General features: G+C 41.5%; 49 protein-coding genes (1 of these 49 running past the window's edge). 24 read left to right on the forward strand and 25 right to left on the reverse strand.

Annotation, left to right across the window (positions count from 1 at the left end; translation table 11 throughout):
* Positions 1 to 57 precede the first annotated feature (57 nt).
* The 3 genes from AB0756_RS21220 to AB0756_RS21230 form a co-directional block, all read right to left on the reverse strand.
* The gene (locus tag AB0756_RS21220; RefSeq protein WP_038076482.1) at positions 58 to 2,583 is read right to left on the reverse strand and encodes an AAA-type ATPase lid domain-containing protein; all 2,526 of its coding nucleotides are present in this window, start codon (positions 2,581 to 2,583) and stop codon (positions 58 to 60) included.
* A 411-nt stretch (positions 2,584 to 2,994) separates the two neighbouring features.
* Positions 2,995 to 4,329 (reverse strand): bifunctional sterol desaturase/short chain dehydrogenase, encoded by a 1,335-nt coding sequence (locus tag AB0756_RS21225; RefSeq protein WP_050046810.1) that lies wholly within the window; start codon positions 4,327 to 4,329, stop codon positions 2,995 to 2,997.
* 415 nt (positions 4,330 to 4,744) lie between these two features.
* Positions 4,745 to 4,885, reverse strand: a complete 141-nt coding sequence (locus AB0756_RS21230; protein ID WP_167844577.1) for a hypothetical protein — start codon at positions 4,883 to 4,885, stop codon at positions 4,745 to 4,747.
* A 134-nt stretch (positions 4,886 to 5,019) separates the two neighbouring features.
* On the opposite strand from AB0756_RS21230, the gene efp reads away from it, so the two are divergent.
* From efp to AB0756_RS21245, 3 genes are all read left to right on the forward strand, one after another.
* Complete coding sequence (gene efp, locus AB0756_RS21235; RefSeq protein WP_038076479.1) at positions 5,020 to 5,577, forward strand: elongation factor P; 558 nt, start codon at positions 5,020 to 5,022, stop codon at positions 5,575 to 5,577.
* Positions 5,578 to 5,809: 232 nt separating this feature from the next.
* Positions 5,810 to 6,352 carry an acetyl-CoA carboxylase biotin carboxyl carrier protein gene (accB, locus tag AB0756_RS21240; RefSeq protein ID WP_038076497.1) on the forward strand — a complete coding sequence of 181 codons (543 nt, stop codon included), beginning with the start codon at positions 5,810 to 5,812 and terminating at the stop codon, positions 6,350 to 6,352.
* Positions 6,353 to 6,476: 124 nt separating this feature from the next.
* Positions 6,477 to 6,821: an ArsR/SmtB family transcription factor gene (locus tag AB0756_RS21245; protein WP_038076477.1), complete on the forward strand. Its 345-nt coding sequence runs from the start codon at positions 6,477 to 6,479 to the stop codon at positions 6,819 to 6,821.
* A gap of 45 nt (positions 6,822 to 6,866) precedes the next feature.
* Here AB0756_RS21245 and AB0756_RS21250 read toward each other — a convergent pair whose 3' ends face one another.
* From AB0756_RS21250 to AB0756_RS21260, 3 genes are all read right to left on the reverse strand, one after another.
* Positions 6,867 to 7,478, reverse strand: coding sequence for a GerMN domain-containing protein (locus tag AB0756_RS21250; protein ID WP_038076476.1), 612 nt, complete (start codon positions 7,476 to 7,478; stop codon positions 6,867 to 6,869).
* A gap of 72 nt (positions 7,479 to 7,550) precedes the next feature.
* On the reverse strand, positions 7,551 to 8,357 hold the full coding sequence (locus AB0756_RS21255) for an LmeA family phospholipid-binding protein (RefSeq protein ID WP_038076474.1): 807 nt from the start codon (positions 8,355 to 8,357) through the stop codon (positions 7,551 to 7,553).
* Between the two features lie 126 nt (positions 8,358 to 8,483).
* On the reverse strand, positions 8,484 to 10,289 hold the full coding sequence (locus tag AB0756_RS21260; protein ID WP_072040834.1) for a proline--tRNA ligase: 1,806 nt from the start codon (positions 10,287 to 10,289) through the stop codon (positions 8,484 to 8,486).
* Positions 10,290 to 10,433: 144 nt separating this feature from the next.
* Between AB0756_RS21260 and AB0756_RS21265 the strand changes: the two genes are divergently transcribed.
* Positions 10,434 to 11,831: a glycerol acyltransferase gene (locus tag AB0756_RS21265; protein ID WP_038076495.1), complete on the forward strand. Its 1,398-nt coding sequence runs from the start codon at positions 10,434 to 10,436 to the stop codon at positions 11,829 to 11,831.
* A 67-nt stretch (positions 11,832 to 11,898) separates the two neighbouring features.
* On the opposite strand, the gene AB0756_RS21270 is transcribed toward AB0756_RS21265, so the two are convergent.
* Together AB0756_RS21270 and AB0756_RS21275 are read right to left on the reverse strand one after the other, a co-directional pair.
* Positions 11,899 to 12,114 carry a PIN domain-containing protein gene (locus tag AB0756_RS21270; protein WP_202048661.1) on the reverse strand — a complete coding sequence of 72 codons (216 nt, stop codon included), beginning with the start codon at positions 12,112 to 12,114 and terminating at the stop codon, positions 11,899 to 11,901.
* A complete protein-coding gene (locus AB0756_RS21275; protein ID WP_038076469.1) occupies positions 12,111 to 12,347 on the reverse strand; it encodes an antitoxin family protein in 237 nt (78 codons plus the stop codon). The genes AB0756_RS21270 and AB0756_RS21275 overlap by 4 nt, the downstream gene beginning before the upstream one ends.
* Positions 12,348 to 12,755: 408 nt before the next feature.
* Here AB0756_RS21275 and AB0756_RS21280 point away from each other — a divergent pair, with 408 nt between their 5' ends.
* Positions 12,756 to 13,715: a DNA adenine methylase gene (locus tag AB0756_RS21280; RefSeq protein WP_167844762.1), complete on the forward strand. Its 960-nt coding sequence runs from the start codon at positions 12,756 to 12,758 to the stop codon at positions 13,713 to 13,715.
* Here AB0756_RS21280 and AB0756_RS21285 read toward each other — a convergent pair.
* A complete protein-coding gene (locus AB0756_RS21285) occupies positions 13,655 to 14,266 on the reverse strand; it encodes a hypothetical protein (protein ID WP_038076467.1) in 612 nt (203 codons plus the stop codon). The two genes, AB0756_RS21280 and AB0756_RS21285, sit on opposite strands and share 61 nt — an antisense overlap.
* Positions 14,267 to 14,295: 29 nt before the next feature.
* Complete coding sequence (locus tag AB0756_RS21290) at positions 14,296 to 14,874, reverse strand: Uma2 family endonuclease (protein WP_038076464.1); 579 nt, start codon at positions 14,872 to 14,874, stop codon at positions 14,296 to 14,298.
* Between the two features lie 264 nt (positions 14,875 to 15,138).
* Between AB0756_RS21290 and AB0756_RS21295 the strand changes: the two genes are divergently transcribed.
* A complete protein-coding gene (locus AB0756_RS21295) occupies positions 15,139 to 16,485 on the forward strand; it encodes an FAD-dependent oxidoreductase (RefSeq protein ID WP_038076461.1) in 1,347 nt (448 codons plus the stop codon).
* 22 nt (positions 16,486 to 16,507) lie between these two features.
* Here AB0756_RS21295 and AB0756_RS21300 read toward each other — a convergent pair whose 3' ends face one another.
* The 4 genes from AB0756_RS21300 to AB0756_RS21315 all read right to left on the reverse strand — a co-directional run bounded on the left by AB0756_RS21300 (position 16,508) and on the right by AB0756_RS21315 (position 21,110).
* Entirely contained in the window at positions 16,508 to 17,461 is a 954-nt protein-coding gene (locus tag AB0756_RS21300) for a substrate-binding domain-containing protein (RefSeq protein WP_038076459.1), read from the reverse strand.
* A 123-nt stretch (positions 17,462 to 17,584) separates the two neighbouring features.
* Complete coding sequence (locus tag AB0756_RS21305; protein WP_038076457.1) at positions 17,585 to 18,775, reverse strand: PstS family phosphate ABC transporter substrate-binding protein; 1,191 nt, start codon at positions 18,773 to 18,775, stop codon at positions 17,585 to 17,587.
* A gap of 175 nt (positions 18,776 to 18,950) precedes the next feature.
* Positions 18,951 to 19,712 carry a circadian clock KaiB family protein gene (locus tag AB0756_RS21310; RefSeq protein WP_038076454.1) on the reverse strand — a complete coding sequence of 254 codons (762 nt, stop codon included), beginning with the start codon at positions 19,710 to 19,712 and terminating at the stop codon, positions 18,951 to 18,953.
* 75 nt (positions 19,713 to 19,787) lie between these two features.
* Positions 19,788 to 21,110: a type IV pilus twitching motility protein PilT gene (locus AB0756_RS21315; protein ID WP_038076453.1), complete on the reverse strand. Its 1,323-nt coding sequence runs from the start codon at positions 21,108 to 21,110 to the stop codon at positions 19,788 to 19,790.
* A gap of 747 nt (positions 21,111 to 21,857) precedes the next feature.
* Here AB0756_RS21315 and AB0756_RS21320 point away from each other — a divergent pair.
* The 3 genes from AB0756_RS21320 (at position 21,858) to AB0756_RS21330 (ending at position 26,189) form a co-directional block, all read left to right on the forward strand.
* Positions 21,858 to 22,235, forward strand: a complete 378-nt coding sequence (locus AB0756_RS21320; RefSeq protein ID WP_038076450.1) for a hypothetical protein — start codon at positions 21,858 to 21,860, stop codon at positions 22,233 to 22,235.
* Between the two features lie 363 nt (positions 22,236 to 22,598).
* Entirely contained in the window at positions 22,599 to 23,714 is a 1,116-nt protein-coding gene (wecB, locus tag AB0756_RS21325) for a non-hydrolyzing UDP-N-acetylglucosamine 2-epimerase (protein ID WP_038076449.1), read from the forward strand.
* Between the two features lie 510 nt (positions 23,715 to 24,224).
* Positions 24,225 to 26,189: an ATP-binding protein gene (locus AB0756_RS21330; RefSeq protein ID WP_038076446.1), complete on the forward strand. Its 1,965-nt coding sequence runs from the start codon at positions 24,225 to 24,227 to the stop codon at positions 26,187 to 26,189.
* A 516-nt stretch (positions 26,190 to 26,705) separates the two neighbouring features.
* Here the strand turns inward: AB0756_RS21330 and AB0756_RS21335 are convergent.
* Both AB0756_RS21335 and AB0756_RS21340 read right to left on the reverse strand, forming a co-directional pair.
* Positions 26,706 to 27,794, reverse strand: coding sequence for a peptidoglycan-binding protein (locus AB0756_RS21335; protein ID WP_082051910.1), 1,089 nt, complete (start codon positions 27,792 to 27,794; stop codon positions 26,706 to 26,708).
* A 440-nt stretch (positions 27,795 to 28,234) separates the two neighbouring features.
* Positions 28,235 to 29,602 carry a pentapeptide repeat-containing protein gene (locus tag AB0756_RS21340; protein WP_038076443.1) on the reverse strand — a complete coding sequence of 456 codons (1,368 nt, stop codon included), beginning with the start codon at positions 29,600 to 29,602 and terminating at the stop codon, positions 28,235 to 28,237.
* 198 nt (positions 29,603 to 29,800) lie between these two features.
* Here AB0756_RS21340 and AB0756_RS21345 point away from each other — a divergent pair, with 198 nt between their 5' ends.
* The 7 genes from AB0756_RS21345 (at position 29,801) to AB0756_RS21375 (ending at position 37,574) form a co-directional block, all read left to right on the forward strand.
* Positions 29,801 to 31,378 (forward strand): sensor histidine kinase, encoded by a 1,578-nt coding sequence (locus AB0756_RS21345; protein ID WP_082051911.1) that lies wholly within the window; start codon positions 29,801 to 29,803, stop codon positions 31,376 to 31,378.
* Positions 31,275 to 31,943: a response regulator transcription factor gene (locus AB0756_RS21350; protein WP_038076440.1), complete on the forward strand. Its 669-nt coding sequence runs from the start codon at positions 31,275 to 31,277 to the stop codon at positions 31,941 to 31,943. Before AB0756_RS21345 ends, AB0756_RS21350 begins: the two co-directional genes overlap by 104 nt.
* Before the next feature lie 142 nt (positions 31,944 to 32,085).
* Positions 32,086 to 32,724: a Uma2 family endonuclease gene (locus AB0756_RS21355; RefSeq protein ID WP_038076437.1), complete on the forward strand. Its 639-nt coding sequence runs from the start codon at positions 32,086 to 32,088 to the stop codon at positions 32,722 to 32,724.
* A gap of 407 nt (positions 32,725 to 33,131) precedes the next feature.
* Positions 33,132 to 33,704, forward strand: a complete 573-nt coding sequence (locus AB0756_RS21360) for a DUF3611 family protein (protein WP_038076435.1) — start codon at positions 33,132 to 33,134, stop codon at positions 33,702 to 33,704.
* 99 nt (positions 33,705 to 33,803) lie between these two features.
* A complete protein-coding gene (locus AB0756_RS21365; protein ID WP_038076433.1) occupies positions 33,804 to 34,385 on the forward strand; it encodes an antibiotic biosynthesis monooxygenase in 582 nt (193 codons plus the stop codon).
* 597 nt (positions 34,386 to 34,982) lie between these two features.
* Complete coding sequence (locus tag AB0756_RS21370) at positions 34,983 to 37,001, forward strand: EAL domain-containing protein (RefSeq protein ID WP_167844761.1); 2,019 nt, start codon at positions 34,983 to 34,985, stop codon at positions 36,999 to 37,001.
* A gap of 369 nt (positions 37,002 to 37,370) precedes the next feature.
* Positions 37,371 to 37,574 carry a hypothetical protein gene (locus tag AB0756_RS21375; protein WP_038076431.1) on the forward strand — a complete coding sequence of 68 codons (204 nt, stop codon included), beginning with the start codon at positions 37,371 to 37,373 and terminating at the stop codon, positions 37,572 to 37,574.
* A 659-nt stretch (positions 37,575 to 38,233) separates the two neighbouring features.
* Here the strand turns inward: AB0756_RS21375 and AB0756_RS21380 are convergent.
* Positions 38,234 to 39,007 carry a S1 family peptidase gene (locus AB0756_RS21380; protein WP_038076429.1) on the reverse strand — a complete coding sequence of 258 codons (774 nt, stop codon included), beginning with the start codon at positions 39,005 to 39,007 and terminating at the stop codon, positions 38,234 to 38,236.
* Positions 39,008 to 39,523: 516 nt separating this feature from the next.
* On the opposite strand from AB0756_RS21380, the gene AB0756_RS21385 reads away from it, so the two are divergent.
* Positions 39,524 to 40,693 (forward strand): homocysteine biosynthesis protein, encoded by a 1,170-nt coding sequence (locus tag AB0756_RS21385; RefSeq protein ID WP_038076426.1) that lies wholly within the window; start codon positions 39,524 to 39,526, stop codon positions 40,691 to 40,693.
* Between the two features lie 67 nt (positions 40,694 to 40,760).
* Here the strand turns inward: AB0756_RS21385 and AB0756_RS21390 are convergent, their stop codons facing one another.
* Positions 40,761 to 41,810 carry a hypothetical protein gene (locus AB0756_RS21390; protein ID WP_038083462.1) on the reverse strand — a complete coding sequence of 350 codons (1,050 nt, stop codon included), beginning with the start codon at positions 41,808 to 41,810 and terminating at the stop codon, positions 40,761 to 40,763.
* A 480-nt stretch (positions 41,811 to 42,290) separates the two neighbouring features.
* Here AB0756_RS21390 and AB0756_RS21395 point away from each other — a divergent pair, with 480 nt between their 5' ends.
* Together AB0756_RS21395 and AB0756_RS21400 are read left to right on the forward strand one after the other, a co-directional pair.
* The gene (locus AB0756_RS21395) at positions 42,291 to 43,157 is read left to right on the forward strand and encodes a tetratricopeptide repeat protein (RefSeq protein ID WP_408104005.1); all 867 of its coding nucleotides are present in this window, start codon (positions 42,291 to 42,293) and stop codon (positions 43,155 to 43,157) included.
* A 74-nt stretch (positions 43,158 to 43,231) separates the two neighbouring features.
* Positions 43,232 to 43,960: a tetratricopeptide repeat protein gene (locus tag AB0756_RS21400; RefSeq protein ID WP_408036677.1), complete on the forward strand. Its 729-nt coding sequence runs from the start codon at positions 43,232 to 43,234 to the stop codon at positions 43,958 to 43,960.
* A 70-nt stretch (positions 43,961 to 44,030) separates the two neighbouring features.
* Here the strand turns inward: AB0756_RS21400 and AB0756_RS21405 are convergent, their stop codons facing one another.
* The 3 genes from AB0756_RS21405 to AB0756_RS21415 all read right to left on the reverse strand — a co-directional run bounded on the left by AB0756_RS21405 (position 44,031) and on the right by AB0756_RS21415 (position 47,365).
* Positions 44,031 to 44,651 (reverse strand): TMEM165/GDT1 family protein, encoded by a 621-nt coding sequence (locus tag AB0756_RS21405; RefSeq protein ID WP_038083502.1) that lies wholly within the window; start codon positions 44,649 to 44,651, stop codon positions 44,031 to 44,033.
* A 446-nt stretch (positions 44,652 to 45,097) separates the two neighbouring features.
* A complete protein-coding gene (locus AB0756_RS21410; protein ID WP_038083466.1) occupies positions 45,098 to 46,825 on the reverse strand; it encodes a succinate dehydrogenase/fumarate reductase flavoprotein subunit in 1,728 nt (575 codons plus the stop codon).
* A 225-nt stretch (positions 46,826 to 47,050) separates the two neighbouring features.
* Entirely contained in the window at positions 47,051 to 47,365 is a 315-nt protein-coding gene (locus AB0756_RS21415) for a hypothetical protein (RefSeq protein ID WP_038083468.1), read from the reverse strand.
* Positions 47,366 to 47,954: 589 nt separating this feature from the next.
* Between AB0756_RS21415 and AB0756_RS21420 the strand changes: the two genes are divergently transcribed.
* Genes AB0756_RS21420 through AB0756_RS21430 form a run of 3 tightly spaced genes read left to right on the forward strand, consistent with a single transcriptional unit; the run spans position 47,955 to position 52,807 of the window.
* Positions 47,955 to 48,119, forward strand: a complete 165-nt coding sequence (locus tag AB0756_RS21420) for a hypothetical protein (protein WP_153021450.1) — start codon at positions 47,955 to 47,957, stop codon at positions 48,117 to 48,119.
* Positions 48,109 to 51,654 carry a PAS domain-containing protein gene (locus AB0756_RS21425; protein WP_050046812.1) on the forward strand — a complete coding sequence of 1,182 codons (3,546 nt, stop codon included), beginning with the start codon at positions 48,109 to 48,111 and terminating at the stop codon, positions 51,652 to 51,654. Before AB0756_RS21420 ends, AB0756_RS21425 begins: the two co-directional genes overlap by 11 nt.
* Position 51,655: 1 nt before the next feature.
* On the forward strand, positions 51,656 to 52,807 hold the full coding sequence (locus AB0756_RS21430; RefSeq protein ID WP_050046813.1) for a hybrid sensor histidine kinase/response regulator: 1,152 nt from the start codon (positions 51,656 to 51,658) through the stop codon (positions 52,805 to 52,807).
* A gap of 241 nt (positions 52,808 to 53,048) precedes the next feature.
* On the opposite strand, the gene AB0756_RS21435 is transcribed toward AB0756_RS21430, so the two are convergent.
* The gene (locus AB0756_RS21435) at positions 53,049 to 53,354 is read right to left on the reverse strand and encodes a hypothetical protein (RefSeq protein ID WP_038083471.1); all 306 of its coding nucleotides are present in this window, start codon (positions 53,352 to 53,354) and stop codon (positions 53,049 to 53,051) included.
* A 276-nt stretch (positions 53,355 to 53,630) separates the two neighbouring features.
* Here AB0756_RS21435 and AB0756_RS21440 point away from each other — a divergent pair, with 276 nt between their 5' ends.
* Positions 53,631 to 54,311: an SDR family oxidoreductase gene (locus AB0756_RS21440; RefSeq protein ID WP_038083473.1), complete on the forward strand. Its 681-nt coding sequence runs from the start codon at positions 53,631 to 53,633 to the stop codon at positions 54,309 to 54,311.
* A gap of 189 nt (positions 54,312 to 54,500) precedes the next feature.
* On the opposite strand, the gene AB0756_RS21445 is transcribed toward AB0756_RS21440, so the two are convergent.
* Complete coding sequence (locus tag AB0756_RS21445; RefSeq protein ID WP_038083475.1) at positions 54,501 to 54,941, reverse strand: secondary thiamine-phosphate synthase enzyme YjbQ; 441 nt, start codon at positions 54,939 to 54,941, stop codon at positions 54,501 to 54,503.
* Positions 54,942 to 54,948: 7 nt separating this feature from the next.
* Positions 54,949 to 56,118 (reverse strand): pyridoxal phosphate-dependent aminotransferase, encoded by a 1,170-nt coding sequence (locus AB0756_RS21450; protein ID WP_038083477.1) that lies wholly within the window; start codon positions 56,116 to 56,118, stop codon positions 54,949 to 54,951.
* Between the two features lie 357 nt (positions 56,119 to 56,475).
* Here AB0756_RS21450 and AB0756_RS21455 point away from each other — a divergent pair, with 357 nt between their 5' ends.
* On the forward strand, positions 56,476 to 57,054 hold the full coding sequence (locus AB0756_RS21455) for a Uma2 family endonuclease (RefSeq protein ID WP_038083479.1): 579 nt from the start codon (positions 56,476 to 56,478) through the stop codon (positions 57,052 to 57,054).
* A gap of 4 nt (positions 57,055 to 57,058) precedes the next feature.
* Here AB0756_RS21455 and AB0756_RS21460 read toward each other — a convergent pair whose 3' ends face one another.
* Positions 57,059 to 57,671, reverse strand: partial view of a cytochrome P450 gene (locus AB0756_RS21460; RefSeq protein WP_038083481.1) — the 3' portion only. It continues 791 nt past the right edge of the window; the window shows 613 of its 1,404 coding nt (coding positions 792-1,404); its start codon lies off the right edge, out of view; the stop codon is at positions 57,059 to 57,061.

Below are 57,671 nucleotides of genomic sequence, written 5' to 3' on the forward strand. Positions count from 1 at the left end.
ATTAGCCATTAGCCATTAGCCATTAGCCATTAGCCATTAGCCATTAGCCATCAGCCATTAGCCATTCACAACAACCACCCACAAACTTGCTCCTAACCCTATGGCTGCTAAATGTTGCCAAAAGAGCGATCGCATGGGCTGACGGGCAATTTTTTGAGTGAGGATAACAGTTAAAAGAACTGAAAAAATCAAAGTACTCCCTTGTAGAAAAGCAATGACGGCTGGGTGAGCAACTAATACAGGAAGCTGTTCGCCATTGAGACCAAAAGTTGCAAACGTGACAGGTAAAATACGTCCTCCTTCTGCTAAACCCAGGCGCAGGTAATGGGCTAAGTTACCACCAAGTACGAGTGGTAGATAACCGTATGCTAGTTCGATAAATGGTTTTGCCTTGAATTGAGAACCAACACGAGATAAGCCATAGGCTGCAAAGGGAATAACAACGGGAATCACTAAAGCAAACAATGATAAGCCTAAGTGGGGTAGAAACTGTGTGAGGTCAAAATGCAATCCCAACCAGGATTGCAACTCGGGTAAACGGTGGAGATAGATACCCCCTAATAGTAAAAATAACAATGCGACTTCATAAGACCGGGGTACGTGAGTTGTCCACAGTTCCATTCCAGGGGGACGTAAATTAAACTCAACGGAACGATGGGGACATGCTTTCAAACACGTCATGCACAATACGCAATCTCTGTTATCTTCTAACTGTGCTGGGTGAGAGTATAAGGGACATCCCCCAGTTTCCATACCTTCGCCTTTTTGCGGTCCGCCCTTATAGCACTGATATGTCGTACAAGTGGCGGAACAAATTCCTTGTTGCGCTCGCAATTCCGTCATGGCAAGTTTGGCAAACAAACCATTCATCCCACCAATAGGGCAAAGATACCGACACCAAAAACGCCTTTCAAAAAGAGCCGAGAAAATGACTGCGCCTGCGGTAATTAATAAGAGCAAACAACCTGAAAGATAAGCTGTATTTTCCAAATTCCAAAGTTCTTCCCACAGGAAAATCAAAGTAAATAACCCAAAGAGAAACCATCCTCCCCATTGTTCGGCTTGCTGTCTCGGCCAACGTTTCAACTGTCGGGGAAAGAGCCACAAGGAAAGTTTCTGGGTGACTTCTCCATAAATCATGAAGGGACAAACAGCGCACCAAACACGACCTAAAAAGGGAAATGCCAGCAGGAAAAATGGCCACCACCAAGCCCAGAATAAATTAAGGGCAAAATTGCGATCGCGTGTTTGCGGACCAACAAAAAGCACGGCAACAATCAAAGCAAAAGCTATTAAAGTAAAACCATAATTAATGCGATCGGTCCACCAAGGGCTGCGAAGAAATTTCCGCAAATTGGGATAGGCATTTAAAAGGTTGACGCGAAATTCCTTTTTCTTTGTTTGAGCCGACCAGAAAATTTCTTCTGTCAGAGCTTTTGCCTCTCCTGCTTGCACGATTGCCCGTTCCACAAGGTTTTGCAGCTCCTTAAGATTTCCGGGAAAATCATAGGATTGCAAGCGGCGTATGGCTTCTGGTGTCACTGATGGTTTTGATATTCCTCTTGCCGTGGTATAGAGACTGATGTAGTACTCTACTTGCGCTTTAATATCTGTTTTTCGTACCCGTAGCGGTGGAACTTTAATCACTTGACCGACAACACGCTCGATAGTTGGCTGAATTTTTTCGGCAATAATTAAAATACGAGCACGGGTAGCACGAGGTTCTGCGGGTGGTTCTCCCGAACGAGTCACGGGGCTGTACTGAGATGTTTTTAATAAATTAGCTAATGCTGGTAACAACTCGGTCGGGGTTTCTTGGATGTTGTTAAGTACTAAAGTTCCTTCTCCAAGCCATTCCAACAATCCTGGTTTACCTCCATAACGACCAAATAAATCGGCACCACTTGTTTGTAGAATTCCGCAGTTAACTTTGACAATAGGTTCTCGTCGGTAGGAAGAACCAAAATGAATAAGCGCCGCTATGTTATCCTTTTCTAATCCCGGTTCACCAAAAATCAATACCGATTTGCGTTCTCCGGCTGCTTTTCTAATTTCCTCCCGCAACCGGGTTGCATAACGACTTGTCCCCACAATTCCACGCCGTGCTTTAGTGACTAAATAAGGTCGTAAGGCAACAGAACGTTCTTGTTCGTAGTTCAGAGCGGATGTGAGTTGAGACACTTCTTGAGCCATTTGGCGAGAAACAGCCTGAGCAATTTCTGGGTATTGAGTGAGTATTTCCCGAAATTTAGCAGCAGGTAGCATCCAGAGGTGACACTCTGTGACTGTAGTAATTGTGCGCTGAACCGATTCATCTAACAGCAATTCTTGTAAGTTAATAACGGCTCCAGGGAGAAAACCAACGGCTAATGATGGATTGGTTTTATTAGTACTGTTGCTTTCTAACTGACCTTGTTGTAAAATATACAATGCCTCTGGAGGAGACGCTTCACTCACCAAACGATAATTAGCTGGAAAAACTTTTTCTTCTATCACTTCAGAGAACGCATTTAAGGATGCAGGAGAAAGAATTCCCAAAGCCGTGCGTTCTTGCAGCCATATTAATACTTCTGGAGATGCCATAATACCATTTTGGATTCTAGATTTTGAATTGAGAAAGTCATTTCCAGTCTAGATTTAGACTAACTATAGCAGTCCTAAATGAAATATAAAAATAAGAGAGAAGACGGCTAATGGCTAATGGCTAATAGCTAATGGTCAAAAGCAATTAGCTATTAGCCATTAGCGAGCGAAATTTTTTACAAATGATTTAGATTTGCTATATCTGTCGCATTTTTTGTTTAAATTGGTAGAGGTTTTTTCTAATTGGGATGCGCCCTCCGAGCAAGCAGTGCTATTACATTGTGTTGCAGTCATGGCTTCCGCTTCGATTGCATTAATCTATTTTAGAAATTAAAAGAGCAGGCAATATGCCTACTCCGAATCATAAAGTTAACTTTTTAGAAACTGACATCTGTAAAGGAGAGTAGATAGTTAACCTCCTGTGGTACGAGCATCTTGCCCGTTTCTGCTACTGATTTCTAAGTGCTTGTTTCTTCCATCAATTTCTAATCCAGGTAAAACTGACTCAGGAGTTCCTTGAGGGAAAACCTTGGAATTGCTAAACAATCTGAAATATGTTGATACAAAAAATTCCTTCACTGGAAATAGTATATATGTCAAAGGATTGATTGCCACAATGATATTGCGGTCATCGCGTTTGGCTGATGCTAGAATCTGCCGTGCTACCCAATCACCGGACATAACTCCAATGGGATTGAGGTTGCTTTTGAAAGGTCCTAGAATTAATTTACGGATTACGCAAGGAGCATCCAAACGACGTAATGTGATTAAATCTCCCAAAGCACGTTTTGAGAGTTCGTACAAAGGGCTAATCGCAGGGCTGACTTCTGCTTCAGAAGTATTGACCCAAACTTCTTTGCGAGCTACGTGTTCGTCAGTCCGAACAGTCGTCAAAAAAAGTTCTAGCAGTCGCCAACTAGAAAAGGTGTTAATCTCGTAAGATTTAAAAATTGCCTCTGGTGTTCTTTCACTTTTAACGTTAATACCGTGGTTGAGGACTAAGATGTCTATCTGCTTGAGATGTTCGAGCAGTTCTCCCTCTTTGCCTACTTCCCAAGAAATTGTCTTCACTGCTAGTGGTTTGTCATTGACGGTCAGTGTTATGGGTTCTGATTTTGAACTCAAGGCTACCACCTTCGCACCTGCTAAATGTAAATGCAATAGCAGCGATCGCCCCAGAGTTCCCGATGCTCCCGTGACTGCAATTTTCTTGCCTTTTAGTGCCAGTGCTGTACCCATAAGCTTATCTATCAAAGTAAAGGTACTGCAATAGTAAGCACGATCGTTATCAAAATGATGCCGCCAGTGGTAGGGTCGATTCACGAACCAGTTACCTGGAGGCGTCAAGAAAGGACCGGGTAGGTGAGTCACATCGGTTGCTTCCCGCGCCCATTCGCTACCAATGCCACGTGCTATGCAGCTAGCTAAAAACATCAAAGTGTAAAGGGTTCCCATAAGAGCCGCCAAGTGGTACTGTGGCGTCCATTGAAAACAAGCCCACCAAAATACTAGTGAAAAAAGCAACATCACAAGGCATTCAGGCAAATCGTGACGCCATTGTGCTTGACGATAAATTTTGGCATTTACAACGTTCAAATCTCGATGAAAGACACGATGATGCCATGCGTGTTGCCGATACAGTGGTTGCCAGTGATGGGCTAAGACGTGATATAAATCTCGTACTAGTTCTGCCCATAAGAGAGAGCCTAGTCCCCAAGCCGCGATCGCTATCCAGAAGGACACCATAACCTACTTTACTTACACTCCAAAATTATTGTGTTGCAATTGCGTTGGTATTGCACATAAACAGCCCAACTTGTGTGGCTTAGAGTGACTAGAACGACATAGTACAATCCCCTAGTAATATATACCGAGAAAAACTCCCTTGGCAAAGAGTTTAGCCAGAATTGCTTCGCTTAACTATATATTGCTGATATCCTTAAAGCAATTGAGAAGCGATGCGAACATAGCTGTTTGGTACTATTTAATACAAAGACAAATATACATATTTATCGAAAATTGTCAATAGCTTCAACATTAATGGTGCTACATTATCAATAACAGATAGCAAAAATACTTTTAATTTTCATTTTTTATTTTTCCCCAACAGATGCAATTATCAGATATCCCTAACCTTTTCGTACCTCTGGTGCTTTTAAGTTTAATTATCATTGCTGCTGTATTTTTCAGTCGTAGCAATTGATGCATTGGGCTCTGTAGAAACAGAATCTCGATAAAAGGCACCTCCAGGCTCAGATCGGGAATGAAGTGGAACTCCCTTAGCGCAAGCAGCGTCAGTCATGGGTCATTGTTGCCGATCGCTGCTTGTCGGTTAATATTGATAAGTACTAATTACTAATCACGAATGATTAATGTCTAATTACTCCTATTGAGGGTTAAAATAAATCCCGATTGTCTCCAATATATGAAGGTTTCATGATTTCCAGTAACGACTTTCGACCTGGCGTGTCTATAGTGTTAGATGGGTCTGTATGGCGAGTGGTAGAATTCCTCCATGTTAAACCTGGTAAAGGTTCTGCGTTTGTACGGACAAAACTGAAAAATGCCCAAAATGGGAACGTGGTAGAAAGAACGTTCCGGGCAGGAGAAACAGTTCCGCAAGCCAATTTGGAAAAAAGTACGATGCAACATACCTATAAAGAAGGTGAAGATTACGTCTTTATGGATATGGAAACTTATGAAGAAGGCAGATTGAGTGCTGCACAAATTGGCGAACGTGTAAAATACCTCAAGGAAGGTATGGAAGTCAATGTAGTTCGTTGGGATGACCAAGTCCTAGAGGTAGAACTGCCCAACTCAGTCGTGTTGGAAGTTGTCCAAACAGACCCAGGTGTCAAGGGCGATACTGCGACGGGTGGTTCAAAACCAGCAACTGTGGAAACAGGAGCAATGATTATGGTTCCACTCTTTATTTCTCAAGGAGAACGCATCCGGATCGACACCCGTAACGATACATACTTAGGCAGGGAGTAACCTACCTTTCACCTCAAATATGCAAATCCCGAGTTTGATGCGTTACAGGGATTTGTCTCCCTGTCTCAAAAGATAACCGACTTTACAGAAGATACCAAATTGGAATAAGTAAGATTTTTTGGGAAGGTTGAAACTGTCTCATTCACAGGCAAAACAATCTAAAATCTAAAATCTAAAATCCAAAGTTGGTATGAGTCTCTCTACCACCTAATTGCATGAGGTAAGAAAAGCTGTGCCATTAGACTTTAACGAAATCCGCCAACTACTGACGACGATTGCACAAACAGATCTTGCAGAAGTGACTCTCAAAAGTGACGATTTTGAATTAACGGTTCGCAAAGCTGTTAGTGTTAGCAACCAAGTATTGTCAGTAGCTCAAGCGGGGCAAGGTGCGGTGTCTTCGGGATTGCCACCCATTCCACCGCCTCCGCCATTGGTGGTGCCTGCGGTGACGGAACCTACTCCTATAGACCTGACGACTGCTACAAAAGGGATTCCGTCGCCGGTCACTTCTTCCCCTGTTATTGACTCAAAACTGGTTGACATCCCCTCCCCAATGGTGGGAACTTTTTACCGCGCCCCCGGTCCCGGTGAATCACCATTTGTGGAAGTGGGCGATCGCGTCAAGAGAGGTCAAACAGTTTGTATCATCGAAGCCATGAAACTTATGAACGAAATAGAAGCAGAAGTTTCCGGGCAAGTGGTAGAAATTCTTCTACAAAATAGCGAACCAGTGGAATACGGTCAACCTTTGATGCGAATTAAACCAGATTAAGTATTAATCTATATATCGAGTCAATAAACCGCAGCTAAGCCCTTTAGGGTCTAGCGAGCGTTTCCTGGCTAAATTTAATGGTCATTGTTAAAATTTCCAGCTGCATCCTTACAGATCTACCCTGATGAAACAAGCGTTGCCTGTACCACCGGAAGTTGTGCAACAAGTAGCTGAATACTTCAGCCTCTTGAGTGAACCCATGCGTCTGCGGCTGTTGCATTTACTGCGGGATGAAGAAAAATGCGTGCAAGAATTGGTAGAGGCAACACAAACTTCTCAGGCTAATGTGTCAAAACACCTGAAAGTTATGTGGCAAGCAGGAATACTCAGTCGCCGTAGCGAAGGAACTTGCGCCTATTACCGGGTAGAAGATGAAATGATTTTTGAATTGTGCAACCGAGTTTGCGATCGCCTTGCCACTAGGTTGGAACAGCAAGCCCGTAACTTTCGGGTTTTAAATGGTAAATAGTCAGCGAGCGGTGACCAGTCAGTCACCGCTCGCCGATCGCTGTAGCTAAAGTTCAAAATTTTGTTTGTAGCTTTCACGAGTTAGGGGCTGTTCCAACTCCAAACCTTCGCCACCCAAGACATCCAACTGTTTCCCGTTAACTTCAATGTATACCTTAGCATTGGGATTTAAAGCAGTGGCAGTGTAAACAACTTGTCCCACGCGACCCATCATAGAGGAACTCCCACCTCCTGTCGTAAAATCTTCTGATAAGTTGACATGGACACCATCATCTGTGACCTTCACTCCCAACAACTTGGTTTCTTTTGGGATAGTGGTTGAACCAGTTCCTTCGGTTGGTCCTGCTAATAGTTTTGAAAAAGCTTCTTCTAAAACCTTATTGGGTTCTCCCTGAGGAAGTGTAACTGTTTGTGGAACCAAAGAAAGCTTTGTACCACTGTCCTGCAACCAATAGACTTCAGCCTTTTGCTCGGCGGGATTGATTTGCTTGTTGGGAGTGTTAGCTTGGCCGGTGATATTCGGATTGGGCTTTGGGGATATTTCATTGCTGCCTGAATTAAAAACGTGGTAAGCTAGAGCACCACTGACAGCAATAACCGCAACTGAAACAGCTGCGATGATACCTGAAGAAATACGATTACCTTGTTGTTCTTTCATATTGAATTCCTTGCTTTAGTCTGAAATAGAAAAAAGTATTACTGTAAGAAGAAGCCTGGTAAAAGACGTTACCTAAGAGCCTCGAGTTTCCAAAAACTTGGAAGACGGTTCTATTCGTATGAATGCTGCGATTTCTAATTCTTGTTGTTTCATATTTAATTTTAGAATTCGTACTTGTAGACCGTTACCTTCTAATTGTCCCAAATCCAATCGTTTGTTAATATTGTTCACAATTTGATTTAAAAATTGTGGTGGAGCGGCTTCTCCATTAGCAGTCACCTCTGGTTCGACAAGTTGAATATTTTTGCCACCAATAATATTTAGCCCTGCTTCTGCCTTAATTAACAAAGGTTTATTTTGGCTTTCATTCTGTAATTCTACTTGGAAACTCAGTCTATTGTTTGCTAAAAATTTTACATTTGGATTTACAAATTTATATACAGAGTTATACTCTGTATTTGATGAATCGTCCACGTTAATTTTCATTTTTTCCAACTGAGCTAAAAATTTGGGTGACTGTAACAGCTTGTTGATATCCTCCTGGGTTAAAACAACACGCAGACCCGCCTGTAAAGGTCGTTGAAATAATGGTTTTTTTCTGAGAGTACGTGGGTCTAATTCAATGGCATCAGTTTCCAATTCTAAAGCAGCAATTTGAAGATTTTGCTGCTTTAGTTGCAAAGAACGCCCTGCAAACCTCACTCGTTGAACTTTTCCCTGTAGCAATTGATAAGAGGGAGCATTATCAACTCGTACCTGTAACTGCTTGACGCTAGCGAATTGAGAGCGTATGACATTTTCAGCAGTTCGGTCAATCACCAATCCTACAGGAGCAATCAATCCTAGCAAGCCGGATAGGACTATTGTGAGGAGTTCCATACTGGTTAATTGCTAATGGCTAATGGCTAATGGCTAATTGTTAATTGTAAAGATGAGCTATTAGCCCTCCCTTGTTCGCCAGTCCCGGTGGGCGCGGGAAACCCGCCTACAGCGCAGGACTCACTATTAGCCATTAGCAGCATCAATCCACTCCTTTATAGTAGATACAACTTCAGCAATGTCAATTTCCTGAGAGTTGCGGCTTTTTCTTTCAACGACTTCAACTTTGCCATTGGCAATTGCCCTCCCAGTGACGATTCTGTAAGGGATTCCAATTAAATCGGCGTCCTTGAATTTTACGCCCGGTCGCTCGTCGCGATCGTCAAGTAGAGTGTCAATTCCCGCAGAGTTCAGTTCTGCGTAAAGTTTTTCCGCGATTTCTACTTGTTGGGCATCTTTGACGTTAGGAATTGTAACGATCGCCTGATAAGGTGCGATCGCAACAGGCCAAACAATCCCATCTTTATCATAAGATTGCTCTACAGCAGATTGGGCTAAGCGCGATACACCCACACCGTAACAACCCATGAATAGAGGTTTTTCTTCTCCTTGTTCGTTGGTATACGTTGCGCCCATTGCTTGCGAATACTTAATACCTAATTGAAAAATGTGTCCTACCTCTATTCCACGAGCGCTAAGCAGAAGCTGCTCGGGATTGTGAACGGAGCGATCCCCAGGTCTTGACTTACGTACATCTACGATCGGTTCGGGTACCTTGTATTGCTCGTTCCAATTTGCGCCAACGACGTGATAACCCGATTCATTTGCACCCGTGGCAAAATTCTTTAAATCAACAGCTGTTTTATCAATAAAACGCACAAAATGAGGGACGATATCTTTGGCGGCATGAATAATGTGACTGTCGGCAATGTCAGGTGCAATATAGCCCAAAGGTAAAGGTTTGAGCAGTTTTGATTGGGCTTGGGCATCTGGCACTATCAATTTGATAGCAGCTTTAGCACCGAACTGAGGAGCTAGTTTTGTCAGTTCGTTTTGCAACTTGACATCATTAACCTCTTGGTCTCCTCGGATACTTACTAGCACGAATGCTGTCATCCCATTATCAAAAATTGTTTGATAAAGAACGTTTTTCACTATTTGGGTGGGGGAACATTTGAGAAATTTACAGACTTTCTCAATAGTCTCTGTTCCTGGAGTTTCCCGCTTTTCATAGCTCGTAAACGGTGATGGTTCTGCATCTGGTGGGAGAGAAACCGCTTTCTCTACGTTAGCAGCGTATTTTCCATCTTCTGTGTACAAGACTTCATCTTCGCCTGCTTCCGCTAGCACCATAAATTCTTGCGAACCAGAACCGCCAATTGCACCGGGATCGGCTTGGACGGCACGAAAAGCTAAACCACACCTTCTCAAGATATTATGGTAGGCGGTATCCATATCCTGATAAGTTTTTTTCAAACTTTCTTCATCTGGGTGGAAAGAGTAAGCATCCTTCATGATGAATTCTCGCCCGCGCATTAAACCAAAACGAGGACGGATTTCATCGCGGAATTTTGTTTGAATTTGGTAAAAAACCTGTGGAAGCTGACGGTAGGAACGAATCATGTCACGAGCGATGGTTGTAATCACTTCCTCATGGGTTGGTCCTAAAGCCTGTTCTTGATCGCGACGGTCTTTTAGGAAGAACATAATTCCTTCCCCTTTGGTGTACGTATCCCACCGTCCGGACTCTTTCCATAACTCAGCAGGTTGTAATTGAGGTAAGAGACACTCTTGTCCGCCAATTTTGTTGATTTCTTCGCGGACAATTTGGGAAACTCTTTGCAGGACTCGCCACATAAATGGAAGGTAAGCATATACACCGCTACCGATGCGACGAATGTAGCCTGCGCGGACTAAGAGTTTGTGGCTGGGAATCTCAGCATCTGCTGGATCGTCCCTAAGTGTAAGGAATAGCATTTGTGACAGTCGCATCGTTTGTCCCCTTTCCAGATTCAATAATCCTTTAGTCAGTTAAGTTAGTGTATTAGCTTGCTATAAATTACCAAAAGGTATAAGCAAGCTTACTTTAATAAACCTTTTTAAAATGTCCGCTTGCAACTTCAGGAGAAAAGCACCTTGCCCGATATTATTTATCAAGCCCAACCACCTTTGGAATTTATTCCTCCGGCGTTAGATCCCTTATTTTTGCGCGGTGTCCAGTTGGTGTTACCCCATTGGATACGCTGGAAAACAGCAATTAACCATATTGAAGCAGACAACGTAGAGGTTTTGGTGGATTTGTACCGCCAGTTCCAAGAAGGTAAAATCCGCTTTATGCTGGCATTTCGCCATCCGAAGACGGAAGATCCCTTTGCTTTAGGCTATTTGCTTTATCACATTCTGCCAAAAGTAGCACGACATGGGGGTACAGCGCTACAGCATCCGATTCACGCTCATTTTATTTATGACCGTGGAATTCCTCTTTGGGCTGGTTCTCACGTTGGTTGGATTGTATCTCATTTGGGTGCAACCCCCATTCAACGAGGGAAAGCAGATTGGACGGGATTGCGATCGGCACGTGACTTATTTGTCAACGGTCAGTTTCCCATGGCGGCTGCACCTGAAGGTGCTACCAATGGTCTTTCAGAAATTGTCAATCCTCTAGAACCAGGTATTGCCCAGATGGGTTTTTGGTGCGCTGAGGATTTACAGAAAGACAAGCGGGATGAACAGGTTTTTATTGTACCAGTCGGTATTCGATACAGTTATGTTGCAGCTCCTTGGGGTGCTATTGCCAATCTTTTAACTGAATTGGAAACTGCGATGGGCTTAAGTGCAAATACAGCACATTCCCTCCCCTCCTCTGCAACTTTTGACTCTCTCTACCCTCGCTTGGTGGGTTTGAGCGAACGTTTATTATCTTTGATAGAAGAATTTTACAAGCGGTTCTACCATCGCAAATTGCCAGTCTATGAGGGAGGAAAAGATGCAAATGAGCTTTTTGCCGTTCGTCTTCAAGCTGTGTTAGATGTGGTTTTACAAGTTGCTGAAGATTATTTTGACTTACAATCTAAAGGAAATTTTAGCGATCGCTGTCGTCGGGTAGAGCAAGCAGGATGGAATTATATTTTTAGAGAGGAATTTAAAGATAAAAAAGCACTGTCTCTTGTAGAAAAGGCATTAGGCGATCGTGTAGCAGAAGAAGCGAACTTGCGAATGTGGCACATGAGATTGGTGGAAAATTTAGTTGCTGTCACGGGTAAATACGTGCGAGAAAAACCCACAGCAGAACGATTTGCAGAGACCACCTTACTTCTATGGAATGTCGTCACTCTAATTACGGGTGGCAATCCTTTCCGAACTCCCAAACTTGGCAAGCAAAATGTGAAAATAACTATTGGTGAGCCTTTGTCTGTTTCCGAACGTTACCCGGCTTACAAGGCTAGTCGCCAAGGTGCTAGACAAGCCGTTGCCGATCTCACAAAAGATTTACAACAAAGGTTAGAAGGGTTGGTTTTGAAGGATAATAGTTAACTTATTGGTTAAGCCTAAAAATGCGACAGACCAGTAGTAGGTTGGGTTGAGGAACGAAACCCAACATTTACAGGTATTTGTTAGGTTTGTCCAACGTACAAAAATTCGAGAGCCCTTGCAGTATAGCTTTCAGTCCTCGCAGAATTTTATAGCGAGTAATAATCGAGAAAGTAAACCTGCTATGTTGCGCCAAATATGATTGTGCTTTAGCAAGGACAAGAGGATTTTGGCGCAGAATGAGTGACAGCGTATCAGTATCTAAAAGAACTGGATCTTGGCTCATGCTTCAGTTCTATCAGAGAAAAAATTGTCTCGATTTAAGGCGATTTCTTCAATTTCGTCAATCTCTGTTGCTGATAATCCCTCATAAACTTGAGATGCAAGTTGTAGCATATCTTGAGGACTAAGAGGAGTAGTAGGTTTAACTATCAGTTGGACAAATTGCCCTTCAATCAATTCAGGTTCTTCTAAAGGGCGAAACACACCATTTTCATAAATAGCTTTTAAAGTTTGCATTTGATAATCTAATCTTTATTTACTAAATATTTTATTCGCTCTCCGCGAACAACGGCTTGTGGTTAAGAGCTATGTCAACTACAATATAAATCCTATCAAAACCTTCACAGGTTATGTTTTTCCTTTAAGTACTCCTACTTGGCTGTTATGCATCAAAGTCTAGTGTTGTGGGTGGAGCATTTTCGAGCAAGTCCTTCAAAGCTTGGATTTTCGGATTTTTTACATGATTTCGCTTCTCCCAACTACAGCAATGATGCTTGGATAAAGGCTCAACGGATTGGTGATGTTAGAAGTGAGCAAAAGAGAATTGTATTAAAGTACTAAGTTAAATGTATCATATTCTAAATAATGGTTCAATACAAATGAACTATATTTAAAATATTCAATATGTTTATCTTAGATAAATCAATGGTAGCAAAACCTTTTCTAAAATGGGCGGGAGGGAAAGGACAACTCATCGAGCAGATGAATAGTCTTTTTCCTCAAGAATTAGCAGAGGGTTCAATAAAAAAATACATAGAACCATTTGTTGGCGGAGGAGCAGTGTTCTTGCATCTGGTTCAAAACTATCCAGTTGAAGAATTTTTTATTTTTGATATTAATATTGAATTAGTTATAGCCTACACAACTATTCAACGCGATGTAGAGAAACTCATTTCACTTTTATTAAATATACAAAATAAATATTTATCTCTTGATGATAAGGAAAGAAAAACATACTTTTATCAAGTGAGATCGGAATTTAATTGGCGACGCAAAGAAATAGATTCAATTAACTATAATTCAGAATGGATTGAGAGAACTGCACAAATCATTTTCCTAAACCGTACTTGTTTCAATGGACTTTTTAGAGTCAATTCAAACGGAAGTTTTAATGTTCCAGTAGGTAGATATAAAAACCCTAATATATGCGATAAAACAAATTTAAAAGCTGTGTCTGAAGCGCTTCAAAAAACTCAAATTCATTATGGAGATTTTAGTGAGTGTGAAAAATACGTAGATAGCAATACCTTTGTTTATTTCGATCCACCTTACAGACCAATTAGTAAAACGTCTAACTTTACCTCATACTCACAAAATATGTTTGGTGATTCCGAACAATTACGACTGCGAGACTTTTTCCAATCTCTTGATGCAAAGGGAGCTAAATTACTTTTAAGTAACTCCGATCCTAAAAATGAAGATATTAACGATAATTTTTTTGATAATTCCTATGCTGGTTACCGTATTGAAAGAGTCATGGCTTCACGCAATATCAACTGTAATGTTTCAAAGCGGAAAGCCATCAAAGAGATTTTAATTATGAATTATATAAGTGGAGCCAATAAAATTCTGACAACATCTTCCAATTCCTCCGTAACTCGGTAAAGATTTATTCCTTCTTCAATAAGTTTTTGCTGTCGGTATAATATTCCAAATTGCCAAATATTTCCTGTTGTTACTGCTCCAAGTATTTCGGGTTGATTTGAATCTGTCCATTGGTCAAGCGCTATCATTTCTGTTGCTAATTGTGTAAATCCTCGATTTAAGTCAGCTTGTTTAGCTTCAATAACAATTAAATTAGCTGAAGATCGTAAGTAATAATCTAAATTTCCTTGAAGTTGATTGTTAACTTTAATATTATATTCAATTCTCAACTTAGCGCGAGAATAATGAATTAAATCTGTTACGAGCGGAGCAATAAGGATTTCCCTGCGAGTTGCTTCATTTTCTAAATCTACATAAGGCAATACTTCTTCAATCCGTTGTTTTAAATCAGATATTCGATCTAGATTTCCAGAGTATTTTGGTAAACTCAGAAATTGGCGAGCGAAAGAATAACCAAATTCGGCTACTAAATCATCAACAGGGAATCCTAATTCAAAATAATTTCTAAAAGTATATGAACGCGTCACATCAAGCAATGGTTGACGGCTCATTTCATACCTCCATATAGTTGGTTCTAATGTTAGATGGCAGGAAATACTTTAGATAAATCCAGAATTAAATCCGAAAAATAGGGAAGATTCACGGTTTCATTAGGTAGAAAAATTATTTTTTTTCGATAGCCAAACTTACCTTGCAAATTTTGGTAAGGTTCGCTGTAGCATTCCAAGCAATTATCTATAAGATTAAATATCCAATAATCTGAAATACCCCCTTGAGCGTAAATTGTTAATTTAACTTCTTGGTCGTATTTTAAAGAAGAATCAGCAATTTCAATTAAAAGTAAGATATCGGAAGGTAAGGGATGAGTACTGAGATAATCATCTTCTCGATTTTTGACGATCGCTCTATCTGGTTCCGGTTCGTTATATTCAGAAATAACGATCGGTTGTTGTCCTCTTAATGTTGCACGTTTCCCAACTAGTTCATACAACTGTCTTTCTAATCGAGTTTCACAAACAGAATGTCGTGTACCTTTCGAGACCATAGAAATGATTTCTCCATCAATCAGCTCAACTCGCTCATTTTCCCTAAAAAATTCGAGTTTTGCCAAACGTTCGTATTCAGATATCGTAAAGCGTTTCGCAGTAGTTATATTCATAAAAAAGAAAGTATAGGACTATTTAGATCTTAATTTACGTAAATATTTGTGAAATCGTAACACGAGCCCAAGTAATCTTGTACAAAAAATTACAATAAATTCTTTCTTGGGACATACTAATTTAGTATTGATGACGCTCCATTAGTAAGAAGTAATTTCTCCTCCAGATTCTTAAGCTGAAGGATGTCAGTAAATAGCAGTCATTTTATTACATAATGCGCGATACGTTAGTTGCTCGAAGAGTGTAATGTGGGTCTATTCATTATGCCATTTGACTATGACCTTGTGATAATTGGCGCTGGTTCTGGAGGAATTGCAGCAGCTGAAAGAGCAGCTGGCTATGGGGTACGAGTAGCGATCGCAGAACAAGCTAAGGTTGGCGGTGCTTGCATCAACTACGGCTGTATTCCTGAAAAATTGCTGGATTACGCTGCTAGCTACAAACAGTTAGATAAACTAGCTAGTAGTTATGGGTGGGATAAAGTCGCCCGTCACTTTCACTGGTCGCATTTTGTAGATGCAAAAAACCGTCACCTCCAGCATCTCAACGAATTGCACTTGCACAATCTGCAACACTCAGGAGCTAAGTTAATTCAGGGACAAGCAGCATTTTTAGACGCTCATACAGTGCTGATTGCAGATAGACCGGTCACTGCTGACAAAATTTTGATTGCAGTAGGCGCAAAACCCCTTATACCGGAAATTCCAGGAATTGAATGTGCTATTACCTGGCGCGAACTTTATAACTTACCAGCACAACCCAAACACCTTGCAATTCTGGGTAGCGATCCGATTGGTGTAAAAGTTGCTGGAAGTATGAATGAGTTAGAGACTCACGTCACTCAAATCATTGCTGGGGACTGTGTCTTAGCTGAACTGGATGCTGAAATTGGCAAAAGAATTCAGGACAAGATGATCCAGCAAGGAGTGCAAATTTTCAGCCACAGCTATGTTGAAAAAATTGAACGAATAGGCGATCGCTTTTGTCTCAAGTTGTCTGGAAAATACACCGATTCCGTAATTGTTGATACGGTTTTTGTTGATGCTCCACGGAAACCAAATTTGGAAAACCTGAATTTAGAACAAGTAGGAATTCAACGAACACCATCAGGAGCGATTCAGGTTGATGAATTTAGTCGCACAACTCACGTCAATGTTTTTGCCGTAGGAGACTGTACGGATAGAATTCCTTTGACTCCGAGCGCGATCGCCCAAGCCAGAGCTTTTGCAGATACAGAATTTGGCGGACAGCCTCAAATGGTTAGTTATGATTGGGTTCCTATCTCTATTTCCTCTCACCCTGAAGCCGCAACAGTTGGATTATCTGAAGCACAAGCCCGCGAGAAGTATGGGGATGCCGTACAATGCTACCGCACTCAATTTCGCCCGTTGTTCTATTGTTTGAGCCAATTAAATGAAAAATCTTTGCTCAAGGTTGTGGTGAACCGAGATGATGCGGAGCGGATACTGGGCGTTCACATGCTGGGGGAAGGCTCAGTAGAGATGATTCAAACGCTTGCGATCGCTCTCTCGCTTGGTGCAACTAAGCAGAATCTGGATAGAGCGATCGGCATTCATCCTTCGAGTGCAGAAGAACTGTTTTCAATGTAGAGATGTATCACCTGCTCCTGCATTAAGGTGCAGGAGCGGGGAAGGCGATAAGTTGACAGGAGTCACTCGGTCCTGTTGGCGGTGTATAGCCAAAGTCTTCTTGTGCAACTCGACTGCCCTTGTTTGCGATATACTTGCATAAATCCCTAGCAGCCTTAGCTTTTTCCTTAGTGGCGTAGGATTTACGGAAAATAACGTAGATCGGTCCTTGGAATAATTCTGAAGTTTCCAAAGGAGTGAAGAAGACAAAATCTCTTAACCCTCGGCTGATAGCTATGGGACGGTTGATATAACCAATGGCTCCTGGAGTCTTCTCAACGACATCAAGGACACCATCGCTGCCATTTCCGGGCAGATCGGTAGCGGGATTGGGATTGGGTAAATTCACGCTCCTATCTGGATTCGTGATGGAAAATCCACATGTGGGCTGAACAAATCCGGTATCAAGTTCAGCACTGGTATTGCTGGCATCAAAACGGTAAACGCGAAGGATGGGTAAACTCGGACCGCCCACTTGGCTCCAGTTGGTAATAGTGCCGTTGTAGATACCACAGAGCTGCTCTGTGTTAAGTCTTGCCTCGAAACCAGGTACGTTGTATGGCAACACAATCGTATTGTCAACTGGATTGAGAACCACCATGTCTTCTCTAGGAAGGTTGGGGAGAGAGTAATCGCTAGCGACAAAGTCAGTGATTCCGTTCTCAAATTCGGGACGACCAACATTGCCACCAACGACACGGTAGTTAACCCCACGTTCGGTAAACCAGTCTGAAACTACAAGACGAATGGAGGTTGAACCAGAACCTTCAAGTGTGATGTCTTGTGCAAAAGTTTTTTGCCCGAGCTGAGAAACAGATACCAAACCAAATGTTAAACCTGCAACAGAAGCTGCTCGTACCAGACTGTTTAAATTCAACATAAACCGCACGTATCGATCCTCCAGATCGTGAAGATAGAGTTCAACAGTAGAATACACAGGTTATTAATTTTCCTGTTGCATTTTAAGAACCATGGTCTAGATTAAGGCTTGAGTATAGAAATTGCAAACAAAAAGGATTTTCATCTTATTTTTTTTTCAAAGTATTTTATCGATCTGTTTTCATCGAATTGGGACAAAGCCTGCTTTCTCTACAAACTTTTGTCCTTCTTTGGATAGCAATAGGTTGGCGTATGCCACACCAGCCATTTCTTCTGGTGTCTTATCCCGACGAATTATTACAAATATGCGTCTGGTTAAAGGGTAAGTGCCATCTAGAAACGCTGCTGTGTTAAGTTGAGTACCATTTACAACAAGCGGTACATAGTTTTTGCTGTTTTCAGAAGCGATCGCAATAGGACGGATGGTTTTTTGACCAACAATTAACGTCGCAGTACCAAGACCGATTGCTCCCGGTGTAGAGCTAACTTTACGGAAAGTTTCTGTGAAATCCCGAGTAAATTTTATATTAGGGCTGACATTTTCTGCTTCTGAGCCAAGCAGCATTTTGAATGAGTTACCAGCTTTTGTCCTAAAAGGTACGATCGCTAAATCGGGTCCTCCTACATCCTTCCAGTTCGTAATTTTGCCCTTGTAAATATCTTGGAGTTGGTTTACAGAAAGCCCGAGAATGGAAACATTTGGATGAACATAAAAACCAACCCCATCAATAGCAACTGGTACCTGTTGTAGAGAAAAATTCCGTTCCCGCGCCTTACTGTATTCAGCTTCTTCCAGAGCTCGAGTTGATAAAGCAACGCTCAGTTCACCGTTCAACAACATGGCAATACCCGCGCCACTACCAGGTGTATTGTCTGTGGGTTCATTGTAACGTATTTGAAACTTTGGATATAACTGGTTAATAGCTTGATGTAAACCTTGAGCTTTTAGAGATGCGAAGACAAAAGCACCACCATAATAAAACTTCCCCTCCGGAACATTTGGCACTTCCTTCATTGAAGTGTAGTATTTGATATCAGATGAAGCATTCTGAGTGGTGTCATTGAAACTAACGGATTCATTTGTCAAGGAGACTTGTGGACTGCCAATTGTTTTGAGAAGAATGTAGCTTCCAGCAATAAAAATAACAAGCGGTAACAGTAGAGTGAAACCAAACCAATTTAAAGGAGCAGACAGCCATTCATAAGTTGAGGGTATAACTTTGCTTTTCACACCCTTACTGCTGTTGTATGAATTAGCACCAACAAGACTTTTACCGCACTTGCGACAAGACTTGGCTGTTATGGGATTGGCATCGTAGTGACAATAGCTGCATTTTATGACTCCTTCTTTTTTTGATTGCCCGGTACTCATAAAGTTTTTTAGCGGTTGTATGAGTAAATTACACAGAAGAACAACGATAACCAAATACGTTTATCCGCAGTTTGGCTGTGTATCCGGAATTACTTCATACAACTTTATATTTTGGCATGAGACACTACACCGTGCTGCGAGTCATGGGCTCGGTGGAGTGTACCAGTCTTTCTGCTTAAAAATTTTCTGCAGTGCCTAACATTTGTAAGATTTTTTCTACATTATCCAACTCGCCAGCAATGCGGCGAATGGGCTGAGGCCAAACTTTAACAAGCGTAGGAGTGGCAGAAACTTGATCGGCTTCTGCTTGTTCTGGATTTGTTAAAACATCAATAACTTTTAAGGTGTAGGGATAGCCCAGATATTGTTCTAAAAGCTCGTGTAAATTTTGCAAAATACGTTCTGTCGCTGCACTATGTCCGGCTACAAACAGGCGGAGGACATAGCCTTGTGTCTTTGATTGTTGTTCGGTGGAGACGACTGGTTGATAGTATGAAGGTACTGGCTCGGAAAGCTCCAGGCGCACCACTAAATCGTGATCTTCCCAAAGTTGGGGAAATGTGGAACGATACGCTGACAATACCATGCGATCGCACAACCCTTCTGCCCAAGGACTGGGCTGCCACACCAATTCCCCCGTACTAAAAATAGCATTTAGTACAGCTTGATGCCGCATCACGGTTGGGTAAGCTTCGGCAAAAACTTGTATTTTTTGAGTGCGCGGATCTAACCAGCGATCGACAGTAGCTGTATAACAAGGTACTAAAAAATGTGGAGGTTCTGGTAAATCCAAAATTTCCTGTAAAGTAGCACACAAATGCAAATGCCATCGACCTTGTTTGCTAGGGTCGATGCAATAGATGAGATCTCCTCCCGGAGTAAAGAGCGCAATACCTTTAAACAGGGTAGGAGGGTAAGTTGGTTTGTCTGAAATCATATGAATTATGAATGATGAATTATGAAGTATGAAAAAAATTCATAATTTATAATTCATAATTCATAATTCCCTTAATTACACTCTACCACGGAGGAATTGAGCCATTTCATTTGGCGTTGGTGACATTTCTAAGGCTGTTTCTTCTGTAATCCGACCTTCAGAGTAAAGATTGAGCAGGGACTGGTTCATGGTAATCATGCCATCAAAGCTTGCTTGTTTCATCAATTCTGTAATGGCATCATATTTCCCTTCTTTAACCCAGTCTTTTACAGCATCGGTATTGATGAGAATATCGTGGAAAGCAGCGCGTTTACCATCTGTTGTACGGCACAAACCTTGAGCAATCACTGCCACTAAAGACTCAGCTAGTGCAACCCGCATAGCATCCTGTTCGTCTCCATTGTAGAGATTGAGAATACGTTCAATAGTTTTCACAGCACTATTAGTGTGCAGGGTTCCCATGACTAAGTGACCTGTTTGTGCGGCTTTCAGGGCTGTGTTCACCGTTTCTTTATCCCGCATTTCACCCACTAGAATCAAATCCGGGTCTTCCCGCAACGCTGCCTTTAATGCATTGTCAAATTTTCGGGTATGCATTCCTACTTCCCGTTGTTTGATCAAAGCTTTTTTACTTTTATGAACAAATTCAATTGGGTCTTCAATGGTAATGATATGTTTGGGCATTTCTGAATTGATGTAGTCAATCATTGCTGCCATTGTGGTGGACTTACCAGAGCCTGTGGGACCTGTAACTAGAATCAAACCCTTGTGATAGTGACATACATCTTTGAAAACAGCAGGTAGCCTTAACTGTTCCATTGTCAGTATTTTCAAAGGAATCAATCGCAGTACCATCGCATAGCCTTTTAGGGAGTCAAAGATATTAATCCGCACCCTAGCAAATTCGTACTGCGTAGCTCCGTCAAATTCGAGATATTCTTCAAAGCGTTGAATTTCTGCATCAGTCATGATCTCCCGCATCCACTCCATAAATGTTGGTTTATCGGTTTCGGGATAATCTGTCGGCTGCATTTCTCCTCGGTTGCGGAAGCGAGGGACTTCACCTACACCCAAGTGAATGTCAGAATATCCCTTATCGAAAGCTTCTCGTATAATCTGTGCCAGAGTTAGCGTTGAATTATTGCTTTTAGGACGGGAGGAAGTAGCCATTGGTGGTGGTGTTCCGGGACGATGAGCTGATGGAACCGCCGTTGGTGGAGGTGGTGCAGAAGCAGAGGAGTTTGTTGTCCCAGTGCGACTCGGATGTCTCTCTATCGGTAATTCTAAAGTCTGTGTAGACTGACGCATCGTACTCATTGCAGGTGGTGGTGGTGGTAATGGGGGAACACCACGAGTTGAATTTGCTGCGGGATTCAATGGACGCTGTGATTCTGTCATATCTATTTACAAATAGGGCGTGTATTGATTTGCTAGAAATTCACAACAAAACTTAAACAAAAGCTGAACTTTTGATAGATGCCACTATCCTGTTTGGTCTATCTTTACGGCTGAATAGTTCTAAAAATGGAGCATAACAGCAATTTCAGTAGACCTCTTTCATCTTATTGTTTATTTTGTATCATTTTTTCTAACTACGGTAGGTTCTCTATTGGGTTGAACATCTGTATAACTTGACTACATCTCATTTATTACATAGTTTGCACTAATTATATTCAGTAATACTAGTTACATTTTAAAGTGCTTTTATATACCTAAAATTCTTTAGAAAAACTTTATTGTTATATGAGAAAAATTTTTCCGATCTTTATATTCGCGTGCTGTGTTTGTGCGTGAAACCACGACTCAGAATTCCTTCAACGCCAATCATGAATTATGAGAAACACCATCTATTTTCATAAGAAATGTTAAGCGTCTTGGAAGCACAGCACCTGAAATAAACCTTAAAGATCGATCCCAAATTACCTCTCTATCGAGAGATAGATGATGTAGGGGAGTTTTCCACCAACTCCCCTACCAGATAGAGCTCCATAATTGCGAAAGATTAACTGTAAAGTTTATTAAATAAATGCTCATTTTCCCAAGTGGTTTTTATATACTGAACTTCTAATAATCGTTGATCCCGCTGCAAAGTAAGCGAGATTCCAACAATTCAAATTTCTGTCTTGCATTTTGGAGAATAGAGTTATGACTTTGTCTCAGACATCTGATTTAGGAAAGACTTACTCTTTACTAATAGTTAAAAGTTTTTTGATATGGACTTTTACATTGGCAGTGTGTTTGTTGGTTGTCGGTTTTCCTTTAGTGGTTTTGATGGCTACAATTGGGTGTTTGTTGTCAATTGTGCTGGAATCGGTAATGCCTGTTAGTGCAGTTTTACTGGTCGCAGGCGGTTTAATTCTGTTCAATGTGATGGCTGTGGTGTTGGCAGCAGGCGTTCTCACTTTCAAAGGAGTTCATCCTAAGGAAGTGCAGTGGTTAAGTTGGCTGCACGGAGAATCTGAGAATATTCAAGCTACCAGCGTTTATGCTTCTTGCCCGTTAACCTGTGAAATCAAAATGTAATTACCGCAACTCAATTCGACAACAGTACACCTGCCCGGTTCATCCGGGTTTTTTCATGTTTGTGTCATTTGTCATTAGTCGCTGATTATTTTTATTTTCTTCCTGGGGAATAAAGATCCTACCTGTTTTGTTTTATGGAAACTTTTATATGAGGTTTGGGTGGCTCAATTTAATCTGAATAAGAATAATTATATGAATCTACTTAATCTTTAAAATACATGTAAGGGAACTCCCTTCGGGCGCGGGGTTTTCCGTGCAAGAGAGAAATGGTGTTGTAATAGCCAATAACAAAGATATGTGGTTGGTATTGTCCACCCTACACTACTATTGACCAATGACAAATGACACACTTACCAATAACATATGGCTAAAAAACAGATTCACATTATATTAGGTACTCGTCCGGAAGCAATTAAGCTAGCTCCAGTGATTCAGGTTTTTCAGAACTCTTCAACTGTTGATACTAAAGTTATTCTCACCGGACAGCATCGCGAGATGGTGGAACAAGTGATGCAGTTGTTTGACCTCAAAGCTAATGACGATCTCGAAATTATGCAGCCAAAGCAGAGCCTCAGCGACATAACTTGCCGCAGTTTGAGGGGTTTGGAAGAATTATTCCAACAAAACAAGCCGGATTTGGCGATCGTGCAAGGCGATACAACCACTGCTTTTGCAGCAACTTTGGCAGCGTTTTATCAAAAAATTCCTGTAGGTCATGTGGAAGCCGGGTTACGAACGGATGATTTGCTCAATCCATATCCAGAAGAAGCGAATCGCAGGCTGATTTCGCAACTCACTCAACTGCATTTTGCACCAACTCCCTTAGCTGTAGAAAATTTGGAACGTTCTGGTGTTTTGGGTAAAGTGTGCTTGACAGGTAACACAGTGATTGATGCACTATTGAGTGTTGCTGCACGGGAACCTGCTTGTTATGTACCCGGATTGGAATGGTCTCAGTACCGCGTTTTGCTAGCAACAGTTCACCGTCGTGAGAATTGGGGCGAACCATTGCAAGATATTGCTCAAGGATTTTTGCAAATACTGGATAAAATTCCCGATACAGCGTTGCTATTACCGTTGCATCGCAACCCTACCGTGCGAGAACCATTACAAGCATGGCTGGGTAACCATCCCCGCATTTTTCTAACAGAACCTTTGGATTATGCCGAATTGGTCGGGGCTATTATGCGATCGCATCTTGTACTGACTGATTCTGGTGGTTTGCAGGAAGAAGCACCCAGTTTGGGAAAACCTGTACTGGTGCTGAGAGAAACCACTGAAAGACCAGAAGCAGTGACTGCAGGTACAGCTAAACTGGTGGGAACTGCGAGTCAGAATATTTGTACTCATGCAGTTGAATTACTTACCAATCCAACTGCTTATGAAACCATGGCAAACGCAATTAATCCCTTTGGGGACGGACAAGCCGCAAAGCGAATTTTGCAAATAGTGCAAAATTACTTTGGTATGAGTTCTTAAGATTGTAGCGAAGCGATAGCTTTGCTACTACACCAAGCGCAAATCGCTCCAAAGATTAAAGTAGAAAAATGCCAATGCAAAAACCCAGCTTTTTTAAACTGGGTTTTTCCGCAGTAGCTCTACTCCAGTTAATATACTTATTTGTCAAAAATTTGACCGAGTTTTTCCTGAATTAAAGACAAATTATGTTTAAGTTAAAACAAACCATCGGACATTGATTTCATACATTATAAATTACCCAAATCTAGTTCTTCTGTAAAGTCCTACCTGTGTGCAAATATTTCTGGTAAGGGACATAAAAACTGGACTGTTACTCTTGTATACTTGAAAAATACTGAACTCTTATATTGCGAAAGCTACACCGATTTACAATTTTTGTTGACAACTGGTACTAGAATTAAGAGAAAACTCGGAAGCGAAAGTAACTGCGAAATAGTTACATTACTAACAATGTCTTCATTTCAATGATTTCATACCTTGGCAACACATTAAGCATCCCCTGGCCAATTTATGTACTTGCACAACTGTCCGGAGTTCCAACTGTTTTTAGAGTACACACCCACAGCCGTTGCCATGTTTGACCGCCACATGCGTTATGTGGCAGCCACCCGCAGCTGGTTAACAGACTATGGTTTCCAACAAGAAAGCTATATTGGTCGCGAGCATTATGAGGTTTTTCCTCAAACTCCCAATATGTGGAAAACAGTGCATCAACTGTGTTTGGCTGGTTGTAGCGAACACGCATCAACTGACAGTTTTGTTCGGGAAGACGGTTCTGTAGAATGGGTGAAATGGAAGGGTTGTCCTTGGTATGACTGCAATGGTGAAATAGGCGGCACAATTTTCTCTTCTGAAATCATTACTAAGGGCAAGTACACTCCAGAAGCAGTGGTTAAGCAACAAACACCTTTAGCAACAACCGTAAAAGACATTTCACAATCCAAAGTCGCTGAAACGAGTGTTGGCAAATCAGAAGAACAGTTTCGAGAACTAGCACAGAGAGAACAACTGCTCAATAGGTTAGCGAGTCAAATCCGTAACTCTCTTGATTTAGATACAGTTATTGAAACAGCAATCCAAGCAATACAGCAGTTATTGCAAATCGACCGTTGTACCTTCTGTTGGTACCAGCCGGATACCGATCCGCCAACTTGGGAAGCTATCAAAGAAGCACGAAATCCAGATTTACCTGGGATACTGGGTTCTTACCCGGAACTTCTCATTGGTTCGGTTCATCAGCTGCTGTTAAACCAAGAAATTATTCGTATAAATGATGTATTAAATATTACTGATAGTAATTTTCGGCAGTTAGTTCAATCTCTGGGGTACCGATCGACATTACAGCTACCGTTTCAAACACGTTCTGGTGATATTGGAGTTATATGCTGCGCTCATTGTAGTTATCCGCGTCCCTGGACTGATAGTGAAGTAGAACTTTTACAAGCAGTTATTGGTCAGTTAGTTATTGCTGTCAACCAAGCTGAACTTTACCGACATACTCGTCAAGCTGCAATCAGCGCTCAAAAACAAGCACATCAACTTGAAATAACTTTAGAAGAACTGAAAAAAACGCAAACTCAACTTGTACAAAGTGAAAAAATGTCCAGTTTGGGACAACTGGTTGCTGGAGTAGCCCATGAAATCAACAATCCAGTCAATTTTATTTTTGGCAATATCGTTCACGCCAATGACTACGTAGAAGATTTGTTAAACTTGCTCAAACTCTACCAGCACACCTATCCCCAGCCCACACTAGAAATTCTTGAGGAAATCGACACTATTGATTTGGATTTTTTAATGATGGACTTGCCAAAGTTGCTAACTTCTATGAAGATGGGAGCCGATCGCATTCGTGAAATTGTCCGCTCTTTAAGAAACTTTTCCCGTCACGATGAAGCCCAAATGAAAGCAGTGGATATTCGTGAAGGAATTGACAGCACGCTCATGATTTTGCAACATCGGCTCAAAGCAACAACAACTCGTCCTGAAATTCAAGTTATTAAAGATTATCAGCCTCTTCCACCAATTGCTTGCTACGCGGGACAGCTAAACCAAGTGTTCATGAATTTGTTAGCAAATTCCATTGATGCGTTAGAAGAGCAATGGATTCGAGGTAATTACGCAATCTGCAATTCACAGCTTGCATTGGCGGCTTCCGGATGCAGCAAGAGTTCTTTACTTCCAGAATCTCACATTTTCCATCCTAAAATCCGCATAGCGACTGAGATGATTGAGGAAAATTGTATTGTTATTTCCATTGCTGATAACGGTTCTGGCATGACTTTGGAAGTTCAAAAACGCCTCTTTGATCCATTTTTTACGACTAAACCTGTTGGTGTTGGTACGGGTTTGGGGCTGTCGATTAGCTACCAAATTATTGAAAAACATGGAGGGAAACTATACTGTCGTAGCAACTTAGGTGAAGGGACTGAATTTGTTATTGAGATACCTATTCATCATCCAGAAAATACTTAGAGTTTGTTGAAAAATTCAGAAAAAAGCAGGATAAGTATTGATAAGTTGCCTAACAATAGTCAAATATAGCAATCCTAAATCATTTGTAAAAAATTTGGATGGCTAATGGTGAGACCAGCCCTGTAGGCGGGTTTCCCGCGACCACCGGGACTGGCGAACAAGGGAGGGCTAATGGCTAATAGCTAATGGCTATTAGCAGTCTTCACTCTGATTTTTATATTTCATTTAGGACTGCTATATAAGCCATTTATAATTATCAAGAATATAAACAATTGGCGTGTTTTTACACGTGTTAGCTCTTCCTAAATCCTCCGATAAATAGGGGGAGTTTTTGAGTATCATAGCCCCCCTTTATAACTACGGTAGTGTACAGATCTCTAGAAAAGAGATGAAACTTCGTGAAAAGGGAGAATTGGAATTCCGTTCCCCCCTTTTTTAAGGGGGGTTAGGGGGGATCGAAAGCGCTTTTAATGCACTTCGTTTGACAATACACACTAGCCTTTAGGCGGCGGAGCGTCAACCACTTAAGCCTAAAAACAATCGGGTATTTGAATCAACAACTCCAGTGACAGGTAAGCCATTTCTGGCTTGAAAGTTTCTGACTGCTCTTTCGGTTGCGCGATTGTAGTTCCCCGTAACTTGTACACCTAAATATCGCTGAATTTCTCTAACAGCGTTACCTCGAGAACCTCTTGCAAGGACATCTCGACCTCCAATATTGTAATCGCTGTTGTAACTGTAATTGTTGTTATAGATATCGCGGTTACGATTTAGGTAGTTGTCATCGTAGTAGCGATTGAGGTTCGAGTACAAGTAGTCATCATCGTAGCGATCGCGGTTCGAGTACAAGTAGTCATCATCGTAGCGATCGCGGTTCGAGTACAAGTAGTCATCATTGTAGCGATCGCGGTTCGAGTACAGGTAGTCATCATTGTAGCGATCGCGGTTCGAGTACAAGTAGTCATCATTGTAGTTAGAACCGTAACCCGTGCTTCCATATTGATTTAATGCTCTTCTGGTTTCCGGTCCCACTCTTCCATCGACTGGGTATATGCCATTGTTTTGCTGAAAATTGCGAACAGCTCTTGCAGTTGCAGTACCGTAGTATCCGGTAGGTGTTATTCCTAAAATTCTTTGCACTCTTCTAACACCGCTTCCTTGAGAACCCAAACTCAAGACGCGACCGCCAACACCAAGACCGGGAGTATATCCACTACCGGGTCTGCGAGCGATCCATCTTGTAGAAGCAAAATAGCCCGTAGACAAACGAGCAAATCCTCTTGTGTATCCCCTTACATTTGGAAGTCGAGAGCCATTGCGGTAACAAGCTACTCTAGAGTAATAAGTTGATGGACCTGTACGAATATTGAGACAACTACCATTTGTGCTGACATAATATCTACCAGGACCGGAGTAAGCCGCTGACACGACTTGAGCTTGGGCTAAAATTGCAAACAAAGCTGTAGCCGTAGCATAGGTGAGCCAAGTCGATTTAAAAACTTTTTTCCAATCTAAGGTTAATTTAAACTCCGGCAAACTAAATTCATCTTCTACAGTTGCTTCCGCGTAAGCACTGTCCATCAGAGAATAAACAAGATATTCCACCGAGCACTCACTCCTTATCAACTAAAATCTAATAAATACAGAAATTTACTGGGTTTTGCTTGAAATTCTATTTCAGTGTATTTTACACTACATATATAATAGAGTCTTTTTACAAAGAAAAGCAGAGGGCAGGAGGCAGCTACGCTGCTGTGCTTTTTGCTTCCTGTCCTCTGAAATAAAAATGCTCGTTGTGGGAGTAGCGCCTGCTAGAAAAAAAGATGTTTTTCCAAGCGGAGAGTGCGACGAGGAAAAACGGTGAGTCCACAACTGTCATCGGGTTTCCCTCCGGATATTGTGGCGAACCCGTAGGGCGTCCTTGTTTCAATCTCCTGTATTGACGGCAGGAGTCTTAAAGATTAATGCAGAAATCCCCAAACCTAACGGTATATTTGGGGTGTTTTAAGGATCTGCTCAACTACGGGAGACTCCTTTGGAACAATCTAGATCTTGGAGAGGTTAGGCAACGGGGTCATTAACTGAGCAAATTCACCGTCTTTGAAGGTTTCATCCCAGTTAGGAGGTAAACGATGGGGATTGGGATTATCTTTTGTAGGCACGTACAAAAAAATATAGTCACAGTGTACGCCATCTAGCTTGGTATCCGGAGAAATTGCCCAGTCTCCGATGTATGTACCCGTCAGAGTTGCACCTCTTAAATCTGTTTTGTCTAGTTGCACTCCTGTAAGATTTGCTCTTGAAAGATCCGCATTTTGCAGGTTCGATTCATTGAGCTTGGTTGCAATGAAGCTAGCATCTTTCAAATTCGCGCCCTGCAAATTCATACCTTGCAAATCCCAGCCATCAACTGTTTTGCCTTGTAAATCTTTTGTAACTAGCAGTTGACGTAGATTTTTATCCTCAAGATAGGTTGTCCTGACATCAGCTCGATTCATCATTTTTGCTTGAAACCAGCATGTACGTGTCAGGATGGATTTGTTGAAATTGGTATTTTTCAGTCTTGCCTGTGTAAAGTTCGCATCTGTCAAATTGCTACCTTGAAAATTTGTTCCACGCCTGGTGACAAAATCTAGAGCAACATTGCGAACCCAAATTTGTCTTTCATCTTCAAAGAGTGCGCGACAACCGATGTCAGCAGATAGGAATATTGTCAAGACTGCGATCGCTCCAGCCAGCGCTCCGACAACCGGACCGCCTATCCTAACAGCTGCGACCACTCCTATCCCAGCGACAGCCCCTGCTACAGACACTGTAACTGCGACTGCAAATAATCCAGCAACAGCTCCTGCCATAGCTGCTGCTCCAGCTATCAAGACGACACCCGTTGCTGTTGCGATCGCTGCTATGGCTCCTGTAACAACGACTGCTACGACTGTTGCCAATTCCATAATTCCTGCCTGAGTTCCTGCCTTCGCCCATGTGACTGCGACTATCCCCGCCCATGTAACTCCTGCTACGGCAGTCCATGTCACTGCTACTGCCAAAAAACCAAAGGCTGCTGCGACTCCTTGCCGCATAGTAATGAGAAAAAACACAAACAAGACTGTTAAACTGACTGCTGCTACATAAGTGTTTTCACGGTTGCCATTAGCTAAAATACACCCTATGAGAGAACCACCAGTGGCTGATAGCAATCCCGATATAGCTGACAGCAGTAATGCGATCGCGAGCGTAGCAATTACCCAACGGCGTTGCAGTCCCGCTTTGGCATGGCTGAAGTTTGCTCCTTTAAGGAAGGCACCCGTAAAGTCAGCGCCTCGGATATCTGAATAGGAGAAATCTGCGCCTGTTAAGTCTTGCCCTTTGAAGGATTTACCTCTGAGTTTGGCATACTGGTAGTTATGAGCCACGTTTAATTACAATTGAAATGAAGAAATTGTTATTACGGGTCGTAGCTTATCAGTTTATGTCAGGTTAGGGTAGCTGTCAATTAAGAGGCTAGTCTCTGTAAATCCCGACTCCTTTTTATTAAAATTTTTTCATCCAAGCTTCACTCCTCATTTACCTTGCTTGCGGAAACTGAATGTTGTTAGCGAATTTGTAGAAAAATGGCAAATAAATATCAAGCAAGTAGCAAATCTACAGGAATGGTAGCAAAATACCCACCTCCACAAGGATGGCGCAGAGTTTTCTATAGCGTCCGCGCCCGTCTTTTAGTTTGGTACTTTCTGCTCACAGCTTGTACGGCAATATTTTCCATCCAAACCACTCGCCAGATATATTGTGAAGACTTAAAAGCAAGAGCTGACGCTTCTTTGATTAAGGAAGTAGCGCGATTTAAGTTATTGGAAAGGCAGTATAGTGCAAAGCAACCGGGAAATGCAGTAGAGACGGCTGTATTGTTTGATAAATTTTTGGCTACCTATGCTCCTACACAGAATGAGTATATTATTACTCTCATCAACAACGAAATTTACAGATACAGCCCGATTTTACCTTCCGAGCTTTTAGAGCAGTACCCAGCTCTGATACGGCGCTGGACTCACCTTAAGGAACCAAAGAACGGTTACATACAAACTTCTACACAAAGGATTCGCTATGTGGCATACCCAGTTAGTATAGGTGGGGAAAGAGCCATGCTTATTGCAATTCACGATGCTTCAGCAGCTTTTCAAGCGGGAACAAATGCGATTTTCCTCGTCATGCAAGTTACGCTGATCGTCCTGCTCGTCTTTTTCTTACTAGCATGGGTGACGGCTGGGAGAGTATTGTATCCCCTACGTTTGCTAACGAAAACTGCTCAATCTATCACTGAGTCAGATATGACACAGCGGATTCCAGTCAAGGGAGCAGATGAAATAGCGGAGTTGACAAAAACGTTTAATGAAATGCTCGATCGGCTTCAGTTTGCCTTTGATAGCCAGCAACAGTTTCTCAACGATGTCAGTCATGAACTGCGGACTCCCATTACAGTGATTCAGGGTCATCTGGAAATGTTACAGTTTTGCCCGGAAAAACAAGAGGTAACTATTGCCTTGGTGATGGATGAGTTAGACCGCATGAGCCGCCTGGTTAATGACTTGCTACTGTTAGCAAAAACAGAACGCCCGGATTTTCTTAAGATAAAGCCAGAAGAATTAGATTGGCTCACAGAGGAAATATATCTCAAAGCGCGATCGCTAGCCAATCGAGATTGGAGGTTGGAATCTAAAGGGTTGAGCCCAGTGATGGTTGACCGTCAGAGGTTAACTCAAGCTGCGATGAATTTAATTCAGAATGCCGTTCGCTATACGAGCAATAATGATACCATTACACTTGGTTCCTCTGTGAAAGGGGATTATGTTTATATTTGGGTAAGGGATACTGGAGTTGGAATTGCCCCAGAAGACCAAAAACGCATATTTGAGCGTTTTGTAAGGGCGACGAAAGAAGACCAGTCAGAAGGTCATGGGTTGGGATTGGCCATTGTGCAAGCGATCGCTCAAGCTCATGGTGGATGGGTCGAACTTGTCAGTCGTCTGGGTCATGGGTCTACTTTCACGATTGTCATTCCCCTTACGTCTGACGAAGAGGACCGAATTCATGAATCGGATTCTTATCGCCGAAGACAATCTTCGCATCACAGCCTTCCTGGAAACAGGGTTACAAGCACACGGGTTCACAACCACAGTCGCCACCAAGGCTAGAGATGCGTTGAACATGGCGGATAGTAATAATTTTGATTTGTTGATTCTCGATTTAGGTTTGCCAGATAAAGATGGCTTGGATGTACTGCAAGAGTTGCGGGGAAGAGGAGAAACCTTCCCCATCATTGTACTGACTGCCCGTGATGGTGTGGATGATACAGTTGCAGGATTGGAGGGAGGTGCTGATGATTACATCACCAAACCATTTCGGTTTGAAGAACTGCTAGCACGCATCCGAGTTCAATTACGCAACCGTCATGTCCCCAGAGCAAAGGAAGAAACTATTCTGAGAGTTGGCAATATTGCTTTAGATTTGATTGCACGAGAGGTTTGGGTGGAAGATAGGTTGGTAGAACTTTCCACTCGTGAATTTATATTGGCAGAAGTTTTTCTACGTCATCCGATGCAGGTTATGAGTCGAGAACAATTACTTAACCGCATTTGGGGTTATGACTACGATCCGGGGTCAAATATTGTTGATGTTTATATAGGTCACTTGCGGAAGAAATTGGGAAGCGATCGGATTGAGACCGTTAGGGGGATTGGTTATCGTTTGCGAACTTAACAGTGAACGATGACTGTGACCAGTTCAATGATGAAAAAACTGCCTTGTTCTTAACAGGATGCGATCGCTTCTCATTCAATTGAGCCGCCTGAATTTGTCCGTTATCATTAGCAGTATGCCACCGTAAAAGAGATCCCAAACAATGTTTGCCCTCATCTCACCGGAAAAAATCCAATTACCACCGGGGTCGGTAGTGCGCTTACCTGCTACCTGGCAAGAGTATCAGAGTTTGTGTGACCGGAGGGGAGATAGTTCGCTCCCACGCCTCAAGTATCGCAATGGAGAAGTCTTGCTGATGTCGCCCTTACCAGTACACGGACGCGATGCTAATTTAATCGCGGACATTGTGAAAGCACTACTGGATCGCGATGGGCGGGAATATGATGCGTTTACACCTGTGACTATGACTTTGCCGGAAGAGAGTGGGATTGAGCCAGATTATTGTTTCTACATCAACAACTGGCAAGCGATCTCTGGGAAAAAACGCATCGATTGGCAACAAGATCCGCCTCCCGATTTAGTCATCGAAATTGATGTTACCAGTTATTCAGATGTATGCGATTATCTTCCTTATCGCGTTCCTGAAGTTTGGCTGTTTAAAAATCAACAGCCGTTGATTTACCAGTTACAAGAAGCACATTACCACCTCCAAACCCAGAGCCGCTATTTTCCAGACTTTGATTTGTTAAGTGCTATCGCCCGATGCGTTCAAATTGCTTACGATCGCAACACAAGTGCTGCTATCCGCGATCTTAAACAACGCTTCAGCAACTTAATATAGCAGGTTAACTTGGTGAAATCCCGATCTACCGCACACTCAAGGCATCAAGTAGGGTTGTCTGAAGTGTAACTTCTTTAGATGCAAAGGTCTGTATGCATTCAATTAAAAAAAAATTAACAATAATGTGACACAGTTTTTAAAATTAATTGTCTTCAATCTTAAGTCTAAATTACTTACTACCTAGAATCAAGAAATGTCTGCTCTCTACATCTTTCTAGAGACTGACTTAACTTACGTTAATATTTGATAGCTTATTATTGGAGTAGCACGGGATGTACTTAATTTTAGAGAAATTTTAAAACATCCTCCAATCAATTAATTTAACCGAGCAAGTCAAACATCTATATCTAGCACTTCTCACTTATTAAAAATAAAAATATAGTCGCTCGTGCTTAAGGAGAAGGAATATGTCACATGACTTAAATTCATATCTACCTGTACCAACAAAGCAAAAATTTGCAGCTACTTTTCATGTAGTAAGACCGATTAGTTTCTGGATACAGTTAGCACTAGGTGCTGTTTCTAGCTTGGCTTTGTTCTTAGCAATATTTAGCCGCAGTTCCATTGTCCAAACAACTACAAATTCGGGGATGGGATTTGGAGTTGTTTTTGGTATTCTTGGAATTTTAGTGCTGTGTTTCAGGCTCTATTGGGTGAATCGCTACAGACGTTTAGACAAACTTTTACAGTCCCCAAATCGCGAACTACATCCAAGGAAAGAGGACGTAATTCAAGTATTACGCATTGGATTAATCGTCAGTTTGATAGGCTTATTATTAGCTTTTTTAGCATCTGAAGTGACCGTTGTTGCCGTGCTATCGAAAGCTCTCGCTCTGCCTCAAGGAGTGGCAGTTTATAGACCTGAAAATCTTATTCGTTCGCTAGATCTGTTTGTAGTTTTGGCAAACGTCAATTTGATTGGCGCTCACCTTGTAGGAAGCGCTACTTCACTTGGGCTGCTTCAGTGGTTAGATCGATAGGTTGCTCGTCCCAAGGCAAAGACTTTGCGATCGCTTGTTTTGAATACTTGCTCGTTGATAAACTGCTGGCAGCACAGTCACCAGAGCGAGTTAAATGTGATGTTAGACGAGCCTATCGCAATCGGTACAGATGAGGAAAATCATCAAGTCACTGCCATTATCTCCCATGTAATTCGTCCGGGGCGAGAGCAGGGGTATGAGGAATGGCTGCACGGCATTATTCCCGCTGCCAAGCAGTTTGATGGATACATGGGTGTAAGCATTATTCGACCTCGCGAACGCAGTCATCCAGAATACGTTGTCATTCTGCGGTTCGATCGCTACATTAATCTCAAAAAATGGATGACATCTGACGTGCGGCGTGACTGGATTGAGCGGTTGCAGCCATTGATTGAGAAACCAGAGAACGTGCAAACCCTGACTGGATTGGAAACTTGGTTCACGCTATCTGAAAAGCCACTCCAGGCTCCACCTCCTCGTTACAAAATGGCACTGATTACTTGGTTGGGAGTATTTGTTACTCTGGGGATTGTCAGCCGATTGTTGGCTCCACTTTTGTCCGGTTTGCCCGTATTGCTCAATCAACTCTTCACAACCGGACTGGTTGTAGCACTGCTCACCTATCTGGTAATGCCCCGTCTGACACAAGTATTTCAAAGGTGGCTCTATCCTAAAGTCTGATACTTATAGAATGCGATCGCAATTCCATAAGTTCTCATCTGACATCTTGCACCTACACCATATAAAGGTGAAAATATACAAATAAATAGAGATCTACGTAGGCTATAAACTCTGATTTTTCGTTTTTTTGATAAAAATATATGTTTATTAAAACTAGAAAAATCAGTATTAATACTTTGGTACAAGATCTGAGCCTCCGACTAGCCGTGAAAATCGCCGCTAGTAATATATGAAAGACGCACATTTTTTTCATTTTCTGAAAGCCTTGCTATATGAGGGTTATAAAATGTGCATCTTAGGAGTCATCGAAGATCGTGTTCTGAATCATCTTTCGAGAACTTAGGGTTCAAAACCAAGGTGGATTGTAAAAATGGGAATTTTGAATCACCAAAATTTTTGTGTATTTGTAGTATAAAATTTTTAAAAATTTACATTAATAAATATTGCTCAACATCTTTTCTTTGCCAGCATCTTCAACAGCGCGTTCTGTTTAAGTTAAGTTAAACGTGTGATATCAATCACTTTGCTTGAAACTAGACGTACTTTACAATTTCACTGTAAAACATAACCGCGCTCTTCTAGAACTGGAGTGAAAAGTTGACAAAAACAATTTTAGTCTTAGCTGCAAACCCACGTAATACCACACAATTACGATTAGCAGAAGAAGTTCGAGATATTGAAGAAGCTTTGAAGAGATCTGAAAACCGAAGTCAGTTTGTATTACAAACACGATGGGCTGTACGTCCAAGAGATTTAGTCAGATCGATGACTGAATTACAACCAAACATTGTTCATTTCTGCGGACATGGAAATGCAGAGGAAGGAATTGCTTTAGAGGATAATCAAGGAAACATACAACTAGTTAATACAGAAGGTCTTGCCAATCTCTTTAAGTCCTTTACTCATCAAGTAGAGTGTGTCTTCCTAAATGCGTGTTACTCAAAATTCCAGTTTGAAGCTATTAGTCAATATATCGATCGTGTAATTGGTATGGAGCAAGAAATCAAAGATAGAGATGCAATTGAGTTTGCCGTTAGCTTTTATGATGCACTTGGTTCAGGGCAAACATATGAACTTGCATACAAGCTTGGATGTGTTGCCATGCAACTTGTTGGATCTCCAGAAAATTTAGTACCTACTCTAAAGATTAAAAATAATTATTTTATTTTTAATAATGACAAGAATAATGGAAGTTTAGTAGATCGGGAAAACTCTTTTAAAGCCTTACCTAGTATTTTTGAAAAATACGATATTTTACTAGAAGATTTTATAGAAAAAATAGATCCAACATCTTTACCTGAGTTGTGGATGACAAATGCTATCAAAGATTTTTTTAAAGCAGAATTGGTTTACATATATAGCTACGAAAATGACGTAGTTCTTCAGGAAAGTAGAGCAAGCAATTTATCAATTCAAATTAATGCAAACCTAATTAACTCTTTTTTAAAAAATAAATACTTAAAAATTTTCCAATCGGATAGAGCTTACAAACTTTATATAGACAAAGACTTTGATTTTCCTGAAGAAGGTTATTTAATTGCTATTCCCAATCAAAGGCTAAAATATGTAGTTATCCTTTTTGGTGCTTCCAGCCAATTAGATAAATTGGAAGATATTATTAGCATTATAATTGGTAATTTATATGAACCGGAACAAACCTTTAACCCACTTAGCATAAAGGAAGATATTAAATATAGAATATACGATTCGGTCAAGCGTCAGTACGGTTTTGTAAGCGATCGATCTTATGAGGATAGATTTAATGGTTTTCGTAAATCTTTGAAGAATATTCAAATTTTTTTTGAACCAATAATATTTTTTGATAAACATGAGGAAAATATAACAATTGCAGGTTGGGAAGCATTAGCTCGCGATCCAAAAACTGGTCGTGCTCCATCTGACTTATTTGAAGTAGCTGAAATGTGGGGAGTTCGTTTCCAAACAGAACTAGATCTTTATATTTTAGAAACTGCGATCAAGGCTTACAAGCAAGCTACTGAAAAAGCACAAACAGGGAGATATGATGAGAAAAAAATGCTTTCGGTTAATGTTTATCCTTCAAGTATTGTTCGTACTTCATATGAAAAGCTATTGGCAAAGCTGATTGCAGAACAGAAGCTAATATCAGGAAAGAAACTTGTGCTTGAAATTTCTGAAAAAACTCTCCTCCCATCAATTGTTAATGATGAAGGAAAGGGTTTGGGAAGCTTTAAAAGTATAGCTAGAAAGTACAGAAAGAACTATGACGTCAAGTTTGCTGTTGATGATTTTGGAGTTGGAAATGCTTCTATTTCAAGATTAGAAGAGGTCGATCCAACATATGTAAAAGTTGATAGGAGTATTCTGAATTTTGATAAAAAATTGGGAAGAAGCGTCATAGAGTATCTGATTGATTTGAAATATGACTTTCCCTGTTTTTCAATTATTGAAGGATTTGATGAATTTAGTCATTTCTCATTAAGAGAGTTAGTAGTCGAGCTTGGAGTTGAATATATACAAGGTCATAATTTTGGTATCGCTACTCCTGAAATCAAGCGAAGATTGGATAAAGAACAGTGTGAAAAAATATTTGAGTCATTGAGGTGGGGACCAAAGTATAAATTGGAGCCGTCATAGAAGTTGTTTATACCTCATTCCCCGAACAACCAAAAGAAATTGGCAACTTCTCAAGCATCCGTGCATCGCTAACTTAGAGCTTGCTGAAGAAGAAAGAAAAGGCATAGTACCTGAACTACCTTGAAACTGACGTAAATTGAGCCACCATCCTGGATGCTTGATTGAGCTATAAGAGATCGATCGCAGTGTAGTAGCTGGAATGATAGGCGATCGCATTTTCTTTTATAAGAAAAATCTGTGAGAAAAGAACGCTGTATTATAGTACTATCACGGAAATAATTAGGTATTTTATTTCATCAAATTTTTATAATCGTTTTTACAATATTACACGGAGACATTTTTTCTCGAATCATAGGAACGATTACAGTTATGAGGTATTCAGCAACCGATACACCGACAAAAACTTCAATTTACGATAATAACAATCAAGATTATGCAGGAATAGTTAGTCTAGTAGGATCTTTTTGGTATTGGAGGGATTTTAAAAATGGTCAGTTTGGCAAGGAGTTAACTAAGCAAGAAGCCTATGCGGCTCTAATCACTTCACTGGGCATTGAAGTACAACTTGCATAATCCGGTGACCGGAATACTGTAAAATCATTAGGGAGAAATTACTCGTAGTAGTGATTTCTCCCGTTTTCGTTTTCGCTTCTACAAAATCAGACTGAAATTATTTGCTTCACTGGTCTTTTGACAAAATGTCGTTTTCTAGGTGCATAACGCGGATGCCCATTATCATTCATATTTTGCGCTAGCGATGGCAGGAATAATTGCTCTTTAAAAAAGGTAATTTTATAAATCATCACAAAAAAGCTAAAAACAAAAATCTCATACCATATGCAGCATTTTTCCGGTACATGAAGTACATCGGTAGAGGCGCAATGCCTTACGCCCTTACAACAATCTGTACCTCATACTTGTTGCAATTTGCTGTAGGTATGAGATAAAAGCTCTAGTCCCAAAGACTGGTTGATTTACTAATTTTAGATTAGATATAAAATGTGACAGACTAGTGAGATTTTTGTAAATAATTGCATATTATAAAGTGACAAAATAAAATCAGAAATGTTGAATACTGATACAAAATTTTACATAAAAAGTTAAGAGAACTCTGTAAAGTTCAAATGAGTCAACATAACATCATATCCTCAAACCAACGAACTTAACTGATTTTCCGACACATACAAGATTGAAGATAGCGCAATTTATCTACAGGGTCTTGGTGTAAGATATCACTTAGGAAAACCCGCAATTGGAATTTCAGGAAAAGGTAAGATTGCGCTTGTTTCATCCCTACCTGTTAATTGCAAAAATGTTTTAATTGGAATACCCAAACTCCTACCTGTATACACGAAGGCGACTTGAGGATTGATCTTCGGAGTCTCATAGTTAAAAATTTCTCCTCTGCCGTGAATTCCAATGACCTCACCTTGGTCATTCAATACCGGACCACCACTCATTCCAGGTAGCGTAGAGTTATCGTAAACCAAATTATAGCCGCTATCAGATACGGGTTGCGATCGCAAAGCATTAGCAATGACTTTACCAGCAATAAAGTTGTAAATTGGACGTTGAATTGTCGCTGTACGTCCGGGAAATCCAGCAACATAAACCTTTGCATTTCGTTGGATTCCATCCGAATTCCCCAACTTTGCAACTCTATAATTGTTTGTGCTAGTAAACTGTAAAATTGCTAAATCTACTGCAGGCAACTTTTTAACTGTTTTGTAATTAAGCACATACCTTTGATTATCGGGAGCCACAATCTCATATTTAAGATTTGGACGTTCGAGTACATGAGCTGTGGTAACAACAGAGTAAACATTGCCTTGTCTGTTAATAATTACCCCCGAACCGGAACCCAATTCTCCAGCATCAATCAGTACGGTAATAGCTTGTGCTATTTCATCAATTTCTATTGGAGAGGGCGCTGCAGCAACTTGTGTCTGCACAATAACCATCGATATTCCAATAAGTGTTGCTGGCAAGCTAGAATTGAAATTCATAAATCTTTTTGTTGTTAGAAATCAATCTCAGAATTTACAAATTCATTAAATAGATCAAAAAATACTAATAAATTAGCCTCTAATTTTTGCTAAAAATCTATCCATCTCCCCAATTTCTTGAAGAATTCGGGGAGATAATTTTTTAATTTTTCACTTTGCTCTTAAACATATCAGTATAAATATTGAGTTAACAATCTACTTTAAACAAACCTTAAGTAAAATTAATCATTTTTTTACTTGATTTTCTTTAATCGTAGGATTCCTAAGTCGCTCGGTAGGTTGGGTAATGCCCACCAATTCAGATTTTTCGTGGCATTGGCCCCCTACTGTATATTTGAAAAATCAAATAAAAGTTCCGTAGGTAATAGAGAAATACGACGATCGCGGAAATTTTTTATAAAAAACAAGCAAGGGACTTGCCAATCAACCAAGCGTCAAGAGCCAAGCGCTAGTCACGGGACACTGATATCGATATGATTGAGAAAATTGAAAAGCATCGGAATTACATCTTTTTATATGCGAACAATTGCGGAAATCAATGACAAAATCAACCGCAAGCAGGCGGTAGTATTGACCGCTGAGGAATTAAAAGTCCGAGTGCAAGAAATTGGTGTAGCAAAAGTTACTAAAGAAGTTGATGTGATTGCAACTGGTACTTTTGAGCCGATGGAATCGAGCGGTGCAATTATTAACCTCGGACACACCGATCCACCGATAAAAATTCGTCGCTGCTGGTTAGATAATGTACCTGTCTACTCTGGTTTTGGAGCAGTAGATTTATATTTAGGTGCAAGCTGTGCTGTGGAAGTGACGGATGGTGAAGAAGTCCGGGAACGTGGGGGAGGTCATGTCATTGAAGACTTGATAGCTGGCAAACCCGTACACGTAAGAGCCCAAGGACAGGTCACAGATTGTTATCCAAGAGCCACCTTTGAAACAACGATTACTCGTGAAACAATCAATCAATTTTATTTATTTAATCCTCGCAATCTCTATCAAAATTTTATAGTTGGGGTGAATGGAGGCGATCGCCCGCTGTACACTTACCTTGGTCCGCTACAGCCACGTTTAAGCAATGCCGTTTACTCCAACCCTGGTGCTATTGCTCCTTTACTCAACGATCCAGACTTACAACTTATTGGAATTGGTACGCGAATTTTTTTAGGAGGTGGAATTGGTTACGTTGCTTGGGAAGGAACCCAGCATTTCCCCTTACAAAAGCGCTTACCAAATCGAACACCCATTGGTCCGGCTGCAACTTTAGCTTTAATTGGTGACGCCAAGCAAATGGATAGACATTGGGTGAGAGGTTGTTACTTCAAAAGCTACGGTCCATCTTTAATGTTGGGAGTGGGGATACCACTCCCCGTATTAAATGAAGAAGTAGTGGCAAAATGTGCCATCCAAGACAAAGATTTAGTAGCCCCAGTAGTAGATTTTTCCATTCCCCGACGAGTTCGTCCCACCTTTGGTTTAGTCAGTTATGCTCAACTTAAATCCGGACGCATAACCATTGAAGGTAAAACTGTTCGTGTAGCACCCCTAGCAAGTTTATTTTTTTCCCGACAAGTTGCCCTAGAGTTAAAAAAATGGATTGAATTAGGAGACTTTACTCTCACAGAACCCGTTGCTCAAATCCCGATGGAGAGGTCTTTTCTACCACAAGACCGATGGACAGAGTTTTAGGAATTATGAATTATGAATTATGAATTATGAAATTCATTATTCAGCATTCATAATTCATAATTCATCCTTATTCTTGAGTTGGCTTCGGGCGCTTCACTGGCTTGGGAGTAGGTTTGGTAGAGACGGGACTCGGACGCGATGGTATGGGTGTAGAGGCGTCACCATTTTTCCGAATGGGGCGTTGAAGTTCCCCATTCCGCTGTCTCGGAGCAAATGGTCTTTTGTTACCCGGACCACCCGGACGACGTCCACCTCCTTTGAAACCACCTTTTCTTGGTGGTTTGCGCTTTTTAGGTAAATCGGCAATAACTTCCCCACTTTCGACTAATAATAAATCAGCTTTGCGCGTGACTTGAAAGTCCCAGAACTTACCAACTGCTTTAGTCTCAAGCTTAGCTGTAAGTTTTAACTTAAAATACTTAGGTTTGTCATTTTGTTTGCGTGGAGCCTGCTTAATTTTAATGACCAAATTGCCTGCTTCATTAGACTGGTAAACAACTTCTCCACGAACGGAAAAACCACCGTCTGGAATTTCTGAAGATGGCAATACGGAATTTAATGAATTTTCTTTCGGTACTGGCAAATCTTCAGAAGTTATATCTTCTTGTTCATCAGTTACTTGACGACCTTGCGCCAAATTTTCCGGCTCCCAAACTCCTACAATCTGCAGGTGCAAATTATCATTTTCTTGGCGAGTGCGAGGATAAACAACCCACAGATGTTCTGCTTCCAAGTCTAAATGATTTTTCACTAGACTCATAATTCGACCTAGAAGGACGGCATCAAGCTCTGTACCATCTGAGGTTACCATTTTACCTTGGGTAAATTGTTCGTCACTAGCAACGTAACGACCTCGGACTAAGCCAATGGCTCGATACTGCATTGGTTCGCTAGGAGGTGGAATTGGTTGTTGCCTGCTAACGAAGTTCCCATCACAAGCAGTCTCACCGGGGGATTCGGGCAAGTTTTCTGGTTCGGGAACGGAAGGCACTGCATTTTCATTTGCAGATGCAAATGCAAGGACAATTGCATTTGTATCGGCATCTTGATTTGTTTGAGCTTCTATTGAAGCTGTTAAATTGGACGATTCGGACGACGGCATCAGGTCGGAATTCATAAAAACTCCTTGCGGCGGAGACAGATCCCATTGTGGGATTTTACTAAGGCAGCTGGAAAGAGCGTTTGTGCTACGCTTGGAAGTATATTTCCTTTCAAGACAAGTACGCCTAACGCTCTACATAACAATTAAAGACGCGAAACTTCGCATACATATTACGCTTAGGTGTTATTTAGCGTCTCTATAACTAGTTTCGGAAGCATATCATAGCTCAAACTCACAAGGTTCCTCCTAAAGTCAACACTTGTATGGAGTGCGTATATTGCTATTTGTTATAAAATTCACAAGTAACTCACGGGATTCCGCAAAGTTTTTAAAATTTTTAACTCAATTGATTTATGTGACCGATAATGTCAACTAAAGGATGAAGTATGAAGTATAAAGTATGAAGTATAAGATGATTACATTGTAATTCATTTTTTATCTCTCATCCTTTAGCCTTCATACTTTCTTTTGTTATTACAGTTTAAGGACGGTTTTGTGTCTCAATCTCGCAATCGCTGGATGGTTAATGCAGTTTTGCTACTCGCAGTTCTTGCTTTTGTTGGAGTATCAATGATTCCTTTGATTGCGGCGTTTAATGATACGCAGCCTTCAAGGCAAGAATCTAGCAGCAACAGAAGCAGTTCGACATCCTCTGACGAAAAAACTAATCTGGAAGACGCAGCAAGGGGTTACGAACAAGTTTTGCAACGAGAACCAGACAACGAAACAGCGCTGCGAGGCTTAATTGAAACCCGTTTACAACTGATACGTTTGAAGGGGAGTAATATTAAAGAGGTGATTGAACCTCTAGAAAGGTTGGCCAAGCTGAAGCCAAAACAAACACGATACGCAGTCCTGCTTGCTCAAGCAAAACACCAAATTGGAGATAGAGAAGGAGCAGCCCAAGTTTTTCGCTCAGTTTTAGAGAATAAACCGGGTGATTTAGATGCGTTGCAAGGCATGGTAGCACTTTTGTTAGACCAAAAACGACCCGAAGCAGCTATTGGTTTGCTACAAGATACACTCAATACTGCTGCTCAAGCAAATAAAATTCAGCCAGGAAGCGTGGATACAGTCGCCGTACAAGTGCTTTTGGGTTGTGTTTATGACTCTCAAAAGAAATATGCTCAAGCCCTTAATGTTTACGATCGCGCAATTAAGAACGACAAGCAAGATTTCCGTCCCGTCTTAGCAAAAGCAATGCTTTTGAAAAAACAGGGCAAAACAGAAGAAGCAAAACTTTTATTTACTAGGGCTGCGGCTCTAGCACCAGCCCAGTATAAAGATGAAATTAACAAGGAAGCAGCAACATCATCCTCCCCTGTTCCTTCTACCACAGCATCACCAACACCCGAGGGATAGGAATTTCTAAATTATTCATGAAAAACTCGACATCCTCTGACGAAAAATCTAACCTGGAAGACGCCGCATTATTCATGAAAAACTCGACGTCCTCTGACGAAAAAACTAACCTGGAAGACGCCGCAAGGGGTTACGAACAAGTTTTGCAACGAAAACCAGACAACGAAACAGCACTGCTAGGCTTAATTACAACCCGTTTACAACTGATACGTTTGAAGGGGAGTAATATTAAAGAGGTGATTGAACCTCTAGAAAGGTTGGCCAAGCTGAAGCCAAAACAAACACGATACGCAGTCCTGCTTGCTCAAGCAAAACACCAAATTGGAGATAGAGAAGGAGCAGCCCAAGTTTTTCGCTCAGTTTTAGAGAATAAACCGGGTGATTTAGATGCGTTGCAAGGCATGGTAGCACTTTTGTTAGACCAAAAACGACCCGAAGCAGCTATTGGTTTGCTACAAGATACACTCAATACTGCTGCTCAAGCAAATAAAATTCAGCCAGGAAGCGTGGATACAGTCGCCGTACAAGTGCTTTTGGGTTGTGTTTATGACTCTCAAAAGAAATATGCTCAAGCCCTTAATGTTTACGATCGCGCAATTAAGAACGACAAGCAAGATTTCCGTCCCGTCGTAGCAAAAGCAATGCTTTTAAAGAAACAGGGTAAAACAGAAGAAGCAAAACTTTTATTTACTAGGGCTGTGGCTCTAGCACCAGCCCGGTATAAAGATGAAATTAACAAGGAAGCAGCAACATCATCCTCCTCTGTTCTTTCTACCACAGCATCACCAACACCGGAGGGATAGGGGATTGGGGACAAGGGAGAGGGGGGAGAGGGGGTAGACAAGAAGATTCTACCTTGTCTCCCGTGTCTTCCTAACTCCCTTGAATAGCAGCCAAGACACCAAATAAAAGAAATAAAAATCCACCGACTAGCGTGACTGTACGCTCTGAAATTCGCCCAGCAATCATTCTTCCACCAATGACAGCAATAGCTGCACAAATCGCGTGTCCTAAAATTGCACCTGTTGTCACTCCTATGGGATTATTTCCGGCTGCTAGTGCTATGGTGGCAATTTGAGTGCGATCGCCCCACTCTGCCATAAATGTCAGCACAAAAGTTTGTAGTATTACTCCTAAGTAATTGTTCTTTTTCATCGATTGTCGATCGGCAACTTCCACTGCGGCTTTTGCTTCTTCAACCACTTCTGTAGAACAAGTGCTCGCCTGCATCCGGTATCCATCGTAAAGTAGCTTGACACCAAAACCAAAAAACAAAGCTATTTCAGCGTGATGAATAAAACTTTTTGGGAGTAATGAAACGGCTTGTCCTACCACCACAGAAAGTACAGTCATTGCCGCTAAAGCCGCGATCGCACCTGCAAAAACCAAACGCCGCGAGTGTTTCATCGACAAAATCACGGCGATGAAAAATGTTTTATCGCCTAACTCAGAAACCGTAATTAATAACAAACCTGCAGTAAAAGCTGTCAGCACTCTCTCAAGCTCCTTCAAAATCATCTACTCATGCGAGCTCGATGAGAGTTGACAAGACCTCACCAAGCTCACACTTTCGTTGTGTGAACTTAGTGAAGGTCTCACTTCCAATAAGCAGCTTTGAGTCAAACGTCAATAATTCATCAACCGTACATTTTTGACTTTTGACTTTCTCAAGCTTTTTGTCATCCGAACCAGGCTCATCGCCAGTGTGTTGATTCAGATGCACTGACAAAATCTTTTTGCCAGTAGCTACTCCCCTTCAATTAAATTATTATACATCTGTCTTTGGATATAGTAAAGGGATTGCTAATGGCTAATGGCTAATAGCTAATAGCTAATTGTGAAATTACTAGCCGTCCCTTGTTCGCCAGTCCCGGTGGTCGTGGGAAACCCTCCTACAGCAATAGTCTCACCATTAGCCTAGCCATTAGCCATTAGCCAATTCAATACTTCCTCTCTTGTGGTTGAAACATGGTAATAGCAACTTGGCGATACTGGATATCGATTCCAGCAGGAGAATAATAAGCCATTGTGTGCTTGAGGAAGTTAGGATCGTCTCTTTCAGGATAATCTTCGCGGAAATGAGCGCCCCTGCTTTCCCGACGATTGGCTGCTGATTCGAGAATAATACGCCCTACCAACATTAAACTTCTCATTTCTATCGCTTCTACAATTTCAGTGTTCCAACAATCGCCTTTATCATCTAGATAAATCTGCGAATACTGCTGTTGTAACTCTTGTAATTTCAACAGACCTTCACGCATTAATTCTTCTGTTCGGAAAACACCGCAATATTGAGTCATGCAATCCTGAAAAGCTTGACGAATTTCATTAATGCGGTATTGTCCGGGCTGGTCTAACAAAGTTTGTATTTGTTGCTTGGCTTCGCTGATGTAGCGTTGCTCGTCCACAAGGGGTAGTTTGCGTTTTTGCACGGCTTGTGCGATCGCAGCCCCTGTTCTACGTCCATAAACGACACATTCCAATAAAGAATTGCTACCCAAGCGATTGGCACCGTGTACGGAAACACAAGCGGTTTCTCCAGCTGCAAAGAACCCGTCAACCAAACCCTCACCACTACTGCGTACTTGACCGTCAGTATTCACTGGTATACCGCCCATGCAATAATGGATGGTTGGTCTGACTGGCATGGGTTGAGTCACGGCGTCAACACCGACTAGGCGATGTGCTTCTTCCCAGCAAAAGGGGACGCGGCTCATGATCTTTTCTTTTCCCATATGCCGCAGATCTAAATAAACAAAAGGTCCGCCAGCACTACCATCAGGATGAATCCCCCGTCCGGCACGAATTTCATATGCGATCGCCCGTGAAGTGATATCGCGGGGAGCAAGTTCCATGCGGCTCGGAGCATATCTTGCCATAAAACGCTCTCCCTCACTATTGATGAGGTAAGCCCCTTCTCCACGTACCGCTTCCGAAATCAACACGCCGACTGGATATAACCCGGTAGGATGGAACTGAACAAACTCCATATCCTCCAACGGCAAACCAGCCGCCGCAGTCATTGCCAAACCATCACCAGTAGATGCATAGTCATTTGACGTGGTGTTATACACTCGACCGTAACCACCAGTGGCAAACATCACCGCTTTAGCCCGCACTACCTCAATTTTCCCGTCTTCAATGCGGTACATGACAATACCTTTTGCCTGACCTTCTTCTAAAATCAGACGCATTACGTACCACTCTTGGTAAACTTTAACACCATTTCGTCTTAAGTTATTAACCAACTCGTGCAAGATAGCATGACCCGTTTTATCCGCAGCGTAGCAAGTTCGATTGTGAGAATGTCCTCCAAAAGCACGCTGGGCAATGCGACCATCATTTAAGCGTGAGAACAAAACTCCCATGTGTTCTAAATCAATGACCACATCCGGCGCTTCTCGGGTCAGAATTTCCACCGCATCTTGGTCTGCTAAATAATCAGAACCTTTTACCGTATCAAAAGCGTGAGCTTCCCAAGTATCAGTAGAGTCCACATTTTTTAAAGTAGCCGCAATACCGCCTTGTGCAGCAACTGAGTGCGAGCGAATGGGGTGAGTTTTCGCCACTACCGCCACATTAAGGCTGGGGTCAGTTCTCGCAATTTCCAATGCTGCGCGACATCCAGCCAATCCGCCCCCAACAATAATCACATCATGTTCAAACATAATGATAAAAAATATAAAGGATAAAGGATGAAGGATAAAATGTGAAATATAACTGATTGTTTTTATACGGAGATTTCTTGTCTTTCATCCTTTATACTTTATACTTCAAACTTCATACTTTTTTAGTTTATTCTGAAAAAAAATTCCCCGCGTTCGGCAGGGATGTTGCGTTCATGCTAACTGCTTCCACGAGCAATTAGCTATTAGCAATTAGCAGTTAGCACGTTAACTTGTCGCTTGTACTGGCTGTTGCTGAGAAACGTTACCAGGGATTGGTTGCGTTTTAGTTCCTGGTTCAACTGGAGATACCTCAATGTGATTGAGTAATGTGGTGACGAAGGCAAAGAGCAAGAAAGGTAGCGATAATAGAACGACAAGTCCAACGGCTGCTAAAGCATAAACTGGTCTTCTCGCACCCATAAGTGCTAAAGCAGAAGCCAAGCTTAAAGCAATCGTGATCAGCCAAACAATGATCTGACCGTATATGTCTCCAAACGTAAGAGTACAGACAAACCTATACTTTTGAATGTTATTTGTCATAATTTGCCTCTAAAATCTCCCATAGGTCTACCTTAAAGCTACGTTTGGGTTTTCGACAATTTCTAAATATTTTTGAAACAATTGTAATATCCCTTCACAATTATTGATTTTTTCCTGAAGTGAAACAAGCAGACGCCATCCATCTATAGATATATGTTTTTTGGAAAAATCATGAGATGTAAAACGCTAAGAAGCTTTACTGGAAGTAACATTACGTTCAGTTAGCTAACGCTACAATCTTTAATTGATTAAATGCTTGATGTAAGGGAGCATACCATTTCCTCCCTTTTTAAGGCTAGCACGTACACATAAGTCGAGTTGGAAATCAAATGGACGAAAAAAAACGAAAAATGATTTTTTGAAATCCTTGATTTTTTGTTTAAACTCTATCAATAAGCTGGCACGATTAAGAATCGGTAGATTAACGTCAAAACCTTATTCGATAAGGTTGTTATTTTAATTCGATACGATAAAAAAGCTGGAATTTTGACTTGGTAATTTATTTTTTGGATGGTTAGTTGATTGTTAAAATTCTAATTTGAAATTTGCTGTTAACGCAGTGTGTTTGTGCTACTTATTGAAGTGCGGAATGTGGGATACAATATTTTTAGCAGGGGCAAATGGGAGAAATCAACATCATTCTGCCCCTAAATTGCTCATTTATCCATGCGATCGCCCTATTATTAAGGAAACATTTGAATACGTGCAGAAAAGAGACACCTTGCTAAAAGAGCTTTTAGACCATGCCAGCTAAAAATTTAAACGATTCAGGCAAAATTCGCCGTTACATTTCTTTGCAGGCTGTTCTAATTGGTTCGGTTACTCTACAAATTTTAGTGATAGCAGGACTGACAGGATACTTTGCATTGTTTGCAGAGCAAATTCATGCTCATACTCAAGCCACACTCTGGTTTTGCCTGGTAGCACTGCTATGGGGAGCAGGCTTGGGGTTTTTAACTGCGCGTTGGCTGGCTCTGTCAATTCACCGCCTGAGCCAAGCTGTAGAAGCTCTAGCAGAAGGCAATCTGGATTATCGCATCAAGCAGCAACACAGTATCAAAGAAATAAATGCCCTAGCTGAGTCCTTTAACCAAATGGCACAGCAACTTCAAGCATCCTTTGCCAACTTATGCCAAAGTGAAGAAAAGTTTCGGCAACTGGCAGACAACATTCAAGAAGTTTTCTGGCTGGCAGATGTAGAAATAGAGCAAATGCTCTTTGTCAGCCCTATATATGAAAAGATTTGGGGAAAAAGCTGCGAGAGTTTGTATGAGAATCCCCAATCGTTTATTGATACCATTCATCCGGGCGATCGGCAACGTGTCATTAATCACCTGCAAAGTCATATCAGCAGACCATTTGAAATTGAGTATCGGGTTGTTCGACCTGATGGAACAATACGTTGGGTTTGCGATCGTGGATTCCCCGTGTTTGATGCAAGCGGAAGAGTGATTCGTCGAGCTGGTGTAGCTCAGGATATTACAGAAAGTAAACTGGCTGAAACCCGATTTCGCCATCTAGCAGCGAATGTGCCGGGAGTGATTTACCGTTATGTGCTTCATCCCGATGCCTCGGATGAGGTATTCTATATGAGTCCGGGGAGTCGAAGTCTTTGGGAAATTGAGGCGGCGGCAATTGAGCAGGATATTTCCTTAATTTGGAATTTAGTGCATCCAGATGACGCAGCCGCCATGCGAGCCTCGATTGTGACATCTGCCAGGACTTTACAACCTTGGTTTTGGGAATGGCGGATTATTACCCCCTCTGGTTTGTTGAAATGGGTGCAAGGTGCGGCTCAACCAGAGCTGCAAGTTAATGGTGATGTGATTTGGGATGGCTTGCTGATGGATATCAGCGATCGCAAAAACGTTGAGAGTGTCTTGCAACAACAGGCACAACAAGCGCAAGCCCTAAATCGAGTTGTGCAAAGTATTCGTAACTCTCTGGATTTATCTACCATCTTTTCCACCACAATGGCTGAAGTGGCTCAGCTTTTGGGCATTCATCGGACAACAATTGTCAAGTATTTTCATGATGACTCATGTTGGCGCGTGGTTGCCTGTCACCGCATAGATGAATCACTACCTGATATTACAGGGTTTGAAATTCCTGATGAGGGCAATCTTTATGCTGCTCAAATCAAGCAATTTCAAATCGTGCGGATCGATAGCATAGATCGGGTAAACGATCCAGTAAACCGAGAAATCACCAAAATCTTTCCTTACATCTGGTTGATTATCCCGATTGCAGTCAACGGTAAGATTTGGGGCACCCTATCGCTGGCAAATACCCAACAAAAGGCTCCTTGGAAGGATGAAGAAGTAGAGCTTGCCTGTAAAGTTGCCGATCAATTAGCGATCGCCATTCAACAAGCCCAACTCTATCAGCAAGCACAACAAGAACTAGATCGTCGTCAGCAGGCGGAAGCCGAATTGCAGCAACTCAACCGGAAACTAGAACAGCGCGTTCAAGAGCGAAGCCAGCAACTCCAGCAAGAAATTCACACTCGACTGCAAGCAGAATTAAAGTTTCAGCAGATTTTTCACATTTCACCCCACGCCATCGCCATTACTTCTCTGCAAGATCGGCGCATCGTAGAAATCAATGATGCCTTTTGTCAATTGTTTGGCTATGAGCGTGAGGAAATGCTCGGTCATCGTGCAGATGAGTTTCAGCTATTCATCAATCCTGCCCATCAAGGAATGATTCAGCGATATCTACTGGAACTGGGAAGTGTGCGGAATCTGGAATGTGTTATCCGTACAAAAACAGGAGAAGCCCATACCGCGATCGCCTCAGCCGAATTCATTGATATCGATCGTCTTTCCTGTTTTCTCATCGTTGGCAATGACATTACAGAACGCCAGCAAGCAGAAGAAGCACTGCGGCAAAGTGAAGCCCGCTTTCAAAAAATTGCAGCAGCTTCACCTGCTCAAATTTACATTCTAGTCACTCATCTCGATGGTTCTCTCATCCGTTTTGAATACGTCAGTCCGGCAGTTTGGGAACTCAGAGAAATATCACCAGAGCAACTTTTGCAAGATCCTGCCCCCATTTACGACCAGATTCACCCAGACGATCGCGCTAATTATTTTACAGCACTGAATTATAGCCTGAAAACGATGGCACCGTTCTTTCATGAATATCGTATCGTTCCCCCATCAGGACAGCTGAAGTGGGTGCGAGTCAGTTCTCGCCCGGAACGGCGAGAGAACGACGAAATTTTTTGGTACGGCATCGTTCTGGATGTGAGCGATCGCAAACAAGTGGAGGAAGCTTTACGGCAAAGCGAAGAACGCTGGCAACTAGCTATTCAGGGCAGCAATGACGGCATTTGGGACTGGAACATCAAAACTAATGAAGCTTTTCGTTCAGACCGATTCTACGAGATCCTGGGCTTTTCCAAGCAGGAATTTGGGTCTGATGAGCAAAGCTGGGTCAACTTGATTCACCCAGAAGATGTAGAGCGAGTGACGACGGCAAAACAGGACTACCTGAACCGGAAAATTCCCGCCTTTGCTGTGGAATACCGAATGCAATGTCAAGAGCGCACGTATAAATGGGTTCTGGATCGGGCGATCGCAGTTTGGGATGAGCAGGGTAATCCGGTTCGCATGGTCGGTTCTTTGGGAGATATTAGCAGCCGCAAACAAATTGAACGCCAACTGCGGACATCACTCCAGGAAAAAGAAGTCTTACTGCGAGAGGTCTATCACCGAGTTAAAAACAATATGCAACTGGTTTCGAGCCTGCTACGCCTGCAAGCTACAAGTACTGACAACCCCTCTGTATTAAAGTTACTCAATGAAAGCCAGCAGCGCGTGAAAACAATGGCACTGATTCACGAACGCCTCTATCGTTCCGAAAATCTTGCCCGCATTAACGTAGCTACCTATATTCAAGATTTGGTGAATAACTTAGTTCGCTCCTATAGCACGTCTGATTCATCCATTCGTGTCAACCTCGAACTAGCTAACCTAGAGCTAGATTTAGATGCGGCAGTTCCCTGTGGCTTAATCATTAATGAGTTGGTTTCTAATGCTCTCAAATACGCCTTCCCCAAAAAACAGGGTGAAATTAACCTAGCATTTTGGTTGGCAGATAACAGCAATTATTGTTTAGTTGTCAAAGACGACGGGGTAGGTATTCCAGCTCGCATCGCTCCGCAAAATACTGAATCTCTGGGAATGCAACTAGTCTACGGGTTAACCGAACAACTTGGAGGAGCAATTGAACTAGACAGACAGGGGGGGAGCAAGTTTACAATAACCTTTAGAAAAAGGTCGTAATATGTCACAGCCGTCATCCCCTGTAAATATACTCATTGTAGAAGATGAATGGATCATTGCCTTGGATATTAAGCGCCATCTGAGCAAGCTGGGTTATGGGGTGGCGGGGACGGCTAATTGTGCGGAGAAAGCCCTAGAATTAGTCGCAAAAACTCAGCCTGATTTGGTGTTGATGGATATTTACCTGCAAGGTGAAACAACGGGGATTGAGACATCTGAGTTGATTCGTCAGCAGTTTCATTTACCAATCGTATTTCTGACTGCCCATGCTGATGAAGCAACTTTAACAGAAGCGATCGCCACCCGTCCCCAAGGCTACGTTGTCAAGCCTTTTGAAGAGCAGGATCTCAGTGTTGCCATCCAAGTTGCTTTGGCAAATCATCGAGCCGAAAGAGGGGTACAGCAGGCGCTAGAGCAAGAAAAGCAATTGAACGAACTAAAGTCCCAATTCGTTTCCATTGTTTCCCATGAATTTCGCAATCCGTTAAGCTCCATACTTTTGACGCTAGAACTATTGGAACAAACTGCCCTCACCCCCGAAAAGCGAGCTGCCCACATTCAACGGGCTAAAAATACAATCCACCAAATGTCACAATTGATTACAGATGTGTTAGTGGTAGGCGAAGTAGAACGAGGGCAATTTCAGTGTGAATCAGCACCCATCGATATTATCGAGTTCTGCTCTAATCTGGTAGAGGAACTGCAATCTCTTCCCAAAACCAAACACGATCTAGTAATTACCGTTCGAGGATGCAACGAAACCGAGCATCCTTTTTATGAACTCGATCCCAAATTGTTGCACCATATCTTGAGCAACCTTCTGGAGAATGCCATAAAATATTCCCCAGCTGGCAGTAAGATAATATTCGATTTACAGTGTGAGCTAGATTTTGTTCAATTTCAAATTCAAGATCGGGGCATTGGATTAACAAAAGCAGATCGGGAAAAGTTATTCACCCCTTTCCATCGCGGTAGCAATGTCGGTAAAATTCGCGGAACGGGTTTGGGATTATCTATCGTCAAAAAGTGTGTGGATGCTCATGGAGGAAAGATCGGCGTTGTCAGTGAACTCAGCACTGGAAGTATATTTACTGTCACGCTCTACTCCAAGCAAAGTTTTAATTTTTCCCACATTCCACACTCCAATAATTAGCATAAATACTGCTCGGTTAAGAGAAATTGTAGGTTGGGTAGAGCTTAAGCGAAACCCAACAAATGCTGATAAATGTTCGGTTTCTTTCCTCAACCCAACCCACCTTGAATTTGTGTTTTTAGCTTAACCGAGTAGTATTGCTTCCGATTCTTATTTACCAAGAAACCCGATTTTAAGAAAAACCGGGTTTCTTCGATACTTTATATCGCAGATAAAAAACTAATTTTGCAACAAATAAACGTTAAGCTCTAGGTTCTTCGCCCTCAACATACATTGGTGGCTCAATTGCAAAATTATTCAACTGACCTGCTTCATCAATTACATATCCATCTGTGGTATGTAATGTACCTTCTTCTTGCTCTTCAAAAGCCTCAAGTTGTTCTTTGTTCAATTCTGTTGGGGTATTGGCGGGAATTCTTTCATCTGGTGCATTGACTCCTACTGTCTGTGCTAGTTGTACCCCGTAGTGGTCGTCACCAGGAGCGCCTCTACCAATTTCTGCTTGTGCTGGATCTTCTGGCAATGCTTGCTTTTCTGGATTATTCATAAAATATTTCCTTCCTTTTAGGTTGCTTTAAAAGTGTCAATTATGACTGTGACGCCCGACTTGTAAAGTCAAGTATTGGATTTCCTATTAAATTATCTTGACTGGTATTCACTTTTACTCCTTCGTGAGAATTAAATAACTCTGCTTTAGGTAATAGATCCATCATTAAAATTTTTGATAAATATAAATTATGAAATTTTATGTATGGCAACGACATAAAAAAGATATATTTATAGATTGTAATTTGTTCTACAACAGCTACTTGAACTTAGATTTATGACAACTACATCCTACATTTTTCTAGCAGGCGCAAGTCGTGGCGTTGGTCGAGAAATTGCTAAGTGTTTGAGTGAGCAACAACTAAAAATAAAGTCACTTTTGAGAACGGAAGTGGCTCGTACCGAACTGGAAGCTATAGGTATTAAGGTCGTTCTAGGAGACGCTTTAAATATAGGAGATATAGAAAATGCTATATTGACTGAAGAACCGATTGATGCAGTCATCAGTACAATTGGTAGTTTACCTCAAGATGAAGAAAAAGCAGATTATATAGGTAATAAAAATCTCATTGATGTGGCAGTCAAAGCAGGAGTCAAAAAGTTTATTCTCGTTTCTTCCATTGGTAGTGGTAACAGTATCGTTGCTTTATCACCCCAAGCTCTTGAAACATTAAGACCGGTTTTAATAGAGAAAGAAAAAGCTGAAAAGTATCTTATTGAAAGTGGATTAACATACACAATTATTCGTCCTGGTGGTTTAAAGTCAGAACCAGCAACAGGAAATGGAGTTTTAACTGAAAACCCAAATATTGCAGGTACTATCCATCGTGCAGATGTTGCTCAATTAGTTTGTCGCTGTTTAAATTCTGAAAGGGCTAACAATAAAATCTTGTCAGCAGTGGATGAAAATATGTTGTTTGGAAACCTAATATTTGAGAAGTTTAGCTTAGATGAATAGAATACCGATTGAAAAAATGTTGGCGATGGTATAACACCCATGCGAATAGAATTCGCGGCTATACAGACAAAACCCGCCTGCGCGGGTTTAAGAAACCTAACTTTCCAATTTGTCCGCGCAGGCAGACTTCTTTTGTGTAGATGCGAATTCCAGTCACTTTCCAAACATTCTCTATAGAGTTAAATATTTTCACTCTCCAGAAATTTGGCAAAACACCGTCCTTTTCCGAGGTCCATCTAACTCGAAAAGTAAGACAGATTGATAAGTTCCTAAAGCAAGTTTACCATCTACAATAGGAACAATTTCACTTGTACTTAAAGTCATTGCCATTAAATGAGAATGAGCATTCATCGGTTCATCGGGAGGTATGTTTGGTCTTAAATGCAGGTCATTGTGTAAGTAGCGGTCAGATTCTGGTGCCAACTTCTGCAAGTAAACTTTGATGTCTGCTAATAACCTCTCTTCATATTCATTAATAGCTAACGCTGTAGTTGTATGACGAGAAAAGACTAACAGCTGACCGTTTTGAATAGAAGTTGAAACCAGAATCGCCTCAAGTTGTGGTGTGATGTTGTGAATGTTAATTCCCTTATCTGTTTCAATTTCGATGAATTGATTAACTATTGGCATATAATTTCTATCTCTTAACTAGAGTTTGCAAGCCCTTAACCAATCGCTCAATACCTTCTTCTGCTGTGTCTTTTTGCAACGCACCGCAAGCAACGCGGAGGTAACATCCATCTTCCATCCCAAATGTGTGCCCTGGAATCACTGCTACTTGATGTTCTTGAATGAGGCGTTTGGTTAACTCAAAATCGTTAAGATCGGTATGAACTTTGAGGAAAAAGTAAAAAGCTCCATCAGCAGGAACAATTGTACATATGTCTTGCAATCGATTCAGGGATTTGAGTACAACTTCTCTCACTTTTGCGATCGCTTCAATATGATTTTTCAAGAAATCTTCTTTTGCCTGTAGTGCTCCAAAAGCTGCATACTGAGAAACGACGGGCGGACAAATGAGAATTGTATCCTGAACTTTTTTAACAGCAACCAACAGGTGTTTGGGAATCACCATATAGCCAATGCGCCAACTAGCAAAGCCATAAGCTTTAGAAAAACTGTAAAGAGAAATTGTGTAGTTGCGACTTCCAATGAATGCACCCGGAGAAACGTGCTGGACTCCGTTATAGGTGAAGTACTCGTAAGCTTCATCGCTGATATGGTAAATTCCGCGATCGCGACAAATTTGATTGACTTGGCGCAATGCTTCTTCTGAATACACGGCTCCGGTGGGATTATTTGGAGAAACCGTCAGCACAGCCCGTGTTTTGGAAGTGATGGCTTGGGCGATCGCATCTGGGCGCAGTTGGTAATTTTCATCTGTTTTGACGAGGACTGGACGACAACCCGCCATCACAATAGCCATTTCATGATTGAAATAATATGGCGTATTGAGAATAATTTCATCCCCTACCGAAGTAATAGCAAGCACGACATTCATAAACGCCATATTGCTACCTGCGGTTACAACAATACTGTTGTCTCCATTAATTTCAATACCATTAAAAGCCTCTAATTTTGCCTTTAAAGCAGTTAGCAATAGCGGAATTCCCTCTACTGGCTGGTATAAATGATTGGTTGGTTCAGATAAAAATTTAGGCAAAAGCTCTATTGCTTCAGGAGGTGGGCTATAGGAAACAACACCCTGTCCGAGAGAGATAGTTCCGGGATTGTTCCGAATGAGTTCACCAATTACAGGAATGATAGGCGACTGTACCGCCTGCATGCGTGAGATGAGAGATTCCATGCGAGGTCATATTTGAGTCAACCTTTATTTTCTCTCAAAAGTGCGATACACAGAGGCAGCAATTTTGGTTAGAGAGTGGGGGTTGCGATCGTACCAAAAGTAATTACCTCAGCTTAAACAAGGTCAAAGTGGATTATCAGAAGCATTGTCTTGGTGTATTCAAGTGAGTGTTTAGTTTAAGAATTCCTTGAGCTTGTAGTGCATTGCGGAACTGGGAGTTTAACAATGTGCTGTTAGGTGCGACTAAGAAGGTGGATTTATCACCGATGTAAGACTTTCGCCAAAATTCTGAGTACCTTTAGTCAAAGAAGTGTCAAAATGCAATATATATAGTTGTTGATTAAGTCTTAACTCATCATGGACTCTATTACCCTTCAGCTTAAACCTGTCATTGAACTCACCGATGAGCAATTTTATCTCCTATGTAGAAAAAATCCTGATGTAAAATTTGAACGTAATACTCGGGGAGAACTCATTATTATGGCTCCAACAGGAGGAGAAACAGGAAATTACAACGTAGAAATGGCAGCTGATTTTGTCTTTTGGAATCGACAAACTAAACTAGGCAAAGTTTTTGATTCTTCAACTGGCTTTAAACTTCCTAATGGTGCTGACCGTTCTCCTGATGTCACTTGGATAAAAAAAGAAAGATGGGATTCCCTCACTCCCGAACAAAGAGAAAAATTTCCACCCATCTCTCCCGATTTTGTTTTAGAGTTAATGTCCCCATCCGATACTTTAGAACAAGTGCAAGAGAAAATGCAGGAATATATGGAGAATCAAGTGAAACTCGGCTGGTTGATTGATAGAAAAAAACGCCGAGTAGAAATCTACCGATTGGGCAAAGAAGTAGAAATTTTAGAATCTCCAACAGAACTATCAGGGGAAGATATTTTACCTGGCTTTGTCCTAAATTTGGAAAGCATTTGGCAGTAATGTTCTAACTTTTAACTGATAGTGCAGTAGCTTGTGAAGACTTTTCTAATTGACGTTTTCCTCTCACTATCATCTTCACTTTATCCCCAGGAGCAAGGGTAACGCCCCGTCGTTGAGGTTTTTCTAATTGATGGCTGGCTAGCTCAAACTGATAGCGTGAAAGAAGAGTTGCCAAGACTAGCTTCAATTCAAACTGCGCTAAAGCTTCACCAATGCAGCGACGCGTACCGCTACCGAAAGGCATGAACTCATAAGGAGAAAATTGACGTTCCAAAAAGCGTTCCGGTCTAAACTCGTTGGGCTGCGGATACAAATCTTCTCGTTGATGCAACAGATAAATGCAACCGAAAAGTAAAGTGTTGGGATACAGCTGGTGTCCGAGCAATTCTACGGGTTCTTGAACTTTTCGGGCGAAAGTTAACATGACTACCGGATGAATCCGTAAGGTTTCATGACAAACAGCTGTGAGATAAGGTAGTTTAACGATGCTCATTGGATCGGGTGAATCGCCAAGCAAGCTGAGTTCGTGAAGGAGTTTTTCACGGACTTCTGGTAAACGGTGAATCCAGTACAATCCCCAAGCCATAGCTGATGCAGTAGTTTCATTTCCCGCTAAC

The organism is Tolypothrix campylonemoides VB511288_2 (assembly GCF_045999855.1).
GTDB classification, from domain to species: domain Bacteria; phylum Cyanobacteriota; class Cyanobacteriia; order Cyanobacteriales; family Nostocaceae; genus Scytonema; species Scytonema bouteillei_A.

What these genes read in the sequence shown, in the direction of transcription:
- AB0756_RS21375 (WP_038076431.1), top strand. Translation starts at nt 37,371, where the DNA reads ATGAGGTATTCAGCAACCGATACACCGACAAAAACTTCAATTTACGAT.
- AB0756_RS21320 (WP_038076450.1), top strand. Translation starts at nt 21,858, where the DNA reads ATGACTTTGTCTCAGACATCTGATTTAGGAAAGACTTACTCTTTACTA.
- wecB (WP_038076449.1), top strand. Translation starts at nt 22,599, where the DNA reads ATGGCTAAAAAACAGATTCACATTATATTAGGTACTCGTCCGGAAGCA.
- AB0756_RS21220 (WP_038076482.1), bottom strand. Translation starts at nt 2,583, where the DNA reads ATGGCATCTCCAGAAGTATTAATATGGCTGCAAGAACGCACGGCTTTG.
- AB0756_RS21330 (WP_038076446.1), top strand. Translation starts at nt 24,225, where the DNA reads ATGTACTTGCACAACTGTCCGGAGTTCCAACTGTTTTTAGAGTACACA.
- AB0756_RS21440 (WP_038083473.1), top strand. Translation starts at nt 53,631, where the DNA reads ATGACAACTACATCCTACATTTTTCTAGCAGGCGCAAGTCGTGGCGTT.
- AB0756_RS21225 (WP_050046810.1), bottom strand. Translation starts at nt 4,329, where the DNA reads ATGGTGTCCTTCTGGATAGCGATCGCGGCTTGGGGACTAGGCTCTCTC.
- AB0756_RS21450 (WP_038083477.1), bottom strand. Translation starts at nt 56,118, where the DNA reads ATGGAATCTCTCATCTCACGCATGCAGGCGGTACAGTCGCCTATCATT.
- AB0756_RS21355 (WP_038076437.1), top strand. Translation starts at nt 32,086, where the DNA reads ATGTTTGCCCTCATCTCACCGGAAAAAATCCAATTACCACCGGGGTCG.
- AB0756_RS21250 (WP_038076476.1), bottom strand. Translation starts at nt 7,478, where the DNA reads ATGAAAGAACAACAAGGTAATCGTATTTCTTCAGGTATCATCGCAGCT.
- AB0756_RS21400 (WP_408036677.1), top strand. Translation starts at nt 43,232, where the DNA reads ATGAAAAACTCGACGTCCTCTGACGAAAAAACTAACCTGGAAGACGCC.
- AB0756_RS21295 (WP_038076461.1), top strand. Translation starts at nt 15,139, where the DNA reads ATGCCATTTGACTATGACCTTGTGATAATTGGCGCTGGTTCTGGAGGA.
- AB0756_RS21345 (WP_082051911.1), top strand. Translation starts at nt 29,801, where the DNA reads ATGGCAAATAAATATCAAGCAAGTAGCAAATCTACAGGAATGGTAGCA.
- AB0756_RS21420 (WP_153021450.1), top strand. Translation starts at nt 47,955, where the DNA reads ATGTGGGATACAATATTTTTAGCAGGGGCAAATGGGAGAAATCAACAT.
- AB0756_RS21455 (WP_038083479.1), top strand. Translation starts at nt 56,476, where the DNA reads ATGGACTCTATTACCCTTCAGCTTAAACCTGTCATTGAACTCACCGAT.
- AB0756_RS21385 (WP_038076426.1), top strand. Translation starts at nt 39,524, where the DNA reads ATGCGAACAATTGCGGAAATCAATGACAAAATCAACCGCAAGCAGGCG.
- efp (WP_038076479.1), top strand. Translation starts at nt 5,020, where the DNA reads ATGATTTCCAGTAACGACTTTCGACCTGGCGTGTCTATAGTGTTAGAT.
- AB0756_RS21255 (WP_038076474.1), bottom strand. Translation starts at nt 8,357, where the DNA reads ATGGAACTCCTCACAATAGTCCTATCCGGCTTGCTAGGATTGATTGCT.
- AB0756_RS21425 (WP_050046812.1), top strand. Translation starts at nt 48,109, where the DNA reads ATGCCAGCTAAAAATTTAAACGATTCAGGCAAAATTCGCCGTTACATT.
- AB0756_RS21380 (WP_038076429.1), bottom strand. Translation starts at nt 39,007, where the DNA reads ATGAATTTCAATTCTAGCTTGCCAGCAACACTTATTGGAATATCGATG.
- AB0756_RS21260 (WP_072040834.1), bottom strand. Translation starts at nt 10,289, where the DNA reads ATGCGACTGTCACAAATGCTATTCCTTACACTTAGGGACGATCCAGCA.
- AB0756_RS21290 (WP_038076464.1), bottom strand. Translation starts at nt 14,874, where the DNA reads ATGAATATAACTACTGCGAAACGCTTTACGATATCTGAATACGAACGT.
- AB0756_RS21365 (WP_038076433.1), top strand. Translation starts at nt 33,804, where the DNA reads ATGTTAGACGAGCCTATCGCAATCGGTACAGATGAGGAAAATCATCAA.
- AB0756_RS21270 (WP_202048661.1), bottom strand. Translation starts at nt 12,114, where the DNA reads ATGAGCCAAGATCCAGTTCTTTTAGATACTGATACGCTGTCACTCATT.
- AB0756_RS21445 (WP_038083475.1), bottom strand. Translation starts at nt 54,941, where the DNA reads ATGCCAATAGTTAATCAATTCATCGAAATTGAAACAGATAAGGGAATT.
- AB0756_RS21230 (WP_167844577.1), bottom strand. Translation starts at nt 4,885, where the DNA reads ATGACTGACGCTGCTTGCGCTAAGGGAGTTCCACTTCATTCCCGATCT.
- AB0756_RS21360 (WP_038076435.1), top strand. Translation starts at nt 33,132, where the DNA reads ATGTCACATGACTTAAATTCATATCTACCTGTACCAACAAAGCAAAAA.
- AB0756_RS21280 (WP_167844762.1), top strand. Translation starts at nt 12,756, where the DNA reads ATGGTAGCAAAACCTTTTCTAAAATGGGCGGGAGGGAAAGGACAACTC.
- AB0756_RS21305 (WP_038076457.1), bottom strand. Translation starts at nt 18,775, where the DNA reads ATGAGTACCGGGCAATCAAAAAAAGAAGGAGTCATAAAATGCAGCTAT.
- AB0756_RS21430 (WP_050046813.1), top strand. Translation starts at nt 51,656, where the DNA reads ATGTCACAGCCGTCATCCCCTGTAAATATACTCATTGTAGAAGATGAA.
- AB0756_RS21245 (WP_038076477.1), top strand. Translation starts at nt 6,477, where the DNA reads ATGAAACAAGCGTTGCCTGTACCACCGGAAGTTGTGCAACAAGTAGCT.
- AB0756_RS21390 (WP_038083462.1), bottom strand. Translation starts at nt 41,810, where the DNA reads ATGAATTCCGACCTGATGCCGTCGTCCGAATCGTCCAATTTAACAGCT.
- AB0756_RS21275 (WP_038076469.1), bottom strand. Translation starts at nt 12,347, where the DNA reads ATGCAAACTTTAAAAGCTATTTATGAAAATGGTGTGTTTCGCCCTTTA.
- AB0756_RS21410 (WP_038083466.1), bottom strand. Translation starts at nt 46,825, where the DNA reads ATGTTTGAACATGATGTGATTATTGTTGGGGGCGGATTGGCTGGATGT.
- AB0756_RS21415 (WP_038083468.1), bottom strand. Translation starts at nt 47,365, where the DNA reads ATGACAAATAACATTCAAAAGTATAGGTTTGTCTGTACTCTTACGTTT.
- AB0756_RS21285 (WP_038076467.1), bottom strand. Translation starts at nt 14,266, where the DNA reads ATGAGCCGTCAACCATTGCTTGATGTGACGCGTTCATATACTTTTAGA.
- AB0756_RS21350 (WP_038076440.1), top strand. Translation starts at nt 31,275, where the DNA reads ATGAATCGGATTCTTATCGCCGAAGACAATCTTCGCATCACAGCCTTC.
- AB0756_RS21310 (WP_038076454.1), bottom strand. Translation starts at nt 19,712, where the DNA reads ATGATTTCAGACAAACCAACTTACCCTCCTACCCTGTTTAAAGGTATT.
- AB0756_RS21435 (WP_038083471.1), bottom strand. Translation starts at nt 53,354, where the DNA reads ATGAATAATCCAGAAAAGCAAGCATTGCCAGAAGATCCAGCACAAGCA.
- AB0756_RS21315 (WP_038076453.1), bottom strand. Translation starts at nt 21,110, where the DNA reads ATGACAGAATCACAGCGTCCATTGAATCCCGCAGCAAATTCAACTCGT.